The organism is Ruminococcus bicirculans (ex Wegman et al. 2014), assembly GCF_000723465.1.
In the GTDB taxonomy this organism is placed as follows: Bacteria; Bacillota; Clostridia; order Oscillospirales; family Ruminococcaceae; genus Hominimerdicola; species Hominimerdicola aceti.
In genome coordinates, this window is sequence record NZ_HF545616.1 from 865,072 (window position 1) to 922,742 (window position 57,671).

The window sequence follows — 57,671 nt, forward strand, 5'->3', positions numbered from 1 at the left end:
ACAGCCATGGTGTGATGGACCTGAATTTCTCTGCGGATTTGACACACTATATTATAAGAGCGGTACTCCTGTGGAGATAGAGCGTTCGAGAGTTGCAAAGAATATCGTTGTAATGAAAGTCAAGGGCGTTGACACTGTGGAGGAGGCTCAGAAGCTTCGCAACAGGGTGCTTTATATCGACCGTGACGATGTGGAGCTTGATGAGGGCTGCTATTTTGTTCAGGATCTTATAGGTCTTGAAGTGGTCGACGCTGACAGCGGTGAAAGCTACGGCAAGATAACAGACGTAAGTCAGACAGGCGCAAACGATGTTTACCACATCGCTGACGAAAAGGGAAACGTTAAGCTTATCCCTGCGATACCTGAGGTGGTGGCTGAAACTGATATCGAGGGTGGCGTGATGAAGATAACTCCGCTGGAGGGGCTTTTTGATTAATGAAGTTCTGCAAATACGAGGACTTGGAAAGGCTTGCCAGAGATTATTCTGACGGAATGTTCAGCCTGATATTTCCAAAGCTCAACAGCCGTGAAAAGTCGCTTGAATGTATCGAGAGAGTTTTTACAGCATACATAGATGAAAGCCCACGGCTGAGAAGTCCCAGGGCTGAGGAAAAATGGCTTATAAAAAGGCTGAGAAAAGAGAGCGGATTCAACAGGCTTGCCAACACCTATAAGGGCGAGGGGCTGAGTTTTATTGAGCTTGACAATATGCTCACAAGTCTGAGGGTATACTATAATAACGAGGGCAACAAGCCGAAGAAGCGCAGGTCTGCTTTGTGGAGCTTATTTGTGGTGATAATAATCGCTATTGTGGTGACTATCGGTGTTGTGCAGGGCATAGGATACTATGAAAAAAGCGGCGGCTCTGTGCAGGAGCATTTGAACAGCGCTGAGGAAAACTGGGCTTACTAGCCTTTTGACATGATATGGAGGAATTGATTTGAACATAGATATTGCAACGCTTTTTCCTGAAATGCTTGAGAATTATCTTTCTGAAAGCGTAGTAGGCAGGGCGAGGGCTAAGAATATTTTCACGGTAACGTGTCATAATATCAGGGACTACACTCAGGACAAGCACCGCAGAGTAGACGATACCCCTTACAGCGAAAGACAGGGTATGCTCATGCAGTGCGAGCCTATTTACAACTGCTACAAGTCGGTAACAGCTGGAAAGGCAAAGCCTCACGTTATCTATATGTCCCCACAGGGAAAAACGCTGACCCAGAAGCGTGCAAAGGAACTTTCTCGGCTTGACAGCATATTTATATTATGCGGTCATTATGAGGGAGTGGACAGCAGGGTCATTGACGAAATAGTTGATGAAGAAATATCCGTGGGGGATTATGTGCTTACCGGCGGAGAGCTTCCTGCGTTGGTGCTGGTGGACTGCGTTGTGAGAATGCTGGAGGGAACGCTTTCGCAGGCGGATTGCTATGAGGACGAGAGCCACTATAATGGTCTGCTGGAATATCCACAGTACACACGTCCTGAGGTGTGGCACGACAGGGAAGTGCCTAAAGTGCTTCTATCGGGCAATCATGCTGAGATAGCGAAATGGCGCCGTGAGGAGGCTGTAAAAGCCACCTATTTGAAGCGTCCTGAGCTGTTGGAAAGAAGTCCGCTGACGGAAAAAGATTTGGCTATTATACACAAATTAGAAGAAAAAGAGAATAAAAAGTGACATTGGTTTTCAACACTTTTCACATAATTGTTAAATGAATTTGTACAAAGTGATATAATGTAAAAATCTGTGTTGTGAATATATCACAAGTTTAATTACAAAAGTTGCAAAGTTTAGAGCATTATGCTGAAAATTGAGGGTTTTTCGCTTGTTTGTCTAAAATTTGCGTTGACTAAGGCAGACTTGTCGAGTATAATAAATATATCAAATAACCTGAGGGTATCTTGAAAAAGTCCCTTAATTAGGGAGTTTAACAGCATTATAATGAATGGGAGAGATTAGTATGTTCGTAAAAGACGTAGTAGTACAGAATCAGGTAGGACTTCACGCACGCCCTGCAACATTTTTCATCCAGAAGGCAAATGAATTCAAGTCATCTATCTGGGTAGAGAAAGAGGAGAGAAGAGTAAACGCAAAGAGCCTTCTTGGAATCCTTTCACTTGGCATCGTAGGCGGCACAACTATCAGGATCATTGCAGACGGTCCAGATGAGGAAGCAGCAGTAAAGGGTCTTGTTGATCTTGTTGACAGCGGCTTTGCTGAGGGTGCAAGATAATCGCTCCCTGAATATAACTAAATAGAATAGTTTGATTTAAGCGGAATGTTCTGTGTAGGGCGTTCCGCTTTTTTTGCGTAATAGGTTCGTCCTGCCATATCCTCGACAGGACAAAAAAACACCCACAGAAAACTGTGGGTGCCAAAAAATAAAAAATTATAGGGGAGAAGCTAGTAGAAATTAATCTACAAGCTGTATATATGAAGGCTTGGGGTAAAAGCCTACATATCAAAATCGACTGCCGCTCTTGGAACTTTCCTCAGTGGGTCTTGTCCCTCGCGACAACTATATAATACCCTGCCCGTATGTACTGCGTATGAAAGTTTTGTGTTAGTTATGTGAACTTTGTTGAACAATTTTTGAAGGTGTGGTATACTATACCAAGAAGCGACGGGAGCGTCGTGAAAGTGCGTAAAATCGTGATTTGAGATTGGAGGACAGTGCTTGACACTGGTTGGGAATATGCCTAGATTTTTTGTTGACAGCGTATCGGGGAATACGATTTCTATCAGGGGTAATGATGCTTATCATATCGGCAGAAGTTTGCGTATGAGACTTGGAGATATCATCACTGTTTGTGCAGACAGGGTGGAATACAGAGCAAAAATTCTGTCCATTTCTGATAAGGAAGTGGTTTGCGATGTGCTTTCTGCTGAGAAAAGCGAAAACGAGCCTACTGTGAATGTGGTGCTTTATCAGGCGTTGCCTAAGTCTGATAAAATGGATCTTATAGTGCAAAAGGCTGTGGAGCTTGGAGTGTACAAGATAGTGCCTGTTATTACGGCGAGGTGCGTTTCAAGACCTGCAAAAAGCGGCTATGAAAAGCGTGTGGAGAGATACAATAAGATAGCTTTGGAAGCGGCGAAACAGTCAGGCAGGGGATATGTGCCTGAGGTGACGAATTTTATCAGCTTTGAGGAGTGCCTTGGTGAACTTAAAGAGTGCGACGAGAGCTTTATGTGTTACGAAAAAGGCGGTGTGAGCCTTAGCAAGACAGGCATTGCCCCTGTCAGTGAGGGTGAGGAAAAGACTATTGGCTTGTTTATCGGCTGTGAGGGCGGTTTCGAGAGCCATGAGGCGGAGAGCTGTAGTCAGGCAGGGGTCACTGTGGTGAGTCTTGGACCTAGGATACTGCGGTGCGAGACAGCTCCACTGGCGGCTCTTAGCGTGATAATGAGCCTTACGGGGAATATGTAGCAGTGGGCAATTTGTCAAAGCTTACTGAGATTTTTTGAGCAGGTTGTATAAAAAATCAGTATTTTTTGTAAACGTCTTGATTTTTTATAACAAATATGCTATACTGTAGATAGTCTGAACGCAGTTCAGAGTGGAATATTCAAAAAAGGAGCGTTTTATTATGGCAAGCGGATTGAAAGTTATAGCTGCACTCGGTGCGATCGCTGCAGGAGCTGCTGCTATTTTTGCATTTAAAAAGCACAAGGAGCTTGAAAACTACGATTACGAAGATCTCGACGAGGATTTCGACGATTGCTGCGGCTGCGACGAGTGTTCTGACGAGGCTGATGAAGCTGATAAGGCAGAGGACGCTGAGAAGTCTGAGGAAAAGGCTGAAGAGCCTGCTGAGGACGAGGCTGCAACTGAGGAGGATGCTGACGTTGAAGTTCAGCTCGACGCTATCGAGGAGCCTGTTGAGGACGTTGACAAGGAATAATCGAGTATCATTTGTGAAAACAAAAAGGACAAGCCACTGTGGTTTGTCCTTTTTTATTTGCCGATATTATTTGTGCCATTTGTATATATTTAGGCTTTGCTCAGGCGGGTTTCTATAAAGTCGAAGACCTCGTCTTGGGATATGCCCAGGACGGCTGAAAACTCGTCAAAGAGCAGATTTTCCGCATTCTTGAAAAAACGTTCGTCTAATGAATGAAGATGTCTGCCCTTCGCAATAAGATGTTTCTGTCTGAGATACAATGTTCTCACAAGCTGTGCAAGTCGCTTTCTGTCACCGCTTTCAAGTACCTGTGAATAAAGCTCGGCACGCTCGCTGCTGCTTTCTTTCCAAAGGGAACTCTCCTCGGGCATTTCTTTTATGATCTCCTCTATCTCATCGCCTGTGAGCAGAGGTTTGAACTTTGTTTTAAGCTCGTCATTATCTACCGGCACATACAAGGTGGAATTGATTTGGTGGACAGGTTTTAGAACTATGTAGCGCTTTTTCTGACCCTTGACGGTCTGTTCGCACTCGCCCTCGACTTTGCACACTCCGGTTGTACCGTATGATATGACGTCGCCTTTTTTTAGCATTTTTAACGCTCCTTCCTCATTAAATCGTGAATACAACTTTATTTTGTTTCTTATATACATTATAACACTTTTTTTCTAAAAATGTCATAGGCAATTTTAACAAATCATACATAGAAGAGGATTGTATAAATGTGTATGAAATGGGTTGCAAAAAAAACGGAAAGAGATGTTCTTTCCGCTTTACATATCTTTATAGTAGGTCTTGTTTTTGGTTAGTCCCAGAAGATAGTCTACATTTGTTTTGTGATATTCAGCTAGGGCTATGAGGATATCCGTGGGAATATCACGCTGTCCTAGTTCGTAGTTGCTGTAAGCTTGCTGTGAGCAATGGAGTATTTTTGCCATATCGTTTTGTTTAAGGTCTGCATCTTCTCGCATATCTCGTATTCTTTGAAAAACCATGCGGCGCTCCATTCCTTTCTGATAGTCTATATTTAATATATCATACAACATTATGTTGTGCTTTTCTTACTACATTATGTTGTAAAAACACTATGGCTGTTTGTGGGTATTTAACAAAATATTTATAAATGTCGAAAATATTGTTGACTTGTATAAAAAAATGTTGTAAAATAAATTCATTAAAGAAATATGGAGGTAACATTATGAAAAAAATATCTGCTCTTTTATTGGCAGTGGTAATGGCTTTTGGCATGGCAGGCTGTTCTGACAGTGGTTCTTCCGACAGTGATAACGAAAGCTCTGCTGCGGCTGTGCAGACGGAAAGCAGTGCTGCTGACTCATCAGAAGATGCAACAGTAACGACAACTACCACAACAACTGCTCCTGCGGTAACGGAATCATCACAGGCTGAGGTGGCTGACACAAGCACTGCTGACGAAAACAAGCCTGCAAGCGTTGACAGCAACGATATTGCGGCTAGTGCTATCGAGCCTTCTGAAACAAGCGAGGAAAATCTTGCGCCTATCGGTCAGTGGATAAAGACTACCAGATACTGTGCTACAGACAAGATCTACCACACTATCTATACAAGGATAACAAAGGTAGTTAGCAAAAGTGAGGATGCAGATTATGTAAACAAGGCTATCGAGCTCAACAACTCTGTTGGCAGTGATTTTTCTAAGATAGACGAGAGCGAGCTGAAAATACCTGATGACTGTGAGCTTTGCGTTATGGAATATGAGGTCTATGTTCCTGAGGATTTCCCTAGCAATGAATGGGGCATAATCTCTCCTGATGTAAACTATTCTGCTTCCAACAAGGGCGGCGGAGGAATACCTTCTGCTGACGGAGCTTCTACTTATATCGGCATGGGCGGAACTACTGAGCTTCTTACACAGAAAAAGAACGAATATTTTGTTGGAAATACATACAAGTATGTAAACCTTTTCCTTATGGTAAAGGGCTACAAGGATTACAAGTTCACATTCAGCTCTTATCCAGAGGGAACAACTTCTGACAGCTCTGATGACGCTGTAACGGCATATATCAGCGCAGAATAATATGTATTTTGGGGCAGGCACGTTGTGTCTGCCTTTTTTTCTTTGCGGAGAAATTGACAATGTCGGGCAAGCGTGTTATAATAAAGTATTATGGAAAAGTATACTTGTCTGAGAGAGGAAAATCAGTAAATGAACGAAAATAATATACGAAATTTCTGCATTATAGCTCATATAGACCACGGCAAATCTACTCTTGCCGACAGAATTTTGGAGCTTACCGATACTGTGAAGCTGAGAGATATGGAAGATCAGCTTCTCGATAATATGGATATCGAGCGAGAAAGAGGTATCACTATCAAAGCTCGTGCGGTGCGCCTTAATTATCACGCTGACGACGGGCAGGACTATGTTTTCAACCTTATCGACACCCCAGGTCACGTTGACTTCAACTATGAGGTGTCACGTTCTCTTGCTGCCTGCGAGGGTGCATTGCTTATCGTTGACGCTTCCCAGGGTATAGAAGCGCAGACCCTTGCAAACACTTATCTTGCTATCGAACATGACCTTGAGGTAGTGCCTGTTATAAACAAGATAGACCTGCCGTCCGCTGACCCTGAAAGGGCTTGCACAGAGGTAGAGAACGTTATAGGCATACCTGCTATGGACGCTCCGAGGATATCAGCTAAAATGGGTACGAACGTCAAAGAGGTGCTTGAACGTGTTGTAAAGGATATACCATGCCCAAAGGGCGACGAGAACGCTCCGCTTAAGGCTCTTATTTTCGACAGCTATTATGACCAGTACAAGGGAGTTATCATATACTGTCGTGTGAAAGAGGGGCATATCAAGGCTGGAGATACCATTAGGCTTATGGCTACGGGGGCTGAATTTCAGACGGTGGAGATAGGCTATATGGGAGCAACTGACCTTGTGCCTGTGGGAGAGCTTCATGCAGGCGAGGTAGGATATATCGCTGCTTCTATCAAGGATATCGGCGACACTCGTGTGGGCGATACTGTGACAAATGCGGCTGAGCCTTGCGCTGAGGCACTCCCTGGATATAAGAAAGTAAACCCTATGGTTTACTGCGGAATCTATCCTGCGGACGGAGCAAAATATCCTGACCTTCGTGACGCTTTGGAAAAGCTTATGCTCAATGACGCTTCACTGTCCTTCGAGCCTGAAACTTCAATTGCACTGGGCTTTGGTTTCAGATGTGGCTTCCTCGGACTTCTGCACATGGAGATAATCCAGGAGCGTTTGGAGAGAGAATATAATCTCGACCTTATCACAACTGCACCGTCAGTTATTTATAAGGTAAATCTGACTAACGGCGAAACTGTGTTCATTGATAACCCGACAAATTATCCTGATGTGGCAAATATTGCTTCGGCAGAGGAACCGATAGTTAACGCACATATTTATACGCCGTCTGAATATGTTGGAAATATAATGGAGCTTTGTCAGGACAGACGTGGCGTATACAAGGATATGAAGTATATAGACGAAACTAGAGTTGACCTGCATTATCAGCTTCCCCTCAACGAGATAGTTTATGACTTCTTTGACGCATTGAAATCACGCACAAAGGGCTATGCTTCATTTGACTATGAGATGATGGGCTATGCGAAGTCTAAGCTTGTGAAGCTTGATATACTCCTTAACGGCGAGGTGGTTGACGCACTTTCATTCATCGTACACGAGGATAAGGCTTATTCAAGGGGCAGAAGACTGACGGAGAAGCTTAAAGAGAATATACCAAGACAGCTCTTTGAAATACCTGTGCAGGCGGCTATCGGCGGAAAGATAATAGCAAGAGAAACTATCAAGGCTATGAGAAAAGACGTGCTTGCTAAGTGCTATGGCGGAGATATCACAAGAAAGAAGAAGCTGTTGGAGAAGCAAAAAGAGGGAAAGAAGCGAATGAGACAGCTTGGATCTGTGTCAGTGCCACAGGAAGCGTTTATGTCGGTGCTGAAGCTGGACGAGTAGCGTAGTTTAAGTGAGGAGTGAGGAGTGAGGAATGGCGAAGCTGAACCGAACAAATCACCCAGCACCGAGCGTAGCGATTTTGCGGTGGTAGAATTTTGGCGTAGGGGCTGGCGCCCTCGACAGCCCGTTCGGAGAGTGGATAGGTTTTGGTTTATACAAATATATCAACATTTTTTTGAAAGGAGCAGCTATGCCTGATATACAAAAGTCTATGAAATTGTCGCTGGCTTTCGGGCTGAGCGGTGCGGTGATATTGCCTGTGCTTTATGAGGTGTATGCCAATATCTCTGCGGCGGCTGGGCTTGTGCTTATCGCTGTGTGGGCGGTGTGTGCAGGAGCTAAATTCTCGGCACTCAAATTCAAGGAAGCTTTTATGGGCATGGTATGCACACTTGCTTATGCAGGTATTCTTGGCGTTATCTGCTATATCGTTATCCACCCCAAAGTTTCCGATATGCTAAACAGGCGGTCGGTGTATTTTCAGCTCAGTTTGAAACAGCAGGCTTATTTCGTGCTTTATGCAGTGCTTATAAGCCTTTGTATGTTCCTTGTGTGGGGCGGTATATTTGGTGTGAAAAAGGCGATAGAGAGATTTCGGCTCAACCGTGAAAAAACAGGAGAGTATATCGACAAGGCTTTTGATGATGACGAGGATATGCTATGACAGGAATTTATATCCATGTGCCTTTCTGTAAAAGAAAATGCCCTTACTGTGACTTCTATTCCGTTTGCAGGCCTGAGCTTTATGAGGACTACACGCAGGCTGTGTGCCGCAATATTGAGGCTTTCAAGGGTAGGGACATAAAATGCGATACTATCTACTTCGGTGGCGGTACGCCCTCTGTGCTGTCGGCTGAACAGGTTGACAGGATAATAGATACGGCAGGAAAGTGCTTTGATCTTTGCCAGCCTGAAATAACCTTGGAGGCTAATCCCAGCTCTGTGGACAGGGAGAAGATGTCAGGGTGGAGAAAAGCAGGGGTAACAAGGCTTTCTTTTGGCGTTCAATCGGCTAATGACAGGGAGCTTGGCTTCTTGGGCAGGCTTCATGACTTTTCTCAGGCAAAGTCGGCTGTGGAAACGGCGGCTCAGGTGGGATTTAGGCATATCTCATGCGATATCATGCTTGGGGTAAAGGGTCAGACCCTTGAAAGCCTTTGGGATAGCATAGAGAGCATTACGGCACTCCCTGTTGATCATATTTCGGCTTATATGCTGAAAATAGAAAAGGGTACGGCTTTTGATTGTGATGAGATGAGAAACGCTGTGGCTGATGACGATATGCTGTGCGATATGTATTTGCAAACTGTGGGACAGCTTGCAAGCAAGGGCTTCTTACAGTATGAGATATCAAATTTTGCCAAAGAGGGCGGAAAATCACGGCACAATCTTAAATATTGGCACGGGGAAGAATATATAGGCATTGGCCCGTCGGCACATTCTTTCTTTGATAATGAGAGATATTACTGCAAGAGCGATGTTGAGGAGTTTATTTCTGACAAGGTGCAGAGCATGGTGGTGCTTGAGGACGACCCTGACAAGGCAGAGGAGTATGTCATGCTGGGGTTAAGGCTCACGGAGGGCATTGACATAGGTAAAGCCGAGGAGCTTGGTGGTAAAGAGCTTGGGGAGAATATCCGCAAGAAGGCGGCTTTGTTTCAGAAACAGGGGCTTTGCGTGGTCGAAAAGGGTATTTTAAGGCTTACGCCTGCGGGTTTTCTGGCTTCAAACTCTATTATCGGTGAACTGCTGTGGTAAACCTGTATAAATATAGGCAGACAGTGTTGTGCAGTTATACAATAGATATACGATATGTAGGGGATAAGCTTGAAAAATGACAGAAAATGTGGTATAATTCACTGCGGCGGAGTGTGTCCGCAGTTTTATATTACCGAGAGGGCTTTTTTATGAAAAGTATAAGATTTATTGCTTTGATCTCAGCAGCGGCAATGTGTTTCGGACTTTGTGCCTGCGGAAAGTCGGAGAAAAAAGACGAGATAGCTGTGCCTATTCTGGAAACTAAGGATATAACATATAAGACGGTAAAAGCTGAGATAGGAGATATCTCTCAGGAGTATCATCAGGAGGGCGTTTATGATTACCCTTACAGTGAAACCGTCACCTTCAAGGCAAGCGGTCAGATAAAGTCTATAGATGTGGAGTCGCCTTGTGATGTGAAAAAGGGTGACCTGCTTTGCACACTTTATTCTGACGATGTGGACGAACAGATAGAAGAGGAAGAAATAAGGCTCAATCAGGCGAAGCAGACTGTCGCTACATTGCAGGCGAACGGTGCTGACTACAGTGAGATACAGCTTTCTCAGTATGACTTACAGATAGAACAGCTCAAATATGACAGTCTTGTGGCGTCCTTGGAGGATTATAAGGTTTACGCTCCATGTGACGGACAGTTTGATCTTGCAGACAGACAAGGTCAGGAGCTGACAGCGTTCATGCCGGTGAATAAGGGCGAGGTGCTTGGGTATACTTCCGATAAATCACAAAAGGCTCTGTGCGTGTCTGTGTTTGATAACGCGCTCACAAACGTCAATTTTGGCACTGCAGTGCAGATAGTACAGGGTGCCAATACGATGGGCGGCACTGTGACGGATATAATCTACAATGAGAGCGGAGATTTCTCGGCATATGTTTATGTTATAACCCCTGACGAGGAGAACGATATGCTGGATCTTGGCGGCATAGAGGTTGTCTTTGACGTGTATTCAAGGCTTGATACTGTGATAGTTCCGCAGAAGGCGGTGAAGAAGCTTGATGGACGCAATTATGTGAACCTGCTTGTGGACGGTGTAAAGATAGAGCAGGACGTAGAGCTTGGCATCGAGGACAACGACAACGTTGAGATACTTTCGGGACTCAGCGGCGGTGAAGAGATAATACTCAATTGACGGCATTCAGCCAATTAAATACTATTTGATATGTCTGATTTGTGTTTTAAGAAAAAATAAAGAAATAAAGCACTTGATTTTTTGCGTAATTTCGTGTAAAATAAAAGAACAGAGTGTCTAGGGAGGACTAAAAATGAAGGATTTTTTATCTAACGTATGGGTAAAGCGAGCGGTATCAGTTTTCAATGTCGCTTACTTTGCTGTAATAACTCTGCTCACTTATGCAACGTTCCTGTATGATCTGGAGTTTGCGGCAGGCAGAGAAAAATCGTTTTTCACAGTGTATGTGGTGCTTAACGTAGTTTTTATGGGACTTATGCTCTTTTCAAGACGTGAGCTTGTGACGGAGATATTGAGCATACTCATGCTTCCGGTCGTGTTCTGCATGATACTTTTCAACATGGGCGACTGGATATTGATAGTTCCGCCGTTCATTGTTGCTATCATAATGTTCTTTGCAGCAGGCACGAACGAAACTGTAAAGGTTATAATGGGTACAATATATCTGCTTATGTATGTTCTTGGAATAGTTGCATACTTTGTGCTTAATATCCTTTTCGGAGGCACGTCTGTTGAAACTGTGCTAAATTCAGATCTTGACACATCGTCAAGTGTTTATGCTCTCTACAGAGATAACTTCAAGAAGCTCACTGAAGTAACGTCAGAATCAAATACCATATCGCCTGACGGCCAGTATCAGATAATACTTTATGATGTAAAGGACAGCGACAAGGGTGCTGTAAAGATATGCGTAGTGCCATACAATCAGGATATCGAGCTTAAATTCTTTACTCTTAAGCAGAAAGGTATCAAAAAGACCATTTCCAACAAGGGTATAAGAGGAACAGTTCCTGATGTTGGCTGGGTAAAGGAGGACGGAGTTCTCAAGGTGCAGTACAGACTTTCGGATGCTGATGATCTGAGAGCCACTTCTGTTACAACAATGCCGGATAAGCAGTATTTCCAGTTTCTTGGTATTCAATAAGTTCGCAGGACCGTCTGAGAAGGCGGTCTTTTTTTGATAAAAATGGCTGTCAATAAGAGCTTATTCATAAAAATCGTGTGGTTATTTTGGTTAAAACGCTTAGCTTGTATTACAAAACAGTTACATTATATGAAAAATTGTATGGTACACTTGACAGATTTGTTAAAAAGGTGTAAAATATTAATAGTGTTTTATAACGTTTCGATACTTGTGTGAACGGCTATGAAAGCGTTTACATACAATAGTATCAAGGGAGGATAAGAATTAAAATGAGATCAAAGAGAATACTTGGCGTGGTATCAGCGATAATGATGCTTGGCGTTTGTGCTGTGTCTGCTTATGCCGACAGTGAGGCTGAAATACCTGAATATAGTGCCGACAAGAGTATCCTTACAACAGATACTTCAGCACCATCCTTGTCGTTTGATATGAAGGATTGGGAGAGATATATCAAGGTGACTCCTGACGGTGAGAAGATTTCAGTGGGAGCATCCCAAGAAAAGACCTATGCTTATCAGGGTGCAAGCCTTAAGATAACAGCAACACAGCCTAATGACATAAGCGATTATTGTACTTTTGCTTCGCTTATAAGAGATGACGATAAGAATTTGGTTTATCCTGGCTCTGATTCTGAAGATGCGCCTTATATAACGATGGGCGTTGAGATCGACGCCAAGGATTTTGGTATGACTTGTTTTGACGGCTGTATGGTTTCTTTCAAGTATAGGATAAATCAGGACGCTCAGGGCAAACTTATGGGAGATTCTGTGTTTGCTTTTCCTTGTACTGAGGAATACAAAAAGGTGACCAGCAATAGTGTTCAGCTTGAAATAAATACAGATGCAAGCAATAATGTTACTCAGTATGCGACAGCACTTATACCAGTACCTGACAAGTGCGGAGCAACAAAGTTCGTATTTGAGATACCGGTCATAAAGAAAATGGATAAGACAGATGTGCTTTATATTGATAATCTTGTAATAGATACTCCGTTGCAGAAGAACGGTGAAGATCTTCAGGTAATGAATCTCGATGGCTACAATAAAAGTGCAAAGGCACAGGAGATCGTGCAGGGCTTAAAGATACAGCCTAAGTCAAACGGACTGGGCAGCACTTCGTCATCTGAGGCTGAATCTTCAAAGGGTATCGGAGTAGTAGGCATTGTAGTTATTGTGGTCGTTGCGGTGGTTATTGTCGGTGCTGTTATTTTCGTTATCAAGAAAAAGAAATCGCGGTTTTATTGATTTTTTTGATCTGACAGAGAGATGGGCTTTTGGCTCATCTCTTTTTTATTTTTTTATGAATATATCCTCATCTCCGAGAAATAATAGCATTAGCCTAAAATGGCATATCTTATACTGAAAGGAACTTAATTATGAAAAAATTGTTCGCTATGCTAACTTGTCTTGGCCTTTGCGGTGTTATGCTCGCAGGCTGTTCAAGAAATGACGATAACTCAGGTTCGACATCTTCCGGCGTTACTGCGACCACAACTTCTAAAAATGAGGTCACAAGCAGACGTGATGACAGCGACACGCTTGTGAGCCGTGTTGGCGATGGTATCAAGGACACTGTAAGCGGTGGTGCGGATATTATTGATGATACTGTAAGCACTGTAGAAAGCGTTGTTGACGATATCATCAGATAAGCTGCACATATGCTTGCGGACTGCTCAGCCGTGATATTATTTCGGCTTGCGGCAGTCCGTTTTTTATTGTGAAATCGTATGATAAAACTCAAACAATGTCAAAAGTCAATGGTTGACTATTGATAAATTATTAACGCCAAATCATAATTAACTAATTATTTGACTAGCTGTGAACGAAGTGTAAAATCCATGTAAAATAAATGTTTAAATTTGCGGTTTGCTCTTTAAAAATGTGGGGCTGTGTGGTATAATGAAATACATCAGGCAGATATTTTCTGCTATTAAGAAAATGTAAAGATTTATGGTGGATTTCTTTATGAAAATCGGAGAAAATAAGTGAAAAATATAGGCTCTGAGCTTGGCGGCTTGTTGAAAAAAATATGCTTATGGGGCGGTGTTATGGCTGTTGTATGCTGGGCATTTACTTTGCTGTGGGGCTTTGACATCACACAGCTTGCGGGCTTTGCATTGGGCTGGGGCTATATGTGCCTTTGTATGTACTACCTTGGTGTGACCTGCGAAAAGGCTGTGGAGCTTGAGGGCCAAAAGGCTAAGCGGACAATGCTTGGGTGTTACATGACTAGGTATGGAGTGCTTTTTGTGCTTTGTGCGGGGGCTATGCTCACAAAGGCAGTAAGTCCAGTTGGGATACTGCTGCCGCAGTTTTATCCGAGGATAATTCTGTATGTCATACAGATAAGAGAAAGAAGGGATAAATAAATGACGGGTATTGGAAACGGCCCTAAGATAGTGTTTGAGATAGGCAGTCTGAGGATCACCGAAACGGTGGTGATGGGCTGGCTTATTATAGTTGCGGTGCTGATACTGTGCTTGTGGCTCACACACGATTTGAAAAAAGTGCCTGAGAAAAAACGTCAGGTGGTTGCGGAGATGCTTGTGAACTTCGTCAACAACATGGTCAAAGAGAACATGGGCGTTAAGATGATGAAGTATGCCCCTTATATTGCTACGCTGCTTATTTATGCGGTGTTTGGCGCTCTTATCAGTATGATAGGTCTGAGGTCTATGACTGCAGACATCAATGTTACGGCAACGTGGGCACTTATGACATTCGTGCTTATCACATACAACAAGATAAAAGCGAACGGTTTCAAGGGCTATCTTAAAAGCTTTGCACAGCCTGTGGCTTTTATCCTGCCGCTTAATATCATCAGTGAGGTGGCTACACCTGCGTCTATGGCGTTCCGTCTGTTCGGCAACGTTGCAGGCGGCATGGTAATAACGGGACTGCTTTATGGTGCGCTCGGCTCACTGTCATCTGCACTGGGTCTGACTTTTGAGGCAGGATCATGGGCGTTCAGTGTATTTCAGGTAGGTATACCTGCGGTGCTCAGCGTGTATTTCGACCTGTTCTCAGGGTGCATACAGGCTTATATCTTCTCGATGCTCACCATGGTAAACGTTGGTGCGGCTGCGGAAACAGAGTAATTTACCGCTTTGGCGGAAAGTATAAAAAATGTAAATAACGGAGGTTTATCATTATGGAAAAGGCTATTCTTCTTGGCTGTTCAGCAATCGGTGCAGGACTTGCAATGATCGCAGGTATCGGACCTGGTATCGGTGAGGGCTACGCAGTAGGAAAGACTATCGAGGCTATCGCAAGACAGCCTGAGGCTAAGGGCGACTGCACAAGAACAATGTTCATAGGCGTTGCTATGGCTGAGTCAACAGGTATCTACGCATTCGTTGTAGCACTTATCCTGCTCTTTGCTAACCCATTTATCGGAAAGCTTTAATAAAAAGCTTCAAACAAGATTTGCTCTGCATTGGTGCGGAGGGGAGGTTGGATAAATGGTATTGGCAGCAGGCGATGTGACAGAGTTTCTGTCAATAGATCTGACAACGATAATTGCGACTTTGCTCAATACGCTCATACTGTTTTTGGTGCTCAAGCATTTTCTGTTCGATAAGGTGAACAAGGTCATCGAGGACAGGAAAAATGATGTTAAGGAAACTTACAGGCAGGCTGACGAGGCGAAAGAAAATGCCGAGAAGCTTGAAGCTGAGTATACAAGCAGATTAGAGGGTGCAAAGGAAGAGTCTGCACAGATTATACAGACGGCAACAAGAAAGGCTCAACAGCGTTCTGACGAGATAATCAGCGAAGCGAGAACTGAGGCAAAGGGTCTTGTGGATAACGCTTCAAGAGAGATCGAAAGAGAAAAGAAGATCGCTGTCAACCAGATCAAGAACGAGATCACCGATATTGCTTTCTCGGCTGCGGCGGCAGTTGTGGAAAAGGATATGACAGGCGAGGACAACGAACGTCTTATCGAGAAGTTCATCGACAATGTGGGTGAGATGTAATGGCAGACAGTATCGGGAATATTTACGGCAATGCACTTTTCGAGGTGTGCTGCGAGGAAAACTGCCTTGATGAAGTCTATGGTGAGCTTGGGAGCATAAGGGATATAATTTTCTCTCAGGGTCAGGAGGAATATGTGGAGCTGCTTGCGTCACCGCTGGTAACGGAGGACGAAAAAAGGGCGGCGCTGGAAAAGGTGTTTATGGACAGGATACAGCCTGTTACGCTTAATTTTCTTTGCCTTGTGAGCGAAAAGGGCAGGATAAGGTTTCTGCCTGAGATATGCGCAAAGTTCAAGGAGCTTTATGAAAAGCATAATAATATCATAGAGGTCACTGCGGTGACGGCTATGCCTCTGTCTGAAAGGCTCAGGGACAAGCTTGTGGCTAAGCTGGAGGCTGTTTCGGGGGCAAAGATAGTGCTTGTGGAAAAGGTGGATAAAAGCCTTATGGGCGGTATCGTGCTGAGATATTCAGACACAGAAATAGACGGCAGCGTCAGAACTAAGCTTGATGATATCAAGGCTCAGATCGACGGGGTCATTGCATAGGAAAGGAACGGTATTTTAACATGAAATTACGTCCTGATGAAATAACAGGCTTGATAAAACAGCAGATCAAGGACTACCGCAGCAAGCTTGAGCTTGACGATGTGGGGACGGTCTGCACTGTTGGCGACGGAATTTCAAGAGTTCATGGACTTGACAAGTGTATGTCGGGCGAACTTCTTGAATTTTCTAACGGAACATACGGCATGGCAATGAACTTGGAGCAGGATTTTGTAGGCTGTGTACTTCTCGGCTCTGAGGACGGAATAAAAGAGGGGTCTGGAGTAAAGAGGACAGGCAGGATAGTTTCTGTGCCTGTGGGAGATGCGCTTCTCGGACGAGTTGTGAACGCTCTCGGTGCACCTATCGACGGCAGGGGCGCTGTGCTTACAACAGAAACAAGACCTGTGGAAAGCCCTGCTTTCGGAATAATTACAAGACAATCAGTAAACAGACCATTGCAGACCGGTATCAAGGCTATTGACTCTATGATACCTATAGGCAGAGGTCAGCGTGAACTTATTATAGGCGACAGACAGACTGGTAAAACTTCTATAGCACTTGACACTATCATAAATCAGAAAGGCAAGGACGTTATCTGTATCTATGTTGCGATAGGTCAGAAGCAGTCTACTGTGGCAAACGTGGTGGATACCCTTTCTAAGCATGGGGCAATGGATTATTCTATAGTTGTATCGGCAACGGCTTCTGAAATGGCGCCTTTGCAGTATATAGCACCATATGCAGGAGTTGCAATGGCTGAGTATTTCATGCTTCAGGGCAAGGACGTGCTGTGCGTTTATGACGACCTTTCAAAGCACGCTGTGGCGTACAGAACTATGTCACTTCTGCTTCAAAGACCGACAGGACGTGAGGCTTATCCGGGAGATGTTTTCTATCTCCATTCAAGACTTTTGGAGAGAGCCTGCTGTCTTAACAAGGACTACGGCGGAGGCTCTATAACCGCTCTGCCTATTATCGAAACTCAGGCAGGCGATGTTTCAGCTTATATCCCGACAAACGTTATATCTATCACTGACGGACAGATATTCCTTGAATCTGAGCTGTTCTTCTCAGGCGTCAGACCTGCAGTAAACCCTGGTATATCAGTATCCCGTGTAGGCGGTTCGGCACAGATAAAGGCTATGAAAAAGGTTTCAGGCTCGTTGAAACTGCTTTATTCACAGTACAGAGAGTTGCAATCATTCTCACAGTTCGGCTCTGACCTTGACAAGGACACAAAGGAAAGACTTGCACAGGGCGAACGTATCGTGGAAGTGCTCAAGCAGGGCAAGACCTCGCCATTGGACGTTGAGAAGCAGGTGGTCATAATCTATGCGGTGGTAAACAACTATCTGAAAAATATCAGAGTTGAGGATATCGCTGAATTTGAGAAAGACCTTTTTGTGTATATAGATGAAACTCACCCTGATATTTTCTCTTCAATAAGAGAAACAGGAGAGCTTACAAAAGAGAATGAACAGGCAATAAAGGATGTGCTTGCGGAGTATTCACAGAAGTTTCTTCAAAGCAGATAAGGAGCGCTGAGCGATGGCAACAGCTAATATGAAAGACGTCAAAAGACGTATCAAAAGCGTTGAAAGCACCATGCAGATAACAAAAGCCATGCAGCTTGTGGCGGCTTCTAAGCTCAGACGTGCCAAAGACAAGGCGGTGGCAGTTCAGCCGTTCTTTGAAACGCTTTTTAAGACAATGTGCGATATATCCTGCGACAGAGCTTTCAAGTCGGTGTATACAAAGAAGAAGTTTCTTAATTCCACACTGCTTATAGTGGTGGCAGGCGACAGGGGACTTGCAGGAGGATTTAACTCCAACGTTCTGAAAATGGCTAAGGCAAAGGCTGACGATGTGCTGTCATCAGGCGGTCAGCTTCGTGTTATGGCTGTGGGCAAAAAGGCTGTTGAGTTCTTTGAGAAGCGTGACTATGACCTTGTGTGGAAATATCCGCAGATAGCGGAGAACATTGACACTGACACTGTTATAGACATTGTGGAAGATATTATCGCAGGCTTCAGAAATGGGGATTATGACAAGGTAGAGCTTGTGTATACCACATTCGTGTCGGCGCTGACACAGGAGCCTTGCAGTTTGCAGATACTTCCCGTGGAGGATCTTGACAAGCTGGGCGGCAAAAAGCACCCGTCAACTATCTATGACCCGTCCCCTGAGGAGGTCTTTGACGGTATGATACCGCAGTATATAGGCGGTATGCTTTATTCTGCGATAGTGGATTCTTACGCTTCTGAGCAGGCGGCAAGACGTACTGCAATGGAGTCTGCAACGGACAACGCAGGAGAAATGATAGACAATCTGTCGCTTCTTTACAACAGAGCAAGACAGGCGCAGATAACTCAGGAGCTTACAGAGATAAGCTCGGCAACTATCGGAAGATAGTATTTAAAAGATGTGACGGCTATGATGATAGCTTATATCCCTTTTTGAAAGGTGGTAAATAAATGGAAAGCAAAAACATAGGCAAGGTAGTCCAGATAGTTGGTGCGGTAGTTGATATCCGCTTTGAAAAGGACAGCTTGCCTGATCTGCTCAATGCCATTGAGATAGACAACAAGGGCGAAAAGCTCGTTGTTGAGGTGGCTCAGCATATAGGCGACGATATAGTAAGATGTATCGCCATGGGCTCTACAGACGGACTTATGAGAGGTATCGACGCTGTTGATACGGGCAAGGCTATTTCTGTTCCGGTGGGCAAGGAAACTCTTTCGAGAATGTTCAATCTTCTGGGCGAGCCTGTTGACAATCTGCCTGCCCCTGAAACTAAGGAGCGCTGGGAGATACACAGAGAACCGCCGACATACGAAGAGCAGTCTGCTTCAAACGAGATTCTGGAAACCGGTATCAAGGTCATCGACCTTATCGCACCATATCTGAAAGGCGGAAAGATAGGTCTTTTCGGCGGTGCAGGAGTAGGCAAGACGGTGCTTATTCAGGAGCTTATAAATAACGTTGCCAATCAGCATGGTGGTATCTCGGTATTCACAGGCGTTGGAGAGCGTACCCGTGAGGGCAACGACCTTTATTATGAGATGAAAGAGTCGGGAGTTATCGATAAGACTGTGCTTGTGTATGGTCAGATGAACGAGCCGCCCGGAGCGAGAATGAGAGTTGCACTTTCAGGTCTGACAATGGCGGAGTATTTCAGAGATGTTGAGCATCAGGACGTGTTGCTTTTTATCGACAACATATTCAGATTTACTCAGGCAGGTTCTGAGGTGTCGGCACTCCTTGGCAGAATGCCGTCAGCCGTTGGTTATCAGCCTACACTTGCAACTGAAATGGGTCAGTTACAGGAGCGTATCACTTCAACAACAAAAGGCTCTATCACTTCCGTTCAGGCAGTTTATGTGCCTGCGGACGATTTGACAGACCCTGCGCCTGCAACTACGTTTGCTCACCTTGACGCAACAACTGTGCTTTCAAGAAGTATTTCATCACTTGGTATCTATCCTGCCGTTGACCCGTTGGAGTCAAACTCCAGGATACTTTCACCTGAGATAGTGGGCAACGAGCATTATCAGGTGGCAAGACAGGTCCAGTCTATCTTGCAGAGGTATGTGGAGCTTCAGGATATCATCGCTATCATGGGTATGGACGAGCTTTCTGACGAGGATAAGCTCACTGTATCAAGAGCAAGAAAGATACAGCGTTTTCTGTCACAGCCGTTCTCCGTTGCGGAGCAGTTCACAGGTATGAAGGGCAAATATGTGCCTATCAAGGAGACTATCAGAGGCTTCAAGGAGATAATCGAGGGCAAGCATGACGACCTGCCTGAATCTGCTTTTCTGTTTGTGGGAACTATCGACGAGGCTGTTGAAAAGGGCAGACAGATCGCAGAAAGTGAACAGTAGTAACAGAACGTTTAAAGAAAAATACTTGACAAGAGTCGGATTATAGTATATAGTGAATGTATGTGGCAATTTTGTGTCACACACGCTGATTTGTAAAAACTTGTGGAGAAAGATTATGACGCCTTTTGATCTTAAGATAATAACCCCTGAAAAAACTTTTTTTGAGGGAAATACTGAGCAGATCATTGTGAGGACCGTATCAGGTGATATCGGTATACTTGCAGGTCATGCGCCATATGTGGCAAATATCGTTTCTTCTCCTTTCCGTATCAAAATAGAAGGTGAGTTCAGAACAGCCGCTATTTCGGGAGGGCTTATAAAGGTGTCTGCTGACGGTGTGACAGTGGTGACATCTGCTATCGAATGGGCTGATGAGATAGACGTTGCAAGAGCCGAAAAGGCAAAGGCTGCGGCAGAGAACAAGCTCAGAGAAAATGCTAGCCAGAAAGAGTTTGAAAGGGCGGAGCAGAAGCTGCGACGTGCCATGAACAGACTTGTGGTGGCAGGAAAGAAATAATTATCAAAGTCAGAGCCTTGCGGGATATCCGTGTAGGCTTTGGCTTTGTTTTATTTATTAAGTAAAATCGGCGTAAAGGTAAGGTAAGTAATGGGGTGCGCAGGGGCGTGCTCGGACGTTGTGCAGTGGAAAAAACAAGAAAAGGAATGAATTGATTTGAGTATCTTTAACATTATCGGAATGGCGGGCGGACTTGGTCTGTTTTTATATGGAATGACCATATTGAGTTCGGGACTTGAAAAGGCTTCGGGCGGACTTATGGAGAAGGTCCTTGCGAAAATGACGGGAAACGTGTTCTCAGGAATACTTTTCGGTGCGTTGGTGACGGCAGCGGTGCAATCATCGTCTGCAACTACTGTTATCGTGGTGGGACTTGTAAACGCAGGCCTTTTGAAGCTTAAGGGCGCAGTTGGAATAATCATGGGTGCAAATATCGGAACGACCATGACAACGCAGATATTAAGGCTCACAAACCTCGAGGGCGACAGCAGCGGCCCTGCTATATTGCAGCTTTGCAAGCCGTCGAATTTCTCGTCTATACTTATCGTTATCGGTCTTATAATCATAATGGTGGGCAAGAAGAACAAGACAAAGAACGTGGGCGAGATAATGATGGGCATAGGTATCCTCTTTACCGGAATGATACTTATGCAGGAGAAGATCGCTCCGCTGGCAGAGCTTCCGCAGTTCGAGCAGCTTTTTGCAGTGCTTAAAAACCCTGTTCTGGGCGTATTGGTGGGTGCGATATTCACGGCTATCATACAGTCATCAGCCGCTTCTATAGGCATTTTGCAGGCACTTTCAGTGTCAGGCGCTATCACATTCGCTTCTGCATTTCCTATCATAATGGGTACTAACATCGGTACTTGTGCTACACCTCTTATTTCAAGTATAGGTGCTTCAAAGAACGCTAAGAGAGCCGCTATGATACACTTCTATTTCAACCTTATCGGTACTATAATCTTTCTTATCGGCGTTTATATCATTCAGTATACAATAGGATTTTCGTTCTGGAATAATAGCTTTACAACGGGAAGCATCGCAAACTTCCATACTATCTTCAATGTTGTGGTAACTATAATCTTTCTGCCGTTCTATACAGTGCTTGAAAAACTTGCCGAATGGACTATCAGAGATAAGAAGAACGCTGAGGACGATGATACTTTCACTAAGGAGGATCTTCTTGACGACAGATTTCTTGTTACTCCAAACGTTGCTATCGCACAGGCTACAGAGGCAGTTGTTCAAATGGGCGTGCTGGCACAGAAAAATTTCATATCGGTAAGAGAGCTTTATGACAAGTATGACCTTAAGTCTATCGACAAGATAAAAGAGCGTGAGGAGCTTATCGACAGGCTTGAGGACAGAGTAGGTTCATATCTTATAAAGCTCAACGACTGCGGTCTGAACGAGGATGAGTCGAGAACTGTTACAGCGCTTTTCCACCTTATTTCAGAGTATGAGAGAATAGGCGACTATACTATAAACATCTATGAAACTGCAGATGTTCTTTATGAAAAGGAGATCGGTTTTTCTGAGCAGGCGAAGCACGAGCTTGATGTTGTGTGCAACGCCATTCAGGAGATAATCGGGCTTGCTATCGAAGCCACAAAGACAGGGGATATGAACGTTCTCAAGGAGATCGAGCCACTTGAAGAAGTAGTAGACAGACTTGTTGAGGAGCTTAAGGCTGTTCATATCGACAGGTCTAAGAATGGTCTTTGTAACATCGAGGTGGGTGTGAACTTCCTTGATATACTCACAAATGTTGAGAGAATATCAGACCACTGCTCAAATATTGCGGTCTATCTTATCGCAAACCAAGAGAAATACAACAGCCTTAAAAAGCATGAATATCTTGATAAGCTTCACAGAAACGGTCCTGACTATTACGAGAAGCTGTTGGCTGAATATTCAGAAAAGTTTGCGCTTTAGTTCAGGTTTTTGCACCTGTGGCGTGATATAATATTGTAAAACAGCAAGGAGGGACATTAGTCCCTCTTGTTATAAGCTGAAAAGGAGAGAGCAAAATGGACAAATTCAATTACACTATGCTGTGCGATTTTTATGAGCTGACAATGGGAAACGGCTACTTTGTAAGCGGTATGCAGGAAAAGATATCTTATTTTGATCTGTTTTTCAGACAGATACCTGACGGTGGCGGATTTGCCATTGCCTGCGGTCTTGAGCAGGTCATAAACTATATCGAAAATCTGCATTTTGACGAAGAGGACATAGAGTTCCTGCGCTCAAAGGGCATTTTTGACGAAGGCTTTCTTGAATATCTTAAGGATTTCCACTTCACAGGAGATATATTTGCTGTGCCGGAGGGCACTGTTGTGTTTCCTAACGAGCCTATCATCACAGTAAGAGCCCCTGCTGTTCAGGCTCAGCTTGTGGAAACTTATCTTCTGCTTTGCATAAATCATCAGACACTTATTGCAACAAAGGCTAACCGTATTGTAAGGGCGGCTCAGGGCAGGGCGGTATCTGAGTTTGGTTCAAGACGTGCTCATGGTGCAGACGCTGCCATACTCGGTGCAAGAGCCGCAGGCATAGGCGGTTGCTCAGGCACAGCCTGCACTATCACAGACCAGCTTTTCGGCTTTAATGCAACAGGCACAATGGCACATTCATGGGTGCAGATGTTTGACAGCGAGCTGGAGGCTTTCAAGACATACTGCAAGTGCTATCCAAAGGGCACTGTTCTGCTTGTGGACACTTATAATGTGCTGAAAAGCGGTGTGCCTAACGCAATAAAGGCTTTTGACGAGGTGCTGAAGCCTATGGGCTGCCGACCTGTGGGAATAAGGATAGACTCGGGAGATATAACTTATCTTTCCAAGAAAGCAAGAAAAATGCTTGACGAGGCAGGCTATTCTGATTGCAAAATATGTGCCTCAAACGCCCTTGACGAGTATCTTATAAGAGATATGATATATCAGGGTGCTAAGGTGGATATGTTCGGAGTGGGCGAAAGACTTATCACCGCAAAGAGCGAGCCTGTTTTCGGAGGAGTTTACAAGCTTGCGGCTGTGGAGGACGATGATGGCAATATTCAGCCTAAGATAAAGATTTCTGAAAATGTGGCGAAGATAACCACTCCGCACTTCAAAAAGCTTTACAGAATTTATGATAAGAATAACCACAAGGCTGTGGCTGACCTGCTGTGTGTTCATGACGAGGTGATAGATGAAAGCAGACCCCTTACGCTTTTTGACCCACAGTTTACATGGAAGAAAAAGGTCGTCACAAACTTTGAGGCAAAGCCTATTCAACAGCAGATATTCAAGGACGGCAAGTGCGTATACAAGAAGCCTGCATATGAGGATATCGTAAAGTATGCGGCGGCTGAGATAGACACTCTTTGGGACGAGATCACAAGATTTGAAAATCCGCACACTTATTATGTTGACCTTTCTCAGAAGCTTTGGGAAGTGAAGAATTATCTTCTTGCGGAGAACAACAGACAAACGGCAGATTAAAATTTACATTATTGACTTGAAAAAAGCTATAGGCTGTGTTACAATAAGCGTGGTTAGCAAATTCTAACCTATTAAGCATTGGAGGGTCAGAAATGGAAAAGATAACAGTAAAAATAGACGGAATGATGTGCGGAATGTGTGAATCGCATATGAATGACACTTTCAGGCAGAATTTCAAGGTGAAAAAGGTAAGCTCTTCCCATGCAAAGGGCGAAACTGTGGCTATAGTTGATGAAGATATCCCTGATGAAAAGCTTAAAGAAGCAGTTGAGAAAACAGGCTACACTTTTATTTCCGCTGAAAGAGAGCCTTATGAGAAAAAAGGATTTTTTGCAAGATTCAAGTAAATAGCTATGCACAAAGTCGTGGCAGATGAAAAGGTCTGTCACGGCTTTTTTTTGTTTGCTTGACAAAACATATTTTCTGTGATATAATAAATATCAGTTAGTATACATTAACCGATGTTCTATACATTTGATACTGCACGAGAAAGGTGCGGCTAAGTTTGCAAAAAGCTTTTTGTGAAAAGGCGTTTTGTTTTGATAGGCTTAGCTTCGTGGCGTGCAGTAATTTTATAGATGCAAGTTAGCTATAACTAACAAAGAAAGGGGCATACAAATGGGAAACATTCACACGTCTGGGGAGGACTATCTGGAGACGATACTCGTTTTATGGAACAAGCAAAACGGCGAGGTGAGGAGCATTGATGTTGCAAGGGAGCTGAATGTTACAAAACCCAGCGTATCAAACGCTATGAAGATACTTCGTGAGGGAAAGTTCATCACAATGGACGAAAACGGTTTTATCACTCTAACTGACGCCGGCAGATATGTTGCGGAAAAGATCTACGAAAAGCACCTTGTATTGACAGAGTGGCTTGTAAGTCTTGGTGTTGACAGAAAAATATCTGAACATGACGCCTGCAAGATAGAACACGTTTTGTCTGACGAGAGCTTTGCGGCATTGAAGAAGCATATCAGTGAAGAACAATGAGCATGACTATTTTTAAAGGCATTCTGATACCATTTTTGGGTACATCTCTTGGTGCGGCGTGTGTGCTTTTCATGAAGAAAAATCTGCATTATCTTGTCCAGCGAGCCTTGACAGGCTTTGCGGCAGGAGTAATGGTGGCGGCAGGCGTGTGGAGCTTGCTAATACCCTCTATGGAGCAATCAGCGAAAATGGGTAGACTGAGGTTTGTTCCTGCGGCGGTTGGATTTATGCTTGGAGTGTTTTTTCTGCTTTTTCTCGATAGAGCTATACCGCATCTTCACATGAATGCCACCGAGCCTGAGGGAGCGAAAAGCGGTTTCAAGCGAACTACCATGCTTGTGCTTGCGGTGACGCTTCACAATATCCCCGAAGGAATGGCTGTTGGCGTTGTATATGCAGGCTGGGTGGCTGACCATCATGCTATAAGCGCCGCTGGTGCGTTGGCATTATCCCTCGGTATCGCAATACAGAACTTTCCTGAGGGTGCGATAATATCTTTGCCACTGCGTTCGGAGGGTATGGGAAAGGGAAAAGCCTTTGTTTACGGCGTTTTATCGGGAGTTGTCGAGCCTGTTGGGGCTGTGCTGACGATACTTTTGGCACAGTTTATAATCCCTGTTTTGCCGTATCTTCTAAGCTTTGCGGCAGGTGCTATGATTTATGTCGTGGTGGAGGAGCTTATACCTGAAATGTCGGAAAAGCCACACTCCAATATTGGAACGATAGTTTTTGCGCTGGGTTTTGTGCTTATGATGATACTTGATGTGGCACTTGGATAGGTGTTTTTTTATGTTTACATAGGGATCATCTTTATGCATGGTAAGTGTATTGAATATCTTTTTTGTATAGCCGGGCATATCATTTTGAAATGATATGTCCGGCTTTGTTTTGTGTGTAAATTGCATTTGTTAATTTGTTTATCTTAAACGTTTGATGTTAATATGAAATGTAAACGTTTTTTAACCATTGTTTCCTTTGGTAATGAAAGACAAAAATAATATAAAATGATGATTACTTATAGCACAATTCACTAAGTTTGTACTTCTTTATTTGTCAAAAACATTGATTTTTAAAAATTTGTTTGCTTAATCGTTTTAAGAGATTGACATTAAATTAAGTTTGTGATAAAGTAAAAATGCAATAATTCGGCAAGCTAAATTAATCAGAAATTAGTTAAAGTAATGAAAAAGGAGTATGGTTATGACAGGAGTAATGAGAAGATTTTCTGCGGCTCTGGCGGCTGCTGCAATGGCTGTTAGCATTGTGCCTTTCGCAGATATCAGCGCATATGCGGAGTATGCGGCGACACACCCAGAGGGATTTGTTTATGTTGACGGCTCAAAGTTTATGTGTGACGGAAGCCCTTACTATTACGGCGGCACGAACTGCTATTATCTCACCTATAAGTCAAAGAGTGAGGTAAAGAATGTTTTCGATGACGCTTCAAAAATGGGGCTTAAAGTAATAAGAATTTGGGGAAATCTTGACGTTGGTAAGAAAACAGGCGAGATCGACTCGCAGTCTGGTCATGAGACCTTTGAGGGCAACAATGACGGAACGGGCGAAAAGGACGGAGTTTACTTCCAGTATTGGGACGATGAGGCTGGCAAACCTGTTGTGAACGAGGGCGAGGACGGCCTGAGACATCTTGATTATATTATCAAGCAGGCTGAAGAACATGATATGAAACTTGTTATCACTTTCACGAACTATTGGGAAGCGTTCGGTGGAATGGGTCAGTATGTAAAGTGGTATCAGATGTCACAGGGCAAGAGCGTTGGCAATAGCAAAGTGGACGAAAAGGACACCTGTGATTTTTACACTAATGAAACTATCAAGGGTTGGTATAAGGATTATATCAAGACTTTGTTAAATCACACCAACTACTACACAGGCGAGAAGCTTATGGATTCTGAAGCTGTTTTTTCTTGGGAGCTTTCAAACGAGCCGAGATGTACTGTTGACGAGTTCTGCAAGGACGATATTCTTTATAACTGGGCAAAGGAAATGTCAGCATATGTAAAGTCTATCGACCCTTATCACATGGTATCTGTTGGCGACGAGGGCTTTTATAACCTTGGCTATCAGGAAGCTGCAAGGCAAGATCTTCCGTCTTCCGCATATTCAGGCTACTACGGTGTTGACTTTGACAAGCTTATGACTATCGACACTGTAGACTTTGGCACACCGCATATGTACGTTGATCAGTGGGGCTTTGACCTTGGCGATGATGACCTCGAATGGATAAAGCGCCATGCCCAGACCACATCTTCCGCTGACAAGCCTATTATCTTTGAGGAATTCGGTCTTACAGACAAAACAAAGCGTGACGCCGCTTATTCCGATTGGCTGGATATTGTAACAGGGGACTACTATGAGGGTGTTGAATATCAGGGCTTCAACTACTGGATGATAGCTTCCTATCTTGATGACGGCACTCTTTATCAGGACTATGACGGCTACACCGTTTACGGCCCTGAGGGTATCGAAAAGACGGACAGCACAAGAACTCTTATGATGAACGCTGCTGCAAAAATGGAAAAGAAGAACATTGTAAACACCACTGACAAGTCTACATACAGTTTTGACAGAAGCAAGTCAGGTAACGTTGTGGTGAATGTTTCTATGAAAGAGGGCAGCATAAGCGGTGTTGAGGTCGGCGGAAAGAAACTCTCGTCAGACGATTACACCATAAGGGGCAACGCTGTTACTATCAAGGCTTCTTATCTTAAAAGGCAGGAGCTTGCAAAGTATTCGTGCAGGATACTCACAACAGGCGGCAATCAGCCTAAGTTCAATCTGACGGTGAGCGACAGCTCTATCCCTAAGCCTATTATCTCTCCTGAGATAATCTCTGTTGACGTAAACCCTAAGAAGTGCAGTGATGTTGATATCACCATGGATCGCAAGACAAGCGAGTTCAGAGGCATTGTTGCTGATGGAAAAGCACTCGCAGAGGGTACAGATTACACAACTTCGGGCGACACTGTGACCATTAAAAGTGCATATCTCAAGACGCTTTCAGCAGGCATTGTGACGCTTAAGTTCGATTTCTATGAGGGCGAGGATAGGGAGCTTACAATAAATGTTTTCGACACCACAGGCTTTGATGAGCTTGACACATTTGAGAGCTATTCAAATGATAAGGCACTTTGGTCGTCTTATTCAAGAAACACAGGCGGCAATGAAGTTTCACTTTCTCTTGCTGCTAAGAACGGTTCAAAGGCGCTTGCTTTCGGATATGATATCGGCTCGCCAAACGGCTACTGCGGAGTAAACCACCCTATTGCAGTAAGAAATGCTTCATCATTTGCAGGCGTTGAGCTTTGGGTAGAGGGGGACGGCACAGGCAACAGCCTTACTGTTCAGCTTAGAGACGCAAACGACAATTATTTTGAAGCGCAGATAGCACTTGATTTCGCAGGCGGAAAAACTATCAAGATACCATTCGCTGACTTTAAAGCGCCAAGCTGGCAGTCGGGCGGAAATCTTGATACATCAAAGCTTAACCAGTTCTCGTTCTATATGGGCGGAGATTCTGCCCGAAAGACAGGTACAGTTTACATAGACAATGTTGTTTTCTACGAGGACGGACAGATCGAGAAGCCACACCTTTCCACAAAGTCAGGCATATTTGACGCTGATGCTCCAAGCGGTGTGAGAACAGACCTTGTGCTTTATGGAAAGAGCGTAGAGTCTATCATAGTAAACGGCAAGAAGCTTACAGGCGGCTTAGATTATTCTACAAGCGGAAGTCAGATAATGCTCAACGAAAGCTGGCTCAAGACGCTTACAAATGGTAATTACACACTTACATACACATTCTCAGACGGAAGCACAGATACATTTGCACTCACTGTCAAGAATGTTAAGTCATCACACATTCACAGCTACACCGCAAAGGTAACAAAGGAAGCTACATGCACAACAGATGGCGAGAAAATTTACACTTGTACTTGCGGAGACAGGTACACTGAAACTATCCCTGCAAAGGGTCACAGCTGGGTAAAGGGCGAGACAGTTGCTCCTACAGAGAACGAAAAGGGCTACACTATCTACACCTGCGCTTCCTGCGGCGAGACAAAGAAGGACGATTACACCGACCCTATCGGTCACAGGCACAGCTATACCCTCACATCAACAAAGGCTGCAACTTGCGAAGCTGACGGCGAAAAGGTATACACTTGCTCATGCGGTGAAAAGTACACTGAAACTATCCCTGCGACAGGTCACAGCGAAAGCACATGGATAATCGACAAGGCGGCTACTGCGACAGAAAATGGCTCAAAGCACACTGAGTGTACAACTTGCGGCAAGGTGATAAAGACAGAGGTTATCCCTGCAACTGGCGAGGTAAGTGACAAAAAAGAAACTGTTATCTTCACAGGCTCGGCAAAGACATCAGGCTGGGGTCAGGCTATCACACTTTCCACAACCAAGGAGGGCGGCAGTTTTGACAGCTCAGTTATCGAAAAGGACGGATATTTTGAAGTTCAGTTCAAGGGCGGCACTGACAAGGCGGAGGTCATTCTCCAGAGTTGGTCAGGCGGTGCAGACTGGGCGAGAGTTTCACCAACTGAGGTAACAGAAAAGGACGGCATTGTATACGCAAAGTACAGCTACGACGATGTTGCGGCGGCGTTCGGAACAACAGATTTCTCTAAAGTAGACCGCTTCCATGTTGGTGCGGCTAACGGAGATATCGAAGTTCTTAGTGTTAAGTATATTGTCGGAAAGTCAACAGAGCCGGTTGATCCGGTAGATCCTGTTGACCCTGATAAGCCGGAGCAGGATCCATATGTATCTATTTTCTGGGGTGCAAAATCATGTGGCTCATGGGGTCAGGCAGTTTCAGTTATGACTTCAAAAAATTATGGCAGTTTTGATGTTTCGCATCTCTCTGCAAATGGCTATTTCTATGTTGAGTATTCAGGTGCAGAGAACGAGCTTGAGCTTATTCTCCAGAGCTGGTCAGGAGGAGCAAGCTGGGCAAGAGTTCAGCCTAGCGAAACAGGCAGAGTGCATGATCATTACTATGCTAAGTTCACATATGCAGACTGTGTGAAGGAGCTTGGTACAGGTTTTGATAAGCTGGATCAGCTTCATGCTGCGGCCAAAAACGGTGATATCACAGTTTATTCTATTTGCTACTGTACACCTGCTAGGTAATTTAAGAAAAAGCGTTACATTTATTAAGATGAAAAAAGAGCGAATGACGTTACGATCATTCGCTCTTTATATTTTGTTTACTTGTTTTTCTTTTTGCGCTTTTTATCCTCTAAAGGAGTCATGCTCTTTGCACAGATCGCCATTGTTGAAGCGTTGTGCAGAAGCGCTGAGGCTGACGGCTGTAAAAGCCCGAAAGCTCCTGACAGCAGAAGCACTGAATTGAACAGCAGTATAAATCTGTAGTTACTGTTTATTCGGTGCATCAGCTTTTCGCTAAGCTGTCTTATAGCCGCAAGCTGTGTAAGGTCTGCACCACGAACTGTGATATCGGCAGTTTCCTTTGCGATATCGGAAGCATCGCTCATTGCAACAGAAACGTTTGCCGCCGCAAGGGCTGGAGCGTCGTTTATTCCGTCGCCTACCATTATTACTCTGTGTCCATGCTCTTTGAGTTGTTGAACATATCTGTGCTTGTCCTCAGGAAGAACCTGCGCCCTGAAATCTGATATGCCAAGCTTCTGTGCAGTTATCTCGGCAGCCTTTGCGCTGTCGCCTGTGAGCATCACGATATTTGTGATGCCTGCTTCTTTGAGCTGTTTAACGGCTTCCTCAGCTTCAGGTCTAGGCGGGTCGCTTATGCAGAGCGCACCTGTGAGCTTGTCGCCTACAGCAAGATAAACTACCGAGCATGCTCCCGACTTTTCGTCGATCTCAGCCTGCTGTTCGTCTGTTATTTCTATGCCCTCGTCCTCGCAGACAAAATGCCTGCTTCCTATGATAGCACGTTTACCGTGAAGCGTTGTTGAAATTCCGTGGGCAACTATATACTGCACCTCGGCGTGTTCCTCGGCATGGTCGATATCTCTATCGGCCGCACCCTTTACTATAGCTCTCGCTACGCTGTGAGGGAAGTGCTCTTCAAGGCAAGCCGCAATTTTCAACGTTTCCGCCTCGGAGTAATCCCCAAGGGCTATTACCTTTTCAAGCACAGGCTCAGCGTTTGTAAGAGTGCCGGTCTTGTCAAAAACGATAGAATCGGCAAGTGCGTATTCTTCAAGATATTTTCCGCCCTTTACCGTAACGTCATCATCAGCGGCTTCTTTAATAGCGGATATAACGGCTATAGGCGTTGAAAGCTTGATAGCGCAGGAATAGTCCACCATAAGAACGGAAACTGCTTTTGTGACATTTCTAGTAAACAGCAGTGTAAGACCAAAGGCAAGAAAGCTGTACGGCACGATAGAGTCCGCAAGACGCTCCGCTTTGCTCTGCACCCCTGCTTTAAGGTTTTCTGAGTTGTCGATAAGCTCGATTATCTTGCTTATCTTTGTGTCGGAAGAAAGCTTGCGAACTTTTATCACAACTGAGCCTTCCTCGACAACGGTTCCGGCAAATACGCTTGCTCCTGCGCTCTTCATGACCGCAAGAGGCTCGCCTGTCATGGAAGCTTCATTTATGTAAGCTTCGCCCTCGGTTATCTGACCGTCAACAGGAATAACGCTTCCTGTGCGAACTCTTATGCAATCGTCCACCTGAAGCTGTGACATTGGTATAAGAGTATCTGCGTCCTTGCCTGCCAGCCATACCTGATCTGCCTTTATCGCCAAGCTGTCAGTAAGAGCGGCTCTTGTTCTTGCTCTTGTGTAATCCTCCAGCAAGCCTGATACAGAAAGCAGGAACATGACAGTGCCAGCCGTATTGTAATTTTTCTGGATAAGACAAGCGCTTATTGACGCTCCGTCAAGCACCTCAACTGTAAGCTTGCCGTCAAACAGTGCGCTTACGCCCTTTGCTATGTATTTAAGTCCGCTGTACACGATAAGTGCTGCGCCTATAGGTGCAGGCAGAATAGCTTTTCTTATATATCTTTGCATCACAAGCTTTGCAAGGTCAGATTTGAATGTTCTGTCTATCTCCTCGGTGTCATACTGATTGTCGCTGACAGGTGCCAGGTCGCTTCCTCTGAGGTTTCTTACAAGTTTGACAGCTTCGGCTCTGTGACCCTCTTTATAGCGTATAAGTATTCCGCCGTTCTCATAGTGAGCCTCGCAGGCGATCGCCCACGTGTTTGACATAACAAGCTTATGTATCGACCGTTCAAGTTCTTTTGTGAAAGCGTTGCTACCACAGCGAAAACGTATGCGGCAGGGCTTGTCATAAACGATCTGAGCTTTCATTATTCAGTTACTTCTTCCTCGTCATTTATCCCTGCCTCAACCTTAGCGTCATAGCAGATGTCAGATGCTTCGTCCTTCATGCTTCTCAGTGCTGACTGAGCGTCGCTCTTGAGCTTCATTCCCTTTGCAAGACCTGTAACGGCAAGCTCTCTTGTTTTCTTAGCCTTTACGACTTTCTTGCCAAGAATGACTGCGGCTGCTCCGCCTACTGCACACCAGAATTTCTCGTCTTTAAAACATTTTAACATAATTATTACCTCCTGTTTTGTTTTTAGATATTAGTAAGAACTAATTATTTCTGTATATACAGAAACTCTGTCAAAAGACTAGCTTTTTACAAGTCTTATGACAGATCTTTACCACGTTTTTATTATAACTCCAAGATGTTTATTAGTCAAGTCAAACCGACAAATTTAAAAATTATTTAAAACTATGTATAATCTTTTGCCGTAAGTTAAATTATCATCGTTTTTCTAACTTTTCATATTTGGGTGAAGCTTTAGGATAATGTTAAAATGTTTATGATATCTTATCAGTAAACCGCAAGAATGAACATTACAACGAATAGATAATAATTGACAAAAACCATAAATTCGGGCTTTTATTTATATGTAAGTTATGCACACAACCAAAAATATTATAACTTTTTGTTAAATCGGTTGAAGCCATAACAGAGTTATGTTAAAATATTACCATAACAATACGGGGAGGTCTGCGTTGTGGGTTATATTATCCATTATGATATATGTGCCCTTGTGATATATGCTATCACAGGAGTTGTATTCTATTTCAAGAAGCGTATTCCGTGCAATAAGAATAAGGTCTTTGGCATTCTCGTGGGCGACTCGGCTTTGTCAACTGTGTTGGATATTTTAAGTGTGTTTTCTACCGGTGAATGGGGCATAGGGCTTAAAATCTTCTTCCATACGGCTTATTATTTTACACATAATCTTATTCCGTTTCTATTTGTGATCTATATACTTTTCCTGACGGACGGCTATAAAGAGATGTCGGCTCTTTTCAAAAGCTTTTTATATACACCGATGATCGTTGACCTTTTGCTTGTGATTACGACGCCTGTAACACATTTTATAATCTATGTGGATAGTCAAGGTGGTTATCATCGTGGCACTCTTCAGCCATTTACATACATTGTGGCGATTTATTATCTTATATTTGGCATCGTTTACGCAATGGGTAATAGAAGTATGCTATCAAGACAGGTGGTTACTTCTATAACAGCCTTTATCTCAATGACGGTAGTGGCGGTAATTGTTCAGATGATCAATAAACTCCTCCTTGTGGAGTGCTTTGCGGCATCTGTATGTATGCTTCTAATAATGTTCACTTTGCAAAGTCAGGACGATATGATAGACCAAGGAACGAAAATGCTCAACTGGAGCAGCTTTGTCAATAGGTGTTCCATAAAATATGCCTCAGCTTCTGATTTTACATTATTGCTCATAAGGATACCGGATTTCAAAATGTTTATGAAAACCTTTGGCGGACGTTTTTCCAACTCTCTGTTAAGAAGCTTTTCCGACTATCTTTATAACTTTGTTAATCTGGGCGATGGATTTTATTTGGAGGACGAATGCTTTGCTCTTATGTTTCCGAAGGATTCTGAAAAGGTGGGGGAAACGTATCGTGCGATAAGGAAAAAGCTGTCTGAAAACTGGAATATAGGTACTGTTGATACTTTGATAACGGCCTGCTTTATGCGTATCGACTGCCCTGATGACGTTGACAATGCAGATATGCTGGTGGACTTTATCGAGCAGTTCAAGCATCGTGAACCTGAAACTGAAAGACTTCTTCATGCAACTGACATAAACTTTTATGACAGCAAACGTCGAAGCGAGGTAGAAAATGCTATAGACAAGGCTCTGGATAATCGTGGCTTTGAGGTATACTATCAGCCGATATATTCAAGTTCAAGAAACAAGATAGTTTCCTGTGAAGCCCTTGTTAGGCTTAAGGATGAAAAGCTTGGATTTATCCCTCCACAGGAATTTATTCCTATAGCTGAGGAAAACGGCAAGATACTCAAAATAGGCAAATATGTTTTCGAGGAAGCCTGCCGATTTATAAAGAAAGGCGTGGGAACTTCACTTGGTATCGAATATGTGCAGGTAAACCTGTCGGTAGTCCAGTGCATGCAATCTGACCTTGTAGAGCAGCTTCTCAGCATTATGGACAGATACAAGGTAGACCCATCGTCTATTTGTCTTGAAGTAACGGAAACTGCGGCGGTGTATACTCCGCACATTATGGAGAAAAACATCAAGACCCTTTCCGACTATGGTGTGAAGTTTGCACTTGACGATTATGGTACGGGATATTCAAATATGACATATCTTCTCAGCCTGCCTTTCAGGTTTATCAAGCTTGAAAAGGAAATAGTCTGGGAATGTTTCAAGAGCGAAAAGGCGCATATCGCCATTGAAAGTACAGTGGCGATGATAAAGAAGCTCAATATGCAGATAGTCGCCGAGGGTATCGAGGACAAGCACCAACTCGACACGCTTCTTGGCATGGGCTGTGATTTCATTCAGGGATACTACTTCTCAAAGCCTGTTCCTGAAAAAGATTTTATTGAGGTGCTTAAAAAGAATAATACTCAGGCTGTGACGGTTTAAGCAGTCTGATGAAAAAAGCCCTGACTTCGGTCGGGGCTTTTTTCACATGGTTTTCACTTTGCATTAAGGTTTGTTTAAGTAAGGAACGCTATAATATAGTCATAACAAAACCAAGACGGGAGGCGTTCTTGTGAACGTAAGTAATATGGCTATTCTTATTATTGCGGCTGTGCTGCTTTCTTTGCCGCTTGTTTTATCTGCTGCATTTTGTGTTGAAGAACGCTGGGGCTTTCTTTCACGAAAACATGATAAGTGGATAGACGAACATTACAGATAATAGGCAGACAGATAAGTATGAGTTGTCCGTCATACAAATACAAGCGTATTTCACAAACATACATTGAAAAAACTATAAAAATTAGTCCATTTATACATTGACTTAATCACGCAAATTCGGTATACTATTTATTGTAACGTCAGCGTGGGAAAAGTACGCAGACAGGAATAATTCTATAGTTTATAAGGGGTTTGTGAAATGACAAAGGTTGTAAAATTCGGTGGAAGCTCTCTTGCAAGTGCTGAGCAGTTCAAAAAGGTAAAGGAGATAATCACAGCGGAAAGCTCAAGAAGATTTGTTGTGCCGTCTGCTCCTGGTAAAAGATTTTCAAACGATACAAAGGTAACTGATATGCTTTACGGCTGCTATGATCTTGCTGCAAAGGGCAAGGATTTCAGCAGCGAGTTCGACGCTATCAAGGAAAGATATTACGGCATAATCAATGATCTGGGTCTTGACCTTTCTCTTGACAAGGAGTTTGAAACTATCAAGGCTTGCTTTATCGGCAAGGCAGGACGTGACTATGCGGCTTCCCGTGGCGAGTATCTTAACGGTATCGTTCTTGCTAACTATCTTGGATATAACTTTGTTGACGCTGCCGATGTTATCTATTTTAACGATCAGGGTCAGTTTGATTCTGCAAGAACAAACGAGGTGCTTCCTCAGAGATTAGCTACACTTGACAATGCGGTAATACCTGGTTTCTACGGCTCAATGCCTAACGATACTATCAAGACATTTTCAAGAGGCGGTTCTGACGTAACAGGTTCTATCGTTGCCGCAGCAGTAAACGCTGATCTTTATGAGAACTGGACAGACGTATCAGGATTCCTGGTATGCGACCCTAGAATTATCGACAACCCACAGCCTATCACTACCATAACATATAAGGAACTGAGAGAGCTTTCTTACATGGGTGCAGGTGTACTTCATGAGGACGCTATTTTCCCTGTAAGAAAAGCAGGTATCCCAATAAACATCAAGAACACAAACAAGCCTGAGGATATGGGTACAATGATCGTTGAGTCCACATCTCAGAAGCCTGCATTCACGATCACAGGTATAGCAGGAAAGAAGGGCTTTACTGTAGTTAATATCGAAAAGGATATGATGAACGCAGAGCTTGGTTTCGGCAGAAGAGTGCTTGAAGTATTCGAGAAGAATGGTATCTGCTTTGAGCATATGCCTTCAGGTATCGACACAATGTCTGTCGTTGTTCATCAGGCAGAGTTTGCTCCAAAGGAGCAGGAGATAATGTCAGGTCTGCACAGAAACTGTCACCCTGATACAATTGATATTGAAACAGACCTTGCGCTTATTGCAGTTGTGGGACGTGCAATGAAGTCAAACAGAGGTACAGCAGGCAGAATATTCTCAGCCCTTGCACACGCTCATGTAAACGTAAAGATGATAGATCAGGGCTCTAGCGAGCTTAATATCATCATCGGTGTAAACGAGGCTGATTTTGAATCTGCAATGAAGGCTATCTATACAATTTTTGTTGATACACAGCTTTAATACAATATGAAAAATATGGCGGACGGCTTAGGTCGGTACTAATATAGAAACTTTTCAACAACTATTATGAAAGACCTATACAGCAGGCTATAACTAAGAAATAAGAAAGACAGATACTTCATTTGACTGAGGTATCTGTCTTTTTGCGTTATATATCAAAACTTATTTGAAAATGCTATCCGGTTTATTTTCCAATGTCCCATTCTTAGCCAACGGCAAAGCCTCGCACTGACGCAGATGATGTTTTTTTGATTAGCTCACCCCTTGATCTCACTTATCACACCCTTATCCATTTCATGCACAGTATCGCACAGCACGGAGATGTCCTCCGCAGAGTGTGAGCATATAAGAATAGTCTTGCCCTGCTCCTTGTATGAAAGCAGGTACTCACGCATTTCTTTTACTCCGTCCTTGTCAAGACCGTTAAACGGCTCGTCGAGAATGAGTATCTTCGGATTTTCCATAATGGCTTGTGCAAGTCCCAAACGCTGCCGCATACCAAGGCTGTATTTACGAACGTGACGCTTTAGGTCAGGATCAAGTCCCACCTGTTTCATACTGCTTTTTATCTCCTCTTTGCCGATCTTGTTGTTGAGCCCTGCAAGCAGCTTGAGATTTTTGTAGCCTGAATAGTATGGGATAAACCCCGGTGTTTCAATGATAATTCCCATATCTTTCGGAAAATCAACGTCCTTTCCGACCTTCTTGCCGTCAACGATAATCTCACCGCTCGTGGGCTTGATAAAACCACATATGCACTTCATAAGCATTGTCTTTCCGCTGCCGTTTCTGCCGATAAGTCCGTGTATCTTGCCCTCCTCAAAGGACACATTTATGTGCTTTAGTATCTCCGTTTTGCCAAGAGTAAGACACACGTTGCTAACTCCTATGATATCCATTATCATTCCTCCCCAGCCGTCAGAAAATTAGTTTTCCGTAGCAAAACTAATGACAGCAAGATCAAAGATACTATGATTGAAAAGAAATATATGTAGGAATAAGATATTTCATATATCTGCTGCCTGAAGAACTTTGTAAAATGCGTTTTCACTATGGCATTACAACACGGAAAAGCCCAGCGTATCGGCGTTTCAAGGTATATTGCCGCACCGCCTGCCAGAAGTAAAAAGACATTTATGCCTACACCCAGAAGCTTTTGCCTAAGCTCTGCAAAAACGAGCATAATAAGACCGCACACCAATAACAGCAGAAATATCAGCACCGCAGAATTGCCTGCCGACCGCAGCGGTACATATTGGTAGTAAAGATTTTCAGGAATAAGATTTGCAGCAACGCTATCGGCGTTCTCGGGAAAGAGCCTGCTGTAATCTGTGACTGTTGCCGACCATTGTTCGCTCCATTGCAAATAACCTGCCGCCGCAAGAAACGTGCTGAGTATAACTCCAAGCATAAATGTAAGTGAAGACATAACAAGAAAAAGCATTTGCCCAAGCAGCCAATTAACACGCCATGTGCGCTGCACGCAAAACAGCATATTTCCATCGTTTTTAGGAAAATCTCCTATAAGCGTAATAAAAACTATGGGCATTATCATCAGCAGTACGTCTGAATTGGTTATTGCAATAAACGGCTCAAACAGACCAAGTTTAACGCCTGTTTGTTTTGATATCTCAACTAACGGCTTTACGGCAAATTGATCTATGAATATCAATGCACATAGAAATATCAACATTCTTGAACTGCATATCCATTTGATATATTCACTTTGTGCCGTCCCCCATACCGCCCTTATTCTTGTTTTACTCACAACAGTCATACCTCCTTTGCAAGAAGCTGACGCCAATTATCGCCGCAAGTATCATCAATACGGCTGCGGCTAAGATCACATACACAGTCATGCCGTTTTCTATGGCTCGGAATATCCCGTTGAATGAAAATAAGCTGACGATCTTTCCGACATTGGCGGAAAACCCTTTTGAAAGTCTGTTTATAAGAGTGTTGTAAAAATAAAAGAACATAAACGGTATGCAAGTCATCATATATTTGTTTCTGCTGAAAACAGAGATGATATATGCAGGCAATGCACTTAACGCTCCTATTATAAAAGCACCTGCCATTCGGCTCAAATAAAAGCAGCCTATATTCATTGAATGAAGCACTGCCGCAGCTGAATGACTGTTCGTATCCATAACAGACGGAAACATAATTACTGTAAATATCACAAAAAGCCCGTATCCCAGACAAAGTACCGCCGCTGAAGTAAGCACCGCCGACACAAGTCTTGATGCAGCAAAAGCAATTTTTCCGCTGCGTTGCATTTCAAACCGCTTTAACGAGATGTTCTCTGCTGAAACACTTTTAACAAACGGCAGAACGCATACAACAGGCGAAAACATTATCAGCCAGCTGCTCATAGCTGCACGAATGATATTTTCACGAACGACAGAATTTCCTTCAACAGCCTCTGTGGGGTCACGCAAAAGCAGTATGGTCAATACTGAATAGCCTTTTCCGCCGTCTGCATCGGTGTAAACATTTGTTATACAGCACAAGCCAAATATCATAATGGCACATATTACAGGCACAGGGCTGATGAGCATTTTACAAAGCTGTGTTTTCAGACACTTATTGAAATTCATGTTCTATCCTCAGTTTTCCGAAACATCTGCATTGTTGAACAGTACCAAAGCTTCTCCATTCAGAGCATTGACAAATACCATTCGTTCATTGTCTGTGGTGGTGTCGAGCCATATAAACCAGCCAAGCTCTGTTTTATATTTTGTATCACCTTGAAAATAGAACTGTCCGTCGCTATCCTTGTTCCATGGTTCACCGTTTGCTTTAACAACATTCTGCATATATCCGAGGTCTATTCTATTGACTGTATATTTATGATTTGCCGCAAGTGTATTTTCACATATATCTAAAGCACTTTCTAAGGTAACGCATTTATCGACACTTTCCGCAGAGCCGTCAAGCTCGCAAAAGCCATGATCTCCCAAGAACTCTCCTACGGTGTTTGGAGCGGTCATATACAGCTTTGCTCCAAAATACGGATATTCATCAAAATCCCCGTCGCTATAAAAGAAATCGTTCAGGGCGATTCCATCGACGGTTCTTTGAATATGAAAAAGCAGAGCATTTTCCTGATCGTATTTCAATACATCAACGTAAGCTATTTTCATATTTCCAAATCCGCTGTCGGTCAAAGCCTGCAAAAAGCCGTCTACATACTCAACGCCCTGACTGAGTTTATACGTCTGTCCGCCAAGAACATACTCTTCGTCTTCATAGGGTCTGTCTACAAAAACTGTTTTTATCGTTTCACAGTCATAGGCAGATTCTTTAGAAAGAAATCCGATGCCTCCATTTGATGCAACATTTAAATAGTACGTTGTGTCATCATAAACGTTGCCGGCAGGAAAAGAACTGTCAAAGCCCTGATAATACTCTTTCTTATAGTCCTTGTCGGAAATAAACAGCGGCCTTATTTTACCGAAACACTGCTCACGATCGTTCACCTGCTTTAGGTCAGCGAGTTCAGCCTTTTCCGGCAGATCATTTGCCAAGGCTTGAAGTGTTTCAGTCGGTACAGAAATATTTTCATACTCTGTATCAGTTGACAAAATATCTTTTTTTACATCAGAAAAGCTCTCAAGCTTTATGCTGATATCTTTTGTATCACTGGTTTTACCGCCTGCTGCACAGGCTGTAAACGTACATATCATCACAAGAAGTACAAATATCTTAAATATTTCTTTCATCGTTGCTCCTTTTATAAAAATGGCTGCCGACAAGCAGCAGCCATAGCACATTATTTAGGCGTTCTTGTGTATCCTGAAGCTTTTATATCATCCTCATCATAATTATTGAGTGTGATTTTATTCTTCACTTCTGCTGTTGGTTTATATGACGATGTCATCGTTATAAAATACTCATAATTGTCTCTTTTATCTATCGTTACTTTATTGCTGCCATTTGGTGAACTAAACGTAACATTAGAATAGAGCACCTCATCTTGCCCAGTCCAACTTGTTATAATAACATTCTTTGTTGTACCGTTGTTGATCTTAACTTTATTGCCAGCTTTAAGAGTCTTGGTTATAGATTTAGTGCTTTGTGTGTATTTTGCACTTATTGTCCACGTCGCACTTGAATATGTATCTCCGGAATTATATGCACTAGCCCCAATAGCCATAGAACTCATCATCATAACAGCAGCACCCATAGCTGCGATCCTTTTTACGATCTTTTTCATATTAAACGTCATTTCTTATTATAACATCCAAATATTTGAATGTCAATGTTTTGTTTTTTGATTTTGGATTATATAAATTTTATTACTGCATTGGAATCACCTGTCCTTTCTGTACACAGCCTATTATTTTAGCAGAACGCTGTGCTACTATAAATCGTAATGGTCTCATAATCAGAACCGTTATAAACCTTTGCGATTGTTTTAAGGCGGTATGTACCGCTGCTTAAAGACTCTTTGGAATTTGAAGAAATCGCATACCAACTGTTGAATGTTTTTGTCCAACTACTGTATTTATTCCATGAAGATCCATTTTTCTTCTGAAGTGTTTGAGTTATAACGATTTTAGTAGTTGTACCTGAAATACCACGTACAGTGGATTTACAAGTTGCAGCCTTGTTGGAGATTGACAATGTACCTGATATTTTATCTGTGTATAAATAACAAACAGAAATGTCATCGTCAGAAGGCGTTTGCAGTTCGGGTTCGGCAAAAGCTGTAAGTGATAGGCATAGCATAATAACAACCGATATAATTGTAGATATCACTTTTTTCATATATGTAAGTTCCTCCTTTCACAAAAAATAGGTGCAAGAGATTTATTTTCTCCTACACCTACTATGATAATGAAAATTGTTTGTTTGTGATATGTTTTTATTAATTTACTTTATTTTTGTGAATTCACACAATTCCAACACAGACCGTTTGTCTAAGTTGCTGCATATTTCAAAAATATATTTACCATTGTCCCACATAAATGTATGATCATGATCTGTATTATGAACTAGATACTCTTGTCCGTTTTCATCTGTATATGATTCAATTGTTGACTGTTCATTATCATAATTACTAAGATATGCATCTTTTGTGTATTGTTCAAAAAAGATATAATCATCATCCTTGAAGTATGTTATTATAATTGAATTTTCCATTTTATCATAGTCGACTTGTTTAAATCCATTGGGAAGTGAAGATATATGATATTCCTCGTCAATCGAATGCGGATATGAATTCACAATTTCACTGTCTGCTATAATCTCCGTATGGTCTGAAAAAATATTCATAAAGAAATTACAAACTGCCTCTCTCACAGCTTTTACGCTAAGCGAAGAAAATGATAGGATCAACAATGCTGTAACAAAACAAGCAACACGTCTGCCGGTCGTGCATATAAGAGTAAAATAGGGCTTTTCTCTGTGTTTTATAAGTTTGTTTATTTTTTTATTGTACTTTTCCGAAAATTCATATCGTTTGTCTACTTCAAGAGTTTCAACATAATCATCCAATCTGGCATCTACGACTTCATCGAGAGCTTTTGAAAAATATGAAAAATTATTCATGTTATAAATCACCCTTTTCAAGTAATATCTTCAATCTGTTTTTGGCATACTGCAGACGTTTTCTTGCTGTGGCAGATGTAATGCCAAGCGTTTTTGAGATTTCAGAATATTCAAGTCCACACGAAAACTTTAAATAAAGAATCTCTTGATCGTCAACTTTCAGTTTCTTTATGCAACCTTTCAAAAATTCAAATTCGTAACATGACATATTTTCATTTACAAAATAAGAATCATCATCGTAGGAAACCGTCATTAAATTTTCTTTTTCCTTTTTAGATATATTCTTTGCCATGTTCCTACTGGTTATGACAATGTAATAATCCAATTTGTGATATTCTAAATGTTTAATTTTTTGAAAACATTTAGCCAACGATAAAAAAGTGTCAGAAGTTGATTCCTCTGCAAGTTGTTCATTTTTTAATATATTCAAGGATATTGCATGAACTTTATTTTTGTATTTATTATACAGCTTTTCAAAAGCCTTTTTATCTTTTTCATCATCGATCAATGCCATATATATCGGCAACATACAATCATTCCCTTCCTATCTACATTTCAGAATATTATCCGTTTCCAAATTAAGTATATCATATTTTTATACACCATGCAACTTGGAAAGGCTGTAATAATAAGACACGGATAGCCGTCTGAAGCAGGACGGTTATCCGTGTCTGAGTGTATTCGGCAGCTAAGGTAGGTATTATAAGTACGCAAATGATATCAGATTTTTTACCCCTAAGCAGTGATATGACTGTATGTCATATCCTGTTTTTCTTTCTCATCAGCTTATTTTCATACATTCGCTCATCAGCGGTCTTGAGCAGCTCGCTTACAACATTTTCACTGTAAGGAGCGCTTGCCCACCCTATGCTCGCTGTTATCTCGTAGGGCTTGTCGGAACTTCGGCCCACAGCTTCGAGTGTTTTTAAAAAGCGTTCTGTCCGTCTTTGCGGTTCATCATCAGCGTATTTTCCTATCCCTATAAGACAAAACTCATCACCGCCTGTGCGTACACATATCTCATCATTACTGGTAATGCTCTGAACAACATTCGAGACGGTTCTGATCCCATAGTCTCCTTCAGCATGGCCAAAGGTGTCATTTATCGCCTTCAAGCCGTCCATATCTGTTCTAAGTACCATTGCAGTATCGTCAGGGGCGGCATTCTGAGCCTTTTCGTGCAGCCAGCTTTTCATGCCACAGCGGTCTGACAAACCTACAGTGAAAACACGGCTGTACAGCTTAATGATAACCTTTCAATCATTCTGTACTGTCTGATCTGAGTCTGTGCAGCGTGAGCGGTACTCCTTGGGAGAGCAGCCGCCGGCGGATCTGAACTGCCTGTTGAAGTTCGAGAGGTTGTGATATCCGCATTCAAAAGCTATATCTGCAACGCTTTTGTCGGTGTCTCTCAAAAGCTCTCTTGCAAGCTTCAGGCGCAGCTGGGCTATATATTCCATTGCTCCGACGCCGGTTTCCCTCTTGAATGCACCCATGAAATAGCTTTTGCTCAGGTGAACAACGCCCGCAAGCTGGTCTATGGTGAGGGGCTCAGTAAAATGCTCATTGATGTATTCTATCGCGGGGCGCATTAGTGAGCTTTTTTTTACAAAACCGTTCCTTGAAATGCTGCCGCTCTCATAGAGCAGGAACATGAACCGCAGCAGCTCGCTTTTTATCAGCATATCAAGAAGGGGCGTGTCACCCTTGGCGGCGCTTATCATATTTTCCGCCGTGGTCAGAAGCTCGCTGTAATAGCAATGCTCGGGGGTAATGTGAGTTTCTATACTGTACGCTCCTGAAATGAGAGGTGCGATAAACGCGTCTGCGGCACGGTCATTGTCACGGCTGCCCAGCATGGAGCCGTCAAGATCAAGGGTATCGTAGACACATCTCTTGTCATCATGCTGATAAACAGCATGGAGCATGTCAGGCGGCGTCAGCACAATATCGCCCTTGTAAGCTGTAAAGTGTATATCGCCCGTTACAAAATCACCCTCGCCCTCCAGAATGACATTAAGCTCAAATTCCTTATGCCAGTGCATCGGAGCATTGGGAAAGTATTCGGGAATATTCGAGATATAGTAAGAAAACGGCTTGTCGGCTGTGCTGTGCCGGCGGTGTTCCTTTAATGCGGCTTTTTCCATATTATCACCATAAAAGTATTATAGTATCGGTTTATGATATTATCGGCGTAGAATTTTTCTTCGATATGTAGTATTATATCATACAGAAGCAAACAAATCAACCCCTGGACGAATATTTATACGGAGGTAATTATTATGGCAAAAAGACCTGACTGGCTCGACGACGCAGTATTTTATGAGATCTATCCCCAGTCCTTCAAGGACACGGACGGTGACGGCATCGGAAATATAAACGGCATCACCGAAAAGCTGCCCTACATCAAGGAGCTGGGCTGCACGGCGATATGGATAAACCCCTGCTTTGAATCGCCCTTTTTGGATGCAGGCTACGATGTTTCGGACTATTGCAGGGTAGCCCCCAGATACGGCACAAATGACGACCTCGTCCGTCTGTTCGAGGAGGCTCACAAGCTGGGTATGCACGTTCTGCTTGACCTCGTGCCGGGGCACACCTCATGGGAGCACCCCTGGTTCAAAGAAAGCATGAAGGCCGACCGCAACGAGTTCACCGACCGCTATGTCTGGACGGACAGCGTTTGGGAGGAGCCTGCGGGCTACCCGTCAATAAGGGGCATATCCGAACGTGACGGCAGCTGTGCGATCAATTTCTTCACCCACCAGCCTGCTCTTAATTACGGCTTCTACAAGCCGAACGCTCCCTGGCAGCAGTCTATGGATTCCGAGGGCGCTGTAGCTACCCGGGAGGCGCTCAAGGACGTCATGCGCTTCTGGCTTTCACGGGGCTGTGACGGCTTTCGTGTGGACATGGCAGGTTCACTTGTCAAAAACGATGAGGATCAGAAGGGCAACATCGCCCTCTGGCAGAACATAAGGGCATTTCTTGACGAGGAATACCCCGAGGCCGCAATGGTCTCCGAGTGGGGAGAGCCTTACCAGAGTCTTGCAGGGGGCTTTCATATGGACTTTCTGCTGCACTTCGGGTCTTCCCACTACAACGACCTGTTCAGGAATGAAAAGCCCTTCTTCAGTGGAGAGGGTGACGCATCGACGTTTGTGTCCAAATATATGGACAGCTATGAGCGCTCGGAGCGTAAGGGACTGATTTGCATACCCTCGGGCAATCACGATATGGACAGACTCGCCCGCCACATCAAAGGAGAGCGCAGAAAGCTTGCCTTTGCCTTCCTGCTGTCGATGCCGGGAGCACCCTACATCTACTACGGCGATGAGATCGGCATGAACTACGTTGAGGGGCTGAACTCTGTTGAGGGCGGTTACGGCAGGACCGGCTCGCGCTCACCTATGCAGTGGGACAGCTCGGAGAATGCAGGATTTTCTTCCGCTCCGGTAGAGAAGCTCTATATCCCCCTTGACCCCGACCCCGACAGACCGACTGCGGAGAAGCAGATTGCCGTCAATAATTCGCTGCGCAGCGAGGTCAAAAAGCTAATTGCAGTAAGACAGGCGCACAAAGCTCTGCAAAGCCTTGGAGATATCGAGTTTGTCTGCGACGGCGCAAAGGGCAGACCTCTTGCATATGTCAGAAGCTTTGACGGCGAGAGAATACTTGTTGCAGTAAACCCCACCGATTCCGCCTGTGAGCTGACGGTCGGCGGCTCACTTGGAGAGGTTATATACAGCTTCGGGAGCGGTGCAGAGATAAGCGGCAACAGCTGCGTTATCGGAGCAGGCTCGGCAGCGTTTGTGAAGCTTGATTAAAAAGGACGGTGATACTATGCGAATAAGAAATCTTGCGGCTTTTATGGCGGCAATGTCCATAATGCTCAGCTGCACGCTTTCGGTGAGCGGCACTTCATTGGGCAGAACAGTGAACATAACCGTTGATACGGGCAAGGACAGAAAAGCGATCTCTCCCTATATTTACGGCGTTAATGCGGAGCTTATGGAAAATGACGTTTCCTGTAAGGCGGTGCGTGCGGGCGGCAACCGCTACAGCGCTTACAACTGGGAAACGAACGCTTCAAATGCAGGAGCTGACTGGAAAAACATCTCCGACGGATATTTTCAACAGAATGTTCCGGAGGATATGAAGGACAAGCCGGGCTGTGCCGCTCTGAAGCTGAATGAGGTCTGCACCGCAAAGGGCGCATACCCTCTTATGACGCTGCAGCTTGCGGGCTACGTTTCTGCCGACATGAACGGCGAGGTCAGCAAGGCTGAGAGCGCGCCCTCTGACCGCTGGAAAAAGGTTGAACTTGTAAAGGGCGATGAATTCAGCCTGACGCCCGATCTGAATGACGGCACTGTTTATATGGACGAGTTTGTAAACTACCTTGTGAACACCCTTGGCGACTCACAGAACGGCGGCATCAGGGGCTATTCTCTCGACAATGAGCCGGGGCTGTGGAGCAGCACTCACTCACTCGTTCATCCCGAAAAAACCACCTGCGCTGAGATCGTTGAAAAGTCGGTAACTATGTCTAAGGCAGTAAAGGATATTGACCCGAATGCCGAGATATTCGGTCCTGCGCTTTTCGGCTACGGGGCGTTTACGAATTTCGCCGATGCGCCTGACTGGAAAGAGATAAAAAACGACAACCCCGAGTACAAATGGTTTATAGATTACTATCTTGACGAAATGAAGAAGGCAGAGGACGAGAACGGCAGGCGACTGCTCGATGTGCTCGATGTGCATTTTTACACCGAGGCAAAGGGCGCCTGCGGAAAGCGCTACTGTGAGCATTATGGCGATCCCGACTGTGTTTACAATAAGCTGAACTCGACCCGAAGCTTCTGGGACGATACCTACACCGAGGACAGCTGGATAACCGACGCAGGCGCAGAGTTCCTGCCGATACTTCCGGCACTTAAGGAGTCAATAGATACCTATTACCCCGGCACAAAGCTTGCCGTCACTGAATATGATTTTCAGGGAACTTACGATGTCTGCGGTGCTATAATGGAGGCGGACACCCTCGGCATTTTTGCACAGAACGGGGTCTATGCTGCCAACCTGTTTACAATGGACGCACAGTATCAGCTTGCCGCGATCAATCTGTACACCAACTATGACGGCAGCGGAAGCGGCTTTGGCGATACGCTTGTGTCTTGTACCACGGACGATATCGAGACCTCGACCGCCTATGCTGCAATTAACGGAGATAACGAGGACGTCATCACCCTCGTAGTGACAAACAAGGCGTTTGACGACAAAACGACCGCAAATATCGAGCTTGGAAACGAGTACAAGTACGCTCACCTTTACGGGATAAACAGTATGTCAGCACAGTTATTTGATATGACCGATTCAAACCCGGCTGTGACACTGAACGGCAGCAGCCTGACTCTTGAAATGGAGCCAAGGACGGTATCGCTTCTGGTAATTGCCAAGGATAAGGAAGCTCTTGATACAAGAGAAGCTGTTTCCTCCGCTGCCGAAAAGGGAGAGGGAAAAAGCAGTCTCCCGCTTATCTTGGGGATAGTCGGAGGGGCAGCGGCTCTTGTGGCAGCTATAGTGTTTGCTGTATTCAGGATAAAGAAAAATCAACACTGATCGCAGGTTATCGGAAACGCCCTGAAAGCGTTTTCGAGGGCTCTTTTGGGCGCTTTAGCGTAATTAAACGTCCGGTTCTACCGGGGACATAAAAAAGTTTCAGCGAACGCTTTAAAATAACCTCCGAATATGATAAAATAGTAGTAATTTGGCGACTGCATTACTAAATTAAAATACACGGAGGTTATAAACAAATGAAATTAAGCACCTAACATATAAGGGCTGCCAGTGAATGTAATGCGGTGCTGAACCCTCGGAGTCTCTTGAGGGGCAAAGCCAGTAACAGTTCCTTTTTGGAGCAGAGCAACCCACCACTTTTGTGGTGGTAATGATTATAAAAAGTCACTTTAACTATGCGTGCTAATATCCTCTTTCTAAAATCATCTCCGTCATTTCCTTCTCGGCAACAGACTGCTGTATGAAAAATACAATAAGAAGAATAAGGACTCAGTAACCAAACGGTTATGGAGTCCTTTCTGCTTTCATGAGACAGATAATGTCTGTTAGAACTCTATTTTAAATATGAAATTTCCAGAGCTGAAAGCAAAGATAATTCTGATTTTGGAATATACGGCACAGCGATATTTTTCCAGCTATACTTAAAAATGAGGGCTATCGTCAGCACATCTGTCATCAGGTTCGGCTGTTTGGTGTCGATCACAGGCGTAAGATCATCACTATGCCGCCCATTGTCATTTTAACGGACAGGGCAATATATCGCCTATGCCTGATTATGCAGCTTGCAGATTCTTTTTGAATCTTTTGTAAACGAGTGCAAATTTTACCCGAGTTCTGTCCTATATATGTGAAACGTGTATTCAGTTAGAGCAGGCTGGCTCTTTTGACCAAATTTCATTTTTTCTCGCAAGTATTGACAGAGCATATGCTCTGTCACCCAAACTCTTCCAATTCTGCTTTCCTGCAGAATTGGGCTAAAATGGAACCCTGACCCTTTTAGAACCGAGTATCCGTAACACAGACAACAAGGAGGTCGATAATATTAAGGTAGAAAACAGGAAGTATAAACATCTCACGTTCACGCTTGGTGAATGGGAAGAGGTAAAACAAAGAGCCGACGAGTGCCATATGAAAACTGCTACATATATTAAGTACATGGCACTGCACGGTAAGATCGTGAATGTTGATATGGAGAACGCCAACAGTATCTTGGGTGCGTTGAGCCGTATCGAAAAAAGCGTGACTGACAGCCGCCTAAAATGCTTGATGGATTATCTCCTGTCGATTACAGACTTAGAGCAGCATAGCAAAAGCGACCAAGATCACTCTTAGTCGCTTTGCATAATTATTCCTTATGGAACCCTCTGCGGTGATATGACGCAGAACATTGAAGAACGTGCAAAAATCAACACCTTCCGTTCCGTCAGTGCCATGATTGCAATCGGTATTATCAATATTATCACACTGCCGTTGATTTCAAAACTGGGCGGCAGTGACAAGCGTGGTTATCTGCTGGTAGCTGTACTTTATGGTGCGATTTTTGCTGCCTGTCATATTTTCTGCTTTGCTAAGACAAAGAAAGCAGTAACCATTCCGGAAAAGAAGAAAATCCCCATAAAGCTGCAAATTCAGACTGTGCTTCAAAATAAGCCCTATCTGCTGGCATTACTGGGACAGTTCCTGTTTGGCGTGACACTCTGTGGAAGAAATGCAGATGCACTATATTATTTTAAGCATGTGGAGGGAACTGAATCCCTGTTTACTACTTATTCCATGGCAATTATTATTCCGTCAATTATTGGTGCCGGACTGTTTCCTATTATTTTCAGATGGTTTGGAAACAAAGGCAGATCAGCTTCTATATTGGCGCTTGGAACAGGTGTATGTATGCTGTCGCTGTATCTGTTCAGTCCTGTAGAGACACCTGTTCCGTTTTATATCTGTTCTGGTCTGACACGGTTCTTCTTTGCAGGTTTTAACACGGCTATTTATGCCATTATTCCCGATTGTGTAGAATATGGCGAATGGAAAACCGGTGTCCGCAATGACGGGTTCCAGTATGCATTTATCTCTCTTGGAAATAAAATCGGCATGGCAATCGGTACATCTGTTTTTGCAGCAGTACCGGGAGCAGCTGGTTTTGAGGCAAATATGCAGCAGAAGCCTTGTTGCGTAAGGAAGTGAAAATTGATGTAATCACATTGGGCAAATTGGGCGCTTATGTACGGACATATGACGGCGGTCAGATCGTCAAGGGTTTCAGAAATAAAGCATTAGATGCAACCGGAGCCGGCGACGCATTCTGTGGCGGATTTCTCTATCAGTTCTGCCGCTGCGGAAAACTTCCGGAAGAGGTATCTGTTTCTGAAGCGGCATCATTTTTTTATTTGCTGTTTTATATTGCTCGGAACAGATTCAACCAGATCTTTTACAATATGAATCTCTCCACGGAGTGTAAATCGCTTTGTTTTGACACTTTTTACGAAAATTGATTACATTTATTGTTAGTTTATTGATTGCATAAAAGCAAAACCCCTGATTCGAGATGAATCTAGGGGTTTTGCGACAGGCTGAGCGTCCCGAAAATTATCGGAACGCTCTTATTTATTTCTTCTTGTCAGAAAGCTCAGTGATTATCTGAATGAACGAATCAACGTCAGAGAAGTCCTTGTAAACGGACGCGAAACGCACATATGCAACGTGGTCAAGCTTTTTCAGACCCATAAGCACCATATCGCCTATTTCGCTGGTGGTGGTTTCAGTCTGCATTTTGTTTGCAAAGGTGTTCTCTATATCGTCAACAAGGTTTTTCATATCATCAACACTGACAGGACGCTTTTTGATAGCGTTCTGAATGCCTTTTATAAGCTTCTGTCTGTCAAAAGGCTCAAACGAGCCGTCACGCTTGTATACCATAAGCTGTGGCTTTTCCACCACCTCATAAGTAGTGAAACGCTTTCCGCATTTCGGACACTCACGGCGGCGACGCTTTTTTCCCTCGCTTGGACGTGAATCTATTACTCTTGTATCTTCATAGTTGCAAAAAGGACATCTCATTATAAACACTCCTTAGTTAAGAGAAAATTTTGTGCGTGATATTGCATATATTGTGCTTTTATTAATTAATTATACCATAGATTGTGGACGATTGCAAGAGGGTATATAAAAAAAGTTGCGGTAAAGGGACTCAGCAATTTTGCGGCAGACAAACCATAGTATAATTGTAGGGGACGACGTCCCCTACATGGGTAGTGCAATATTTATGCACGGATATGGCAGACTTGAAGAAAGTTTTAGTGTACAAAAAAACAGACAGCAGAAGCCGTCTGTTTGTGTTTGATATATTACTTGTTAAGATATTCGAGATTTTTTCTGATAAGCCCGCATCTCTGCTTTACGCAGTCAACAGAACGCAGTGGGTCTGACGGAGTGTTGAATGTGTAATCCATAAGCTTGTCGATCGTTGTTGCCGCAACGTGAAGTCTTGTGTCTGATGAAGCGTAGTAAATATAAACGTCACCGTTTTCACGAACGATCGCGCCGTTTGTGAACGCAACGTTTGATACGTCACCCACTCTTTCACTGCCGTGTGGTGCAATGAAAAGTCCTGACGGCGAAGCGATTAGCTTAGAAGGATCTTTAAGGTCAGTTGCAAATACATAAATTACGTATCTAAGACCTGCGGCTGTGTTTCTTACGCCATGTGCAATGTGTATCCAACCCTTTGGTGTCTTGATAGGCACTGCGCCTGCACCGTTCTTTACCTCTGTGATTGTGTGATACTGTCTTGGTGAGATAACAACTTCATCTGTGCAGATAACAGGGTTTGTGATGTCTTCGCAAAGACCGAAGCATACTCCTCCGCCTGAGCCAGTTTCGATAAAATCGTCCTGTGGACGTGTGTAGAATGCGTACTTTCCGTCAACGAACTCAGGGTGAAGCACAACGTTTCTCTGCTGTGGTGACTTGGACTTGAGATTAGGAAGTCTTTCCCATGTCTTAAGATCCTTTGTTCTTACGATACCAGCCTGAGCTGTAGCGGCAGAAAGATCGTTTGAAGTCTTGTCCTTGCTCTCTGAGCAGAATACACCGTATATCCAGCCGTCCTCATGCTGTGTTAATCTCATATCGTATACGTTTGTTTCCTCCGGTTCAGTGTCAGGAAGCTGAACAGGGAAGTCCCAGAAACGGAAGCCGTCAACAGGGCTGTCGCTTTCTGCTACTGCAAAAAATGACTTTCTGTCATTGCCCTCAACTCTTGCAACAAGGTAATACTTGCCGTTGAGATAAATAGCGCCTGAGTTCAGTACTGCATTTATGCCCAATCTCTCCATGAAGTATGGATTTGTCTCAGGGTTCATGTCGTATTTCCAGATAATAGGTGCGTGTGCGGCTGTCAGAACAGGGTAAACGTATCTGTCATAAATTCCGTTGTAGCTGTCGGACACAATGTTTTTTCTGTTGATGAGAGCCTCGTATTCGGCTGTCACCCTTGCTTTGTTTCTTTCAAAATCTGTCATATCAAGCAATTTCCTTTCGGTAAAAAATCTTCTTAAACAAGTATACTATAATAATTCGCTAATTACAAGTACCACTGAAAACATCAAACGATTACATGAAAAAAGTTTTACGAACTGCATAAATGCTGTACATATTTTGCTGTTTTGGTTAATGTTTTCTACAAAAAGCTCTTGTATCTGTTTTATATTCATTCAAAACGGGCATATTGAATATTTGAACTTTATGCGCATATTTTAAACGATACTGATTGTAATATTGCGCTTTAACGATACATATGGATTTTATTGTGCAAAGTGTACAATGAAATTGCTGATAATTGTGCTATAATGGTGATTGACAATAGCTTTATATGTGTTGTATAATTATAGCAAGATTTAATATATGAACTCATCAACTACATACGGACAGCTTTGATGCTAAAATATTGAATTATGGAGGAATATTTTATGAATTACAAAAAGTACATAGCGGCTGTAATGGCTTTGTCAATGGCAACAGGAGTAGCGGGTTGCGGAAGCTCATCAAACTCTTCAAGCAAGGCGGAGGACGATTTTTCTGCAACAGAGAACGTTGCGGTAGCTGACACGGAATCTATCGAGGCTATCCCTGAGGGTGCTGAAAAAGAGATACTTTATCTCGGTGAGGGCGACCTTAACCCTACTAAGGGCAGTCCTGAGAAGAGCACAGAGCTTCAGCTTTTTGAGAGCAAGGGCGGAAAGATAAGATTCCAGCAGACTTCAAATGAGGACAGATTTGATAATCTTGCTGCTGCTATCACAGCTAACAAGGATATTCCTGATATATTCAAGTATGAGTGGCTTGCATTCCCTTCACAGGTAGTAAAGGATATGTATCAGCCTATCGACAGCATAGTTGATTTCAGCCAGCCTTTGTGGTCTGCAACAAAGGATACAGCAGATCAGTTCATGCTCAATGGAAAGCATTATGTTGCGCCTCTTGGCTATTCTGCTTCTGCTATGCTCTGCTATGATAAGGATATCATTGACGCAGAGGGCCTTGACGATCCATATGAGCTTTATGTAAACAATGAGTGGACTTGGAAGAATTGGGAGGATATCATGTCCTCATATGTTGGCAACGCACCGGCTGATACTGAGCGTTACGGTGTAAACGGCTTCTTCAGAGCGCACGTTGTTCAGCAGACGGGCAAGCGTCTTGTAAACTATGATCCTGCAACAAACGAGTTTTCAAGCAATCTTAACGACCCTGATATCGAAAAGGCTCAGAACTTCCTTTATAATATGATGAAGGACGGACTTATCCTCAACGGCTGGGTAGGCTCTGCAAGAGATTGCTTCAATCAGAACTGCTTGTTCTATGCAATGGGCGAGTGGGCTTACACAGGCAACCAGACTCCAAAGGAGGGCGAGAACTGGGGCGTTGTTCCTATTCCTCAGTATGACGATAATCAGCAGAAGATAACAACGTCTGATATGACAGCTTTCATGTGGGTAAAAGGTTCAACAAGAAGCGAAGCTGTTAAGTGCTGGTTTGAGTGCGTAAGAGCTTCAAAGACAGATCCTAAGTATGAGCAGACAAACAAGGACAAGTTCATGGAGAACAACCCTAATTGGACAGACGAGATGTATGATGTGAAAATGGACGTTGTTTCTGACGATTACCTTATGCTCTTCGACTATGCTTACGGTATATCTTCCGCTCTCGGTGACAGAAAGCAGTTTGACGGAAACCAGTGCCTTGTTGACGCTCTCTACAGTGATGCTTCAAACGTTGATGAAGAGGGTGTACAGTCCACATGGACGCAGGTTCGTGAGAAGTATTCTGCAACTGTAGATTCCGAGATCAAGGAACTTAACCAGAAGATCGCAAGCCTTAAATCATAATAAATAACTCCTGATAAAAATAACGCAGGCTGTAAAAAGTCTGCGTTATTTTTATGCGTATTTTAGAATAGCCCAAGACCTAAAGCTGTGCGGACTGTGATGAAGATAAGCCCGGCAAAGGCGAGTATGGTAACAGGTGCGGTGAGATAGATGACTATCTTTTTGCCTTGTGAAACATCAGGACAGAAGTTTATGAGCCTGAAGCTCTCATGGTGATATCTAAGCTCTTTTACAAAAAGCACAAGACCAGCTATCATAAGTCCGAATGAAAGCAGTGCGACAGCAATTATTATCATTGGTGCTGTGCCTGTGATCTGACCTTTTTCAAGGTCTGCGGCAAACTTGTCAAAGTCTATGGAACCAAGTGCGACGCTCTGAATTGCTCCGATAGTGTTCATGGTGAAGTGAAGTATCAGAGACGGGAAGATAGATCCTGTTTTTGCAACCATAAAGCAGGCACACATTCCCATAACAGCCGCATAGAGTATCTGCTGATAGCTTCCATGCCAAAGTCCGAAGGTCAGACCCACCATTATAATGCCTGTGAGTTGTCCGCATTTTTCAGCATTTCTGAAAAGCGTACCTCTAAACATAAGCTCCTCAAAAAACGGTGCAAGCACTGACATTGCCAGCACGCTCGTTACGCCGCCCAGGGCAGTGCCGCTTGAAGTGAAGTCAACGCCTTTAAGGCTCGTTCCCGAAGCTTTCTGCACATATGAGAAAATAAATGTGTTGATATAATTTGAGGCATAGATAAGCCCGAATGATATGACGATCCATTTTGCGACCCATTTTGCAGGCATTGAAGGCTTTCTGAAACAGGCTGTTATTTTAAGACCCTCTTTTTTGCCACTCACAAGTCTGAATACAACAAGAACTATTGGCACAACCATGAGATACTGTATGCAGTAGCTCACAAGCTGAGCGATATCCTCATAGTAGGCTGACTTTCCTGCGATATGGTACACCGCCAAGTCGCCAAGTCTTATAAGTGCGATATCAAGCATATAGAAAATTATCACCATAAGTGAATTTACGTTTGAGGTTTTCCGTATAAGTTTTATTGTATCGTTATTCATTTTATGATCTCCATATTTGCGTTATGCGTTTTACAAGAAAATTATATCACAGGTGGAGTTTTGTGTCAATCGAAACGTTGTTATTAGTGAGGAGTTAGGAGTGAGGAGTGAGGAATTATGGTATCGCCTGCGGCGATGTATTTTTTGTATGAAAAAAGACCGCCCTATGATGAGCGGTCTTATATGTACTATAAAATTAGAGCTTTACTATCTCGCCGTACTGCTCTCTGCCTGCGCCTACAGCGTTTGACTCGTCTGTATCAATGTGCATAGCAAGAGCGAACTTGTCGCTTACTCTGATAACAGTGTCGCAGAGGATAGCTGTTCTTTCTGCAGACTCTATCTTGACAGCAACGATATCCTTATCCTTTACGCCGAATGTTTCAGCGTCAGCAGGTGTCATATGGATATGTCTTTTAGCAACGATAACGCCCTCAGAACACTCTACTTCGCCACATGGGCCAACAAGCTTGCAAGCGCCTGAGCCTGCTGTGTCGCCTGACTCTCTGATAGGAGCGGCAACGCCGATAGAACGTGCGTCTGTAGCTGAAAGCTCGATCTGGTCTGCTTTTCTTACAGGACCGAGGATAGAAACATTTGCAAGCTCTTTCTTAGGACCTACAACTGTAACTCTCTCCTCACAAGCAAACTGACCAGGCTGTGAAAGATCTTTCTTCTTTGTAAGTGTTGCACCCTTTCCGAACAGCGTTTCAAGAGTTTCCTGAGTAACGTGAACGTGACGTGCAGATGTTTCAACGATAAACTTTGGCATGATGAACATTCCTTTCAATTATTGTATTTACATTTCTATTTTACTACTATTTTCGCCACAGGTCAAGGGGTAATTTAACTTTGGGTAACAAATTTTTTGTCATGTTGATCAAAAAAACAGCGGCTGCCGTTTGAGACAACCGCTGTGTGCAGTTAAGAGATCAGTTATTTCTTGTGTTTTTTCTTTATTCCCATTGCCGCACCGCCGCTTATCAACAGCATTGCAAGCCAAAGGCTCATACCACTGCCGCTTCCGGTCTGTGGATTTTTCTGCTCGCTCTTAGGCTTATCAGCCGTGGAGCTGTCTGCCTTGATTTCGCTTGAATCGTTTTTCGGCTTTTCTGCCGTAGAGCTGTCTGTCTTGCTCTCGTTAGTATCGTCTTTCGTCTTATCTGGCTTTGAGTTATCTTTTTTGTCATCACTTGGAGTGTCTTTCAGCTTATCTGTAATAGTGTCTGCCTTTTGTATCTCCTTTGTGCCGTCCTTGTCACCGAAATACTTGCCGCATTCTTCGCAGTACCAATACTCGATATTTCCCTCTTTGTCACGTGTTGCGTCAACTTTATCTATATGTGTGAGCTTTCCATGATTGTTCGGGTCGATATCGCCGTATTCACTGCCGCAGATATCGCAGGTGGCTTTCTTTGTGCAGGTCGCCTTGCCGCCAGAATGTGTACACTTGTATCCACACTCTGTACATTCGCCTGCGTTCCATTCGTGGGGTTCTCTCTCGATAGTCACCTCGCTGCAACAATCATATTTTTTCTCGTGTTCTTTGCTGTCAAATTTCCAAACAGGTTTGCCTGTGTGATTTGTCGGGTCAAGGTCGCCGTATTCTTTATTACAGAATTTGCACTTTGCTTTTTCAGTACAAGTCGCAGTGCCGCCCACATGGTTTTCAAGCACGGTTACTTCTTTTTCACCTGTGATGACAAAACCGTCTTTGAGTTTTGCCGAAGCGTAAACCGTCATTGTTCCGCTCTCAAGATCTGACGCACTTACCTTTGCGGTGTAAAGATCGTCTTTTGCGGTAAACGCCAATTCCGTACCGTCGCCTGCAAATCTGAAGCCTGCTGTTACGTCAGTACAGCCCTCAGGCAGAGCAAATGTAAATTCATAATCACCTAAAGGACAGGTCTCGTCGGTTCCGTTTATGGATATCTTCAAAATAGTTGATTTTTTCGTTTCATATCCGCAAATTGTACATTCCTGCCAATATTCGCCGTCTTCCGTATTCCACTTGTAGGCGTGAAGTTCCTTTTGGCTGTCAGTTCCGCACTCACTGCACTGTTTCCAATGTCCGTTTTCGTCGGATATATAATCGCCGA

General features: G+C 43.6%; 56 protein-coding genes and 1 pseudogene (2 of these 57 only partly in view). 38 read left to right on the forward strand and 19 right to left on the reverse strand.

Translation table 11 applies throughout. The annotated features are described in order from the left end of the window. The 6 genes from rimM to RBI_RS03835 form a co-directional block, all read left to right on the forward strand. Positions 1-436, forward strand: the 3' portion of a protein-coding gene (gene rimM / locus RBI_RS03810) for a ribosome maturation factor RimM (RefSeq protein ID WP_038671167.1). 71 nt of this gene lie to the left of the window's left edge; the window shows 436 of its 507 coding nt (coding positions 72-507); its start codon lies off the left edge, out of view; its stop codon occupies positions 434-436. Further along, a complete protein-coding gene (locus RBI_RS03815) occupies positions 436-912 on the forward strand; it encodes a hypothetical protein (protein WP_038671169.1) in 477 nt (158 codons plus the stop codon). Before rimM ends, RBI_RS03815 begins: the two co-directional genes overlap by 1 nt. A 28-nt stretch (positions 913-940) precedes the next feature. After that, positions 941-1,681, forward strand: coding sequence for a tRNA (guanosine(37)-N1)-methyltransferase TrmD (gene trmD, locus RBI_RS03820; protein ID WP_038671171.1), 741 nt, complete (start codon positions 941-943; stop codon positions 1,679-1,681). Positions 1,682-1,964: 283 nt separating this feature from the next. Next, positions 1,965-2,237: an HPr family phosphocarrier protein gene (locus RBI_RS03825; protein ID WP_022288633.1), complete on the forward strand. Its 273-nt coding sequence runs from the start codon at positions 1,965-1,967 to the stop codon at positions 2,235-2,237. Between the two features lie 462 nt (positions 2,238-2,699). Further along, positions 2,700-3,434 carry a 16S rRNA (uracil(1498)-N(3))-methyltransferase gene (locus RBI_RS03830; RefSeq protein ID WP_038673060.1) on the forward strand — a complete coding sequence of 245 codons (735 nt, stop codon included), beginning with the start codon at positions 2,700-2,702 and terminating at the stop codon, positions 3,432-3,434. 160 nt (positions 3,435-3,594) lie between these two features. After that, a complete protein-coding gene (locus tag RBI_RS03835) occupies positions 3,595-3,909 on the forward strand; it encodes a hypothetical protein (protein WP_022288631.1) in 315 nt (104 codons plus the stop codon). An 89-nt stretch (positions 3,910-3,998) separates the two neighbouring features. Here the strand turns inward: RBI_RS03835 and RBI_RS03840 are convergent, their stop codons facing one another. Together RBI_RS03840 and RBI_RS03845 are read right to left on the reverse strand one after the other, a co-directional pair. Continuing rightward, on the reverse strand, positions 3,999-4,502 hold the full coding sequence (locus RBI_RS03840; RefSeq protein WP_022288630.1) for a CarD family transcriptional regulator: 504 nt from the start codon (positions 4,500-4,502) through the stop codon (positions 3,999-4,001). Positions 4,503-4,682: 180 nt separating this feature from the next. Next, on the reverse strand, positions 4,683-4,904 hold the full coding sequence (locus RBI_RS03845) for a helix-turn-helix domain-containing protein (protein WP_022288629.1): 222 nt from the start codon (positions 4,902-4,904) through the stop codon (positions 4,683-4,685). 203 nt (positions 4,905-5,107) lie between these two features. Between RBI_RS03845 and RBI_RS03850 the strand changes: the two genes are divergently transcribed. From RBI_RS03850 to RBI_RS03960, 23 genes are all read left to right on the forward strand, one after another. Then, positions 5,108-5,965: a hypothetical protein gene (locus RBI_RS03850; RefSeq protein WP_038671173.1), complete on the forward strand. Its 858-nt coding sequence runs from the start codon at positions 5,108-5,110 to the stop codon at positions 5,963-5,965. A gap of 129 nt (positions 5,966-6,094) precedes the next feature. Next, positions 6,095-7,897, forward strand: coding sequence for a translation elongation factor 4 (gene lepA, locus RBI_RS03855; RefSeq protein WP_022288627.1), 1,803 nt, complete (start codon positions 6,095-6,097; stop codon positions 7,895-7,897). A gap of 190 nt (positions 7,898-8,087) precedes the next feature. Beyond that, positions 8,088-8,561 carry a hypothetical protein gene (locus tag RBI_RS03860; protein ID WP_022288626.1) on the forward strand — a complete coding sequence of 158 codons (474 nt, stop codon included), beginning with the start codon at positions 8,088-8,090 and terminating at the stop codon, positions 8,559-8,561. Continuing rightward, positions 8,558-9,655 (forward strand): radical SAM family heme chaperone HemW, encoded by a 1,098-nt coding sequence (hemW, locus tag RBI_RS03865; protein WP_038671175.1) that lies wholly within the window; start codon positions 8,558-8,560, stop codon positions 9,653-9,655. Before RBI_RS03860 ends, hemW begins: the two co-directional genes overlap by 4 nt. A 149-nt stretch (positions 9,656-9,804) precedes the next feature. Next, the gene (locus RBI_RS03870; protein ID WP_038671177.1) at positions 9,805-10,803 is read left to right on the forward strand and encodes an efflux RND transporter periplasmic adaptor subunit; all 999 of its coding nucleotides are present in this window, start codon (positions 9,805-9,807) and stop codon (positions 10,801-10,803) included. A gap of 133 nt (positions 10,804-10,936) precedes the next feature. Beyond that, positions 10,937-11,788 (forward strand): hypothetical protein, encoded by an 852-nt coding sequence (locus RBI_RS03875; RefSeq protein WP_038671179.1) that lies wholly within the window; start codon positions 10,937-10,939, stop codon positions 11,786-11,788. A 269-nt stretch (positions 11,789-12,057) separates the two neighbouring features. Then, the gene (locus RBI_RS03880; protein ID WP_038671181.1) at positions 12,058-13,032 is read left to right on the forward strand and encodes a hypothetical protein; all 975 of its coding nucleotides are present in this window, start codon (positions 12,058-12,060) and stop codon (positions 13,030-13,032) included. Positions 13,033-13,163: 131 nt separating this feature from the next. Next, positions 13,164-13,436 carry a hypothetical protein gene (locus RBI_RS03885; protein WP_038671183.1) on the forward strand — a complete coding sequence of 91 codons (273 nt, stop codon included), beginning with the start codon at positions 13,164-13,166 and terminating at the stop codon, positions 13,434-13,436. A gap of 336 nt (positions 13,437-13,772) precedes the next feature. After that, the gene (locus RBI_RS03890; protein ID WP_022288620.1) at positions 13,773-14,156 is read left to right on the forward strand and encodes a hypothetical protein; all 384 of its coding nucleotides are present in this window, start codon (positions 13,773-13,775) and stop codon (positions 14,154-14,156) included. Continuing rightward, the gene (locus RBI_RS03895) at positions 14,157-14,885 is read left to right on the forward strand and encodes a F0F1 ATP synthase subunit A (RefSeq protein ID WP_046439674.1); all 729 of its coding nucleotides are present in this window, start codon (positions 14,157-14,159) and stop codon (positions 14,883-14,885) included. 53 nt (positions 14,886-14,938) lie between these two features. Continuing rightward, entirely contained in the window at positions 14,939-15,193 is a 255-nt protein-coding gene (gene atpE, locus RBI_RS03900) for an ATP synthase F0 subunit C (RefSeq protein ID WP_022288618.1), read from the forward strand. Between the two features lie 55 nt (positions 15,194-15,248). Continuing rightward, on the forward strand, positions 15,249-15,764 hold the full coding sequence (gene atpF / locus RBI_RS03905; protein ID WP_038671185.1) for a F0F1 ATP synthase subunit B: 516 nt from the start codon (positions 15,249-15,251) through the stop codon (positions 15,762-15,764). Then, entirely contained in the window at positions 15,764-16,312 is a 549-nt protein-coding gene (atpH, locus tag RBI_RS03910) for an ATP synthase F1 subunit delta (protein WP_022288616.1), read from the forward strand. The genes atpF and atpH overlap by 1 nt, the downstream gene beginning before the upstream one ends. A gap of 20 nt (positions 16,313-16,332) precedes the next feature. Further along, complete coding sequence (atpA, locus tag RBI_RS03915; RefSeq protein ID WP_022288615.1) at positions 16,333-17,847, forward strand: F0F1 ATP synthase subunit alpha; 1,515 nt, start codon at positions 16,333-16,335, stop codon at positions 17,845-17,847. Positions 17,848-17,860: 13 nt separating this feature from the next. Beyond that, positions 17,861-18,724 (forward strand): ATP synthase F1 subunit gamma, encoded by an 864-nt coding sequence (gene atpG, locus RBI_RS03920; RefSeq protein ID WP_022288614.1) that lies wholly within the window; start codon positions 17,861-17,863, stop codon positions 18,722-18,724. Positions 18,725-18,786: 62 nt separating this feature from the next. Next, on the forward strand, positions 18,787-20,196 hold the full coding sequence (atpD, locus tag RBI_RS03925) for a F0F1 ATP synthase subunit beta (RefSeq protein WP_038671187.1): 1,410 nt from the start codon (positions 18,787-18,789) through the stop codon (positions 20,194-20,196). Between the two features lie 115 nt (positions 20,197-20,311). After that, the gene (gene atpC, locus RBI_RS03930) at positions 20,312-20,713 is read left to right on the forward strand and encodes an ATP synthase F1 subunit epsilon (RefSeq protein ID WP_022288612.1); all 402 of its coding nucleotides are present in this window, start codon (positions 20,312-20,314) and stop codon (positions 20,711-20,713) included. 156 nt (positions 20,714-20,869) lie between these two features. After that, positions 20,870-22,648, forward strand: a complete 1,779-nt coding sequence (locus RBI_RS03935; RefSeq protein ID WP_038671189.1) for a Na/Pi cotransporter family protein — start codon at positions 20,870-20,872, stop codon at positions 22,646-22,648. 95 nt (positions 22,649-22,743) lie between these two features. After that, the gene (locus RBI_RS03940) at positions 22,744-24,198 is read left to right on the forward strand and encodes a nicotinate phosphoribosyltransferase (RefSeq protein WP_038671191.1); all 1,455 of its coding nucleotides are present in this window, start codon (positions 22,744-22,746) and stop codon (positions 24,196-24,198) included. 92 nt (positions 24,199-24,290) lie between these two features. Further along, a complete protein-coding gene (locus RBI_RS03945; protein WP_022288609.1) occupies positions 24,291-24,545 on the forward strand; it encodes a heavy-metal-associated domain-containing protein in 255 nt (84 codons plus the stop codon). 271 nt (positions 24,546-24,816) lie between these two features. Further along, complete coding sequence (locus tag RBI_RS03950) at positions 24,817-25,191, forward strand: metal-dependent transcriptional regulator (protein WP_022288608.1); 375 nt, start codon at positions 24,817-24,819, stop codon at positions 25,189-25,191. Further along, positions 25,188-25,970, forward strand: coding sequence for a ZIP family metal transporter (locus tag RBI_RS03955; protein ID WP_038671193.1), 783 nt, complete (start codon positions 25,188-25,190; stop codon positions 25,968-25,970). The genes RBI_RS03950 and RBI_RS03955 overlap by 4 nt, the downstream gene beginning before the upstream one ends. A gap of 421 nt (positions 25,971-26,391) precedes the next feature. Next, positions 26,392-30,360 carry a CIA30 family protein gene (locus RBI_RS03960; RefSeq protein WP_051706416.1) on the forward strand — a complete coding sequence of 1,323 codons (3,969 nt, stop codon included), beginning with the start codon at positions 26,392-26,394 and terminating at the stop codon, positions 30,358-30,360. A gap of 77 nt (positions 30,361-30,437) precedes the next feature. Here RBI_RS03960 and RBI_RS03965 read toward each other — a convergent pair whose 3' ends face one another. Together RBI_RS03965 and RBI_RS03970 are read right to left on the reverse strand one after the other, a co-directional pair. After that, entirely contained in the window at positions 30,438-32,537 is a 2,100-nt protein-coding gene (locus RBI_RS03965) for a heavy metal translocating P-type ATPase (RefSeq protein ID WP_038671195.1), read from the reverse strand. Further along, the gene (locus RBI_RS03970) at positions 32,537-32,785 is read right to left on the reverse strand and encodes a hypothetical protein (RefSeq protein WP_038671197.1); all 249 of its coding nucleotides are present in this window, start codon (positions 32,783-32,785) and stop codon (positions 32,537-32,539) included. Before RBI_RS03970 ends, RBI_RS03965 begins: the two co-directional genes overlap by 1 nt. A gap of 471 nt (positions 32,786-33,256) precedes the next feature. On the opposite strand from RBI_RS03970, the gene RBI_RS03975 reads away from it, so the two are divergent. From RBI_RS03975 to RBI_RS03980, 3 genes are all read left to right on the forward strand, one after another. Continuing rightward, a complete protein-coding gene (locus RBI_RS03975; RefSeq protein WP_038671199.1) occupies positions 33,257-35,176 on the forward strand; it encodes an EAL domain-containing protein in 1,920 nt (639 codons plus the stop codon). A gap of 130 nt (positions 35,177-35,306) precedes the next feature. Then, positions 35,307-35,453 carry a hypothetical protein gene (locus RBI_RS14925; protein WP_158455080.1) on the forward strand — a complete coding sequence of 49 codons (147 nt, stop codon included), beginning with the start codon at positions 35,307-35,309 and terminating at the stop codon, positions 35,451-35,453. Between the two features lie 198 nt (positions 35,454-35,651). Beyond that, the gene (locus RBI_RS03980; protein WP_038671201.1) at positions 35,652-36,971 is read left to right on the forward strand and encodes an aspartate kinase; all 1,320 of its coding nucleotides are present in this window, start codon (positions 35,652-35,654) and stop codon (positions 36,969-36,971) included. Positions 36,972-37,228: 257 nt separating this feature from the next. Here RBI_RS03980 and RBI_RS03985 read toward each other — a convergent pair whose 3' ends face one another. The 10 genes from RBI_RS03985 to RBI_RS04030 all read right to left on the reverse strand — a co-directional run bounded on the left by RBI_RS03985 (position 37,229) and on the right by RBI_RS04030 (position 44,674). Then, positions 37,229-37,870, reverse strand: a complete 642-nt coding sequence (locus RBI_RS03985; RefSeq protein ID WP_038671203.1) for an ABC transporter ATP-binding protein — start codon at positions 37,868-37,870, stop codon at positions 37,229-37,231. A gap of 2 nt (positions 37,871-37,872) precedes the next feature. Next, a complete protein-coding gene (locus RBI_RS03990; protein WP_038671205.1) occupies positions 37,873-38,739 on the reverse strand; it encodes a hypothetical protein in 867 nt (288 codons plus the stop codon). Further along, a complete protein-coding gene (locus RBI_RS03995) occupies positions 38,732-39,571 on the reverse strand; it encodes a hypothetical protein (protein ID WP_038671207.1) in 840 nt (279 codons plus the stop codon). The genes RBI_RS03990 and RBI_RS03995 overlap by 8 nt, the downstream gene beginning before the upstream one ends. 9 nt (positions 39,572-39,580) lie before the next feature. Continuing rightward, a complete protein-coding gene (locus RBI_RS04000; protein WP_148303559.1) occupies positions 39,581-40,696 on the reverse strand; it encodes a hypothetical protein in 1,116 nt (371 codons plus the stop codon). Positions 40,697-40,746: 50 nt separating this feature from the next. Further along, positions 40,747-41,190 carry a hypothetical protein gene (locus RBI_RS04005; protein ID WP_117878587.1) on the reverse strand — a complete coding sequence of 148 codons (444 nt, stop codon included), beginning with the start codon at positions 41,188-41,190 and terminating at the stop codon, positions 40,747-40,749. Between the two features lie 128 nt (positions 41,191-41,318). Further along, positions 41,319-41,744, reverse strand: a complete 426-nt coding sequence (locus tag RBI_RS04010; protein WP_038671213.1) for a hypothetical protein — start codon at positions 41,742-41,744, stop codon at positions 41,319-41,321. Positions 41,745-41,849: 105 nt separating this feature from the next. Beyond that, a complete protein-coding gene (locus RBI_RS04015) occupies positions 41,850-42,527 on the reverse strand; it encodes a DUF4367 domain-containing protein (RefSeq protein ID WP_038671215.1) in 678 nt (225 codons plus the stop codon). A 1-nt stretch (position 42,528) separates the two neighbouring features. Beyond that, on the reverse strand, positions 42,529-43,056 hold the full coding sequence (locus RBI_RS04020; RefSeq protein WP_038671217.1) for an RNA polymerase sigma factor: 528 nt from the start codon (positions 43,054-43,056) through the stop codon (positions 42,529-42,531). Positions 43,057-43,285: 229 nt separating this feature from the next. Continuing rightward, a complete protein-coding gene (locus RBI_RS04025; RefSeq protein WP_256320925.1) occupies positions 43,286-43,741 on the reverse strand; it encodes a GGDEF domain-containing protein in 456 nt (151 codons plus the stop codon). A 42-nt stretch (positions 43,742-43,783) separates the two neighbouring features. Then, the gene (locus tag RBI_RS04030) at positions 43,784-44,674 is read right to left on the reverse strand and encodes an AraC family transcriptional regulator (RefSeq protein WP_038671219.1); all 891 of its coding nucleotides are present in this window, start codon (positions 44,672-44,674) and stop codon (positions 43,784-43,786) included. Between the two features lie 135 nt (positions 44,675-44,809). Here RBI_RS04030 and RBI_RS04035 point away from each other — a divergent pair, with 135 nt between their 5' ends. From RBI_RS04035 to RBI_RS04055, 5 genes and pseudogenes are all read left to right on the forward strand, one after another. Continuing rightward, entirely contained in the window at positions 44,810-46,354 is a 1,545-nt protein-coding gene (locus RBI_RS04035) for an alpha-amylase family glycosyl hydrolase (protein WP_038671221.1), read from the forward strand. A gap of 16 nt (positions 46,355-46,370) precedes the next feature. Then, positions 46,371-48,149, forward strand: coding sequence for a glycoside hydrolase family 44 protein (locus RBI_RS04040; protein WP_038671223.1), 1,779 nt, complete (start codon positions 46,371-46,373; stop codon positions 48,147-48,149). A 999-nt stretch (positions 48,150-49,148) separates the two neighbouring features. Then, positions 49,149-49,439, forward strand: coding sequence for a plasmid mobilization protein (locus RBI_RS15620; protein ID WP_410061614.1), 291 nt, complete (start codon positions 49,149-49,151; stop codon positions 49,437-49,439). 6 nt (positions 49,440-49,445) lie between these two features. After that, positions 49,446-50,267 (forward strand): annotated as a pseudogene (locus tag RBI_RS04050) (MFS transporter); the annotation flags it as partial. Between the two features lie 8 nt (positions 50,268-50,275). Further along, positions 50,276-50,599 (forward strand): PfkB family carbohydrate kinase, encoded by a 324-nt coding sequence (locus RBI_RS04055; RefSeq protein ID WP_158455083.1) that lies wholly within the window; start codon positions 50,276-50,278, stop codon positions 50,597-50,599. A 112-nt stretch (positions 50,600-50,711) separates the two neighbouring features. Here RBI_RS04055 and nrdR read toward each other — a convergent pair whose 3' ends face one another. Together nrdR and RBI_RS04065 are read right to left on the reverse strand one after the other, a co-directional pair. Beyond that, positions 50,712-51,164 carry a transcriptional regulator NrdR gene (gene nrdR, locus RBI_RS04060; protein ID WP_022288601.1) on the reverse strand — a complete coding sequence of 151 codons (453 nt, stop codon included), beginning with the start codon at positions 51,162-51,164 and terminating at the stop codon, positions 50,712-50,714. A gap of 287 nt (positions 51,165-51,451) precedes the next feature. Then, the gene (locus tag RBI_RS04065) at positions 51,452-52,627 is read right to left on the reverse strand and encodes a glycoside hydrolase family 130 protein (RefSeq protein WP_038671230.1); all 1,176 of its coding nucleotides are present in this window, start codon (positions 52,625-52,627) and stop codon (positions 51,452-51,454) included. Positions 52,628-53,074: 447 nt separating this feature from the next. Here RBI_RS04065 and RBI_RS04070 point away from each other — a divergent pair, with 447 nt between their 5' ends. After that, positions 53,075-54,493 (forward strand): ABC transporter substrate-binding protein, encoded by a 1,419-nt coding sequence (locus tag RBI_RS04070; protein ID WP_038671232.1) that lies wholly within the window; start codon positions 53,075-53,077, stop codon positions 54,491-54,493. A gap of 62 nt (positions 54,494-54,555) precedes the next feature. Here the strand turns inward: RBI_RS04070 and RBI_RS04075 are convergent, their stop codons facing one another. The 3 genes from RBI_RS04075 to RBI_RS04085 form a co-directional block, all read right to left on the reverse strand. After that, positions 54,556-55,572, reverse strand: a complete 1,017-nt coding sequence (locus RBI_RS04075) for a CPBP family intramembrane glutamic endopeptidase (RefSeq protein WP_038671234.1) — start codon at positions 55,570-55,572, stop codon at positions 54,556-54,558. A 196-nt stretch (positions 55,573-55,768) separates the two neighbouring features. Then, positions 55,769-56,344: a PduL/EutD family phosphate acyltransferase gene (locus tag RBI_RS04080; protein ID WP_038671236.1), complete on the reverse strand. Its 576-nt coding sequence runs from the start codon at positions 56,342-56,344 to the stop codon at positions 55,769-55,771. A 164-nt stretch (positions 56,345-56,508) separates the two neighbouring features. Then, a protein-coding gene (locus tag RBI_RS04085; protein ID WP_038671238.1) for an NPXTG-anchored protein crosses the window boundary here: on the reverse strand, positions 56,509-57,671 show its 3' end. Its footprint extends 3,415 nt past the window's final position; only the last 1,163 of its 4,578 coding nucleotides appear in the window; its start codon lies beyond the right edge, outside the window — the gene reads right to left on this strand; the stop codon is at positions 56,509-56,511.

Coding starts and splice junctions, on each gene's coding strand:
- RBI_RS03815 (WP_038671169.1), top strand. CDS start 436: ATGAAGTTCTGCAAATACGAGGACTTGGAAAGGCTTGCCAGAGATTAT.
- RBI_RS03825 (WP_022288633.1), top strand. CDS start 1,965: ATGTTCGTAAAAGACGTAGTAGTACAGAATCAGGTAGGACTTCACGCA.
- RBI_RS03830 (WP_038673060.1), top strand. CDS start 2,700: ATGCCTAGATTTTTTGTTGACAGCGTATCGGGGAATACGATTTCTATC.
- RBI_RS03835 (WP_022288631.1), top strand. CDS start 3,595: ATGGCAAGCGGATTGAAAGTTATAGCTGCACTCGGTGCGATCGCTGCA.
- RBI_RS03840 (WP_022288630.1), bottom strand. CDS start 4,502: ATGCTAAAAAAAGGCGACGTCATATCATACGGTACAACCGGAGTGTGC.
- RBI_RS03845 (WP_022288629.1), bottom strand. CDS start 4,904: ATGGTTTTTCAAAGAATACGAGATATGCGAGAAGATGCAGACCTTAAA.
- RBI_RS03850 (WP_038671173.1), top strand. CDS start 5,108: ATGAAAAAAATATCTGCTCTTTTATTGGCAGTGGTAATGGCTTTTGGC.
- lepA (WP_022288627.1), top strand. CDS start 6,095: ATGAACGAAAATAATATACGAAATTTCTGCATTATAGCTCATATAGAC.
- RBI_RS03860 (WP_022288626.1), top strand. CDS start 8,088: ATGCCTGATATACAAAAGTCTATGAAATTGTCGCTGGCTTTCGGGCTG.
- hemW (WP_038671175.1), top strand. CDS start 8,558: ATGACAGGAATTTATATCCATGTGCCTTTCTGTAAAAGAAAATGCCCT.
- RBI_RS03870 (WP_038671177.1), top strand. CDS start 9,805: ATGAAAAGTATAAGATTTATTGCTTTGATCTCAGCAGCGGCAATGTGT.
- RBI_RS03875 (WP_038671179.1), top strand. CDS start 10,937: ATGAAGGATTTTTTATCTAACGTATGGGTAAAGCGAGCGGTATCAGTT.
- RBI_RS03880 (WP_038671181.1), top strand. CDS start 12,058: ATGAGATCAAAGAGAATACTTGGCGTGGTATCAGCGATAATGATGCTT.
- RBI_RS03885 (WP_038671183.1), top strand. CDS start 13,164: ATGAAAAAATTGTTCGCTATGCTAACTTGTCTTGGCCTTTGCGGTGTT.
- RBI_RS03895 (WP_046439674.1), top strand. CDS start 14,157: ATGACGGGTATTGGAAACGGCCCTAAGATAGTGTTTGAGATAGGCAGT.
- atpE (WP_022288618.1), top strand. CDS start 14,939: ATGGAAAAGGCTATTCTTCTTGGCTGTTCAGCAATCGGTGCAGGACTT.
- atpF (WP_038671185.1), top strand. CDS start 15,249: ATGGTATTGGCAGCAGGCGATGTGACAGAGTTTCTGTCAATAGATCTG.
- atpH (WP_022288616.1), top strand. CDS start 15,764: ATGGCAGACAGTATCGGGAATATTTACGGCAATGCACTTTTCGAGGTG.
- atpA (WP_022288615.1), top strand. CDS start 16,333: ATGAAATTACGTCCTGATGAAATAACAGGCTTGATAAAACAGCAGATC.
- atpG (WP_022288614.1), top strand. CDS start 17,861: ATGGCAACAGCTAATATGAAAGACGTCAAAAGACGTATCAAAAGCGTT.
- atpD (WP_038671187.1), top strand. CDS start 18,787: ATGGAAAGCAAAAACATAGGCAAGGTAGTCCAGATAGTTGGTGCGGTA.
- atpC (WP_022288612.1), top strand. CDS start 20,312: ATGACGCCTTTTGATCTTAAGATAATAACCCCTGAAAAAACTTTTTTT.
- RBI_RS03940 (WP_038671191.1), top strand. CDS start 22,744: ATGGACAAATTCAATTACACTATGCTGTGCGATTTTTATGAGCTGACA.
- RBI_RS03945 (WP_022288609.1), top strand. CDS start 24,291: ATGGAAAAGATAACAGTAAAAATAGACGGAATGATGTGCGGAATGTGT.
- RBI_RS03950 (WP_022288608.1), top strand. CDS start 24,817: ATGGGAAACATTCACACGTCTGGGGAGGACTATCTGGAGACGATACTC.
- RBI_RS03955 (WP_038671193.1), top strand. CDS start 25,188: ATGAGCATGACTATTTTTAAAGGCATTCTGATACCATTTTTGGGTACA.
- RBI_RS03960 (WP_051706416.1), top strand. CDS start 26,392: ATGACAGGAGTAATGAGAAGATTTTCTGCGGCTCTGGCGGCTGCTGCA.
- RBI_RS03965 (WP_038671195.1), bottom strand. CDS start 32,537: ATGAAAGCTCAGATCGTTTATGACAAGCCCTGCCGCATACGTTTTCGC.
- RBI_RS03970 (WP_038671197.1), bottom strand. CDS start 32,785: ATGTTAAAATGTTTTAAAGACGAGAAATTCTGGTGTGCAGTAGGCGGA.
- RBI_RS03980 (WP_038671201.1), top strand. CDS start 35,652: ATGACAAAGGTTGTAAAATTCGGTGGAAGCTCTCTTGCAAGTGCTGAG.
- RBI_RS03985 (WP_038671203.1), bottom strand. CDS start 37,870: ATGGATATCATAGGAGTTAGCAACGTGTGTCTTACTCTTGGCAAAACG.
- RBI_RS03995 (WP_038671207.1), bottom strand. CDS start 39,571: ATGAATTTCAATAAGTGTCTGAAAACACAGCTTTGTAAAATGCTCATC.
- RBI_RS04000 (WP_148303559.1), bottom strand. CDS start 40,696: ATGAAAGAAATATTTAAGATATTTGTACTTCTTGTGATGATATGTACG.
- RBI_RS04005 (WP_117878587.1), bottom strand. CDS start 41,190: ATGAAAAAGATCGTAAAAAGGATCGCAGCTATGGGTGCTGCTGTTATG.
- RBI_RS04010 (WP_038671213.1), bottom strand. CDS start 41,744: ATGAAAAAAGTGATATCTACAATTATATCGGTTGTTATTATGCTATGC.
- RBI_RS04015 (WP_038671215.1), bottom strand. CDS start 42,527: ATGAATAATTTTTCATATTTTTCAAAAGCTCTCGATGAAGTCGTAGAT.
- RBI_RS04020 (WP_038671217.1), bottom strand. CDS start 43,056: ATGTTGCCGATATATATGGCATTGATCGATGATGAAAAAGATAAAAAG.
- RBI_RS04030 (WP_038671219.1), bottom strand. CDS start 44,674: ATGGAAAAAGCCGCATTAAAGGAACACCGCCGGCACAGCACAGCCGAC.
- RBI_RS04035 (WP_038671221.1), top strand. CDS start 44,810: ATGGCAAAAAGACCTGACTGGCTCGACGACGCAGTATTTTATGAGATC.
- RBI_RS04040 (WP_038671223.1), top strand. CDS start 46,371: ATGCGAATAAGAAATCTTGCGGCTTTTATGGCGGCAATGTCCATAATG.
- nrdR (WP_022288601.1), bottom strand. CDS start 51,164: ATGAGATGTCCTTTTTGCAACTATGAAGATACAAGAGTAATAGATTCA.
- RBI_RS04065 (WP_038671230.1), bottom strand. CDS start 52,627: ATGACAGATTTTGAAAGAAACAAAGCAAGGGTGACAGCCGAATACGAG.
- RBI_RS04070 (WP_038671232.1), top strand. CDS start 53,075: ATGAATTACAAAAAGTACATAGCGGCTGTAATGGCTTTGTCAATGGCA.
- RBI_RS04075 (WP_038671234.1), bottom strand. CDS start 55,572: ATGAATAACGATACAATAAAACTTATACGGAAAACCTCAAACGTAAAT.
- RBI_RS04080 (WP_038671236.1), bottom strand. CDS start 56,344: ATGCCAAAGTTTATCGTTGAAACATCTGCACGTCACGTTCACGTTACT.